This is a genomic window from Paenibacillus agilis, assembly GCF_007786455.1.
GTDB classification, from domain to species: domain Bacteria; phylum Bacillota; class Bacilli; order Paenibacillales; family Paenibacillaceae; genus Paenibacillus_B; species Paenibacillus_B agilis.
On sequence record NZ_VNJK01000009.1, the window covers coordinates 1 to 57,671 of the forward strand.

Below are 57,671 nucleotides of genomic sequence, written 5' to 3' on the forward strand. Positions count from 1 at the left end.
GATGAGATTTCCCAATTAGTAAGACCCCTTGAAGACGACGAGGTTGATAGGTTCGGGGTGGAAGCACAGTAATGTGTGGAGCTGACGAATACTAATAGGTCGAGGGCTTATCCTAATGAATATGAAGAAGCGTTTTAATCACTTTGCGGTCAGTTTTCAAGGTATAACCTTGTTTTAGGAACATACCGAAAGGTATGATATTTCCTGGAGCGATTCGAAGATGCTTAGCATCGGAAAATCATGTTTGGTGACGATGGCGGAGGGGTTCCACGCGTACCCATCCCGAACACGAACGTTAAGTCCTCCAGCGCCAATGGTACTTGGACCGCAGGGTCCCGGGAGAGTAGGACGTCGCCAAGCAAACACAGCCCACTGATGATTTCATCGGTGGGTTTTGTTTTATTCTTATGAGTATTTATAGCTGTCACATCTATTTTGAGAGAAATCTGTCTTCTAGATTGTTATTGCTGATTGCTATTAACTATAGGGAAAATAAAAAGAGCCATTAGTAGTATATATCTACTAGTGGCTCTTTAATTTGTCATATTAGTATGGGTTGGTTAAATGTTTTGCTATGCTTTGTAAATTGAGAACTCCTGTACCCCGAGTTTGATGAGCTTGTCATCCGAAATGCTAAGGGCTACTATGGTAGCATACCAGCGCGGTCCCAAGAACCAAATATGCCAAAATAGGAATTGTAGAGTAAATCCCATTGGAAGCCAAATGCTCATTACTCCAATAATTAAGGACCCAATAAGTGTTATATATAGGAGCACTTTTATCCAGTAGCGGAAGCCTACATATTGTTTCTCATACGGTAAGAAACCGATCCAAGGCAACCTGAATTGGAATCCCCAGCGTTTACGATAATGGTATCGATCGATTACAAATAAGGAACGTGGAATCACATAATGAATCCAAAATAATACGAGCAAGGCAAGTCCCCCATATGTGAGACCGATAAATCCATCTGCCCATAAGGCCGCCATCCACGCAGCGAATCCAAGTAAAATATAGACTCTGTTTACCCAAGGTCCATATTTGATCTTGCGCAGCAGCTTGTAATGATAAAATGTTCTTTCTTGTGGTGGCTGCATGGAATCACTCCTTTCACGCAGAGATTTAGAACAAGTATTATATCGGTTCTTCGACTGCTAGAATGAAGATATAGATTTAAATATCAGCTTTTAGATGAGTGCAGGCACCATTTGCCCATGTTGTGCATAGGATGCAGCCTGAGGAAAAATGGAGAACTATTTGAAAATAAGCTATGAAACTGTTTAATTTTCTATTAATCGGGCATGCTAGTATTATTGAAAATGTGTAAAGGTGGGATGGTCATGGATCGCCAGTCGGAGTCTTGCTGCATGATTTGCGGAGAAATGAAGTCGGAAGGCATTGTCGTTGTCCATCAATTTATATGTTCGGGCTGTGAACAAGAAATAGTTCGTACTGATGTTAAAGATGCGAAGTACCCTATTTTTATCGATCGAATGAGGAAATTATGGATGCAGCTTCAAGCTTAGTCATTTATGGTGAATGGTTTAAATAGTTGTTGTTAAATGCTTGTTTAGCATAATTATTGCTGTTAGCGGAGAGCCCCACTGGGCTCTTTTTCGTATGTGTTTCTTGTTTCTTGGTCCTTGCTAGGACAGGGAGATAGGGTACAATGGTTGTATCGAGTAACTAAATATACTTTTTTGGCATGTTAACAAAGGGGAAACTATGGGTAACGGTAATTCATATAATCGCCTCCCACTTGTAGAGGCGTTGCTTCGTTATGAAGGGCAGGGGCACGTATCGATGCATGTGCCTGGCCATAAAGATGGAGCGGCTTATGTTAGAGCCGCTGAACAAGAAGCTGATAGCGACAGGGCTGAGTTGTACCGACGCTATGCAGCACTGTTAAGACAGGACGTGACGGAGGTAGAAGGCACGGATGACCTGCATCAGGCGACTGGGCCTATACGTGAGGCGCAGGAGCTTGCTGCCGCTTGCTTTGGGGCGGAGGCGACGCATTTCCTTGTAGGGGGCAGCACAGCAGGCAATGTGGCGGCCCTTCTAACTTGCTGCTCTCAGCCGGGAGATATCGTACTTGTGCAGAGGAACGTGCATAAGTCTATTATTAACGGCTTGAAGCTTGCAGGAGCGCGGGCTATATTTGTAAGCCCGCGACAAGATCATGCTAGCGGTCTGCTCACAGCCCCATCCGTTGAGACGGTGGAGGCAGGGCTAATACAGTATCCACAAGCGAAGGCAGTGTTCCTCTGCAGCCCGAACTATTATGGGCTAGGCGTGGATATACAAGCCATGGCAGAAGCCGTGCATCGGCATGGTGTGCCTCTGCTTATCGATGAAGCCCATGGCGCGCATTATGGGCTCCATCCAGCATTGCCTCAATCTGCCCTTCAGTCAGGTGCCGACCTTGTCGTGCAGTCTACACATAAGATGCTGTTCGGGATGACTATGAGTGCGATGCTGCATGTCCAAGGCCCTCGTATTAACCGCGAGCGCTTGCAGCGTATGCTTGCTATGGTACAAAGCTCAAGCCCATCCTATCCATTAATGGCTTCACTGGATATGAGCCGACATTGGATTCAAACACAAGGTGAGGATGCATTTACGATGGGTCTAGAAGCCGTGAGCACTGTGCGTAAATTATTGCATGGGTTGAAGTCATTTGATGTTATAGACATGTCTAAGGAAAGTTCAGCAGCATATGAATCTCAAGATCCTTTTAAACTCGTTATACGAGATGTTACGGGTCAAATGACGGGGTATGAACTGCTTAATCAGCTGACTTTACATGGCGTTGTGGCAGAAATGGCGGACATGCAATATGTTGTTCTGTTATTTACACTAGCTAATTCGCAAGCTGACGCTGAAAAAATAATGGTAGCCCTTCGCAATTTGGATGATTATTTACAAAGTAATAGCTGCGTGGAGTTAATGTCTGAGTCATTGGATGAATTAGGGCCAGTTACTACTAATGGCTGTCATCCATTAATAGAAATGAACGATTATAATCAGGGTATATCTGAACCCGTTTCTTTCTCTATTTTTGAGGAAGACAAGCCTTCCTATAAGGTAAGCTTGGAACAATCTATAGGTAAGCAATCGGTAGAATCCGTTATTCCATATCCGCCTGGTATTCCACTTATATATGCAGGTGAGCGGATTACGAAGGCACATATTGATGAACTTCGCAAGCTAGCTCATGCTGGCGCCAAGTGCCAAGATGTAAGTGATCCACAGCTTAACAGCCTTATTGTATATGAAGATGGCCACAATGATGAGGATAGTCAATAGGAACCGCATTGGGTAAAGTGCATATGATATAAAAGGAGTAGTTTGGAATGATGAATCAAGGGCTATTTATCACGTTGGAAGGTGGAGAAGGGGCAGGCAAATCGACAGCAATTCGATTGCTGCAGCAGCAGCTAGAAGAGTTAGGTCAGTCTGTAGTTGTTACTCGCGAGCCAGGTGGTATTCACATTGCTGAGCGGATTCGCGAAGTGATTTTAGATAAAGAACATACAGCAATGGATGCTCGTACCGAGGCACTACTCTATGCGGCAGCCCGTCGCCAGCACCTGGTTGAAAAGGTTAAACCAGCCTTAGAAACAGGGTCAATTGTGCTGTGTGATCGCTTCGTAGATAGCAGCTTGGCTTATCAAGGGTATGCAAGAGGGCTTGGTGTTGATGCCGTGTGGGAGATTAATCGCTTTGCTATACATGATCTGATGCCTGATCTTACGTTTTGGTTGGATATTGATCCTGAAGCTGGGCTTGCACGAATCGCTGCTAATGCAGAGCGTGAGATTAATCGTCTGGATCAAGAGGGCTTCTCATTCCATGAACAGGTACGAGCAGGCTATCAACTTCTAGCTGAAAAGTATCCAGAACGAATTGTTCGCATAGATGCATCAGCGGAGCCGCAGGCGATTGCAACACAAATGTTAGATATTTTGCGCGTCCGAACAAGGAATTAAGGTTAATAATGTCTAATAAGTTCATGAGGCAGATATCGGTATAGCATGTGGAGTATATAAGAGCCTATATTAGGTAAATACCCACTACCAACTTATCTAGCTTAAGCCTCTTATGATAAAATATAAGGAGGATGACGGCATGAAGTTAATAGTCGCGGTTATTCAGGATAAAGACAGCAATCGTCTCAGTCGAGCTCTTGTCAAGGAAGGTTTTCGTGCGACCAAGCTGGCGAGTACTGGCGGATTTCTTCGCTCAGGCAACACGACGTTTATGATTGGTGTTGAAGATGAACAAATTGAAGCGGCGCTGCATGTCATCCGTTCGAACTGCAAAGTTCGGGATCAATTGGTTACTCCGGTTACGCCAATGAGCGGCACAACCGATTCTTATATGCCTATGCCTGTAGAGGTACAGGTTGGTGGAGCAACGGTGTTCGTCCTCCCTGTGGAGCGATTCGAGCATTTCTAAGGCGGTGAGATAAGTGAAGATAAATCCAGGTTTCCGTCCATTCGGTAAAGATATTCGTATGGGTGATCCAGCCCCAAAGCCTGTTGCCAGTAGATCTTTCTCAGATATGATGCAGCAGCAGGACGGCAATGCATCTAGAGATGAGCTGCAGCAGCGATTGCAAGATATTTATCGCCAAGGTGAGCGCTTAGGCAAGTCCATGACAGTACGTGAGCTGAGAATGTACCGAACGATGGTAAAGCGCTTCTTAGAGGATACGGTTCGGCGTGGAATCGGTATTCGTGAGGTAACGGGCTGGGACCGACGTGGACGCAGCAAGCGATATAAGATTATTGAAGAGATTGATACAGCATTATTGGAAATGGCGGAGCAATTATTGCAAACGGAAGAAGGCAAGATGCAGCTCCTGAATAAAGTTGGTGAAATTCGAGGAATGCTAATTAATCTGTCATTCTAGATTAGAGCAGTAATTATGTTATGTGTGCTGCTCTCACAGCAGCAAGGTATGGAAAGGAAACGGCATATGTCTTTTGAAACGATTCTTGGTCAAGAAAGAGCCAAGAAAATTGTTCAGCATGGGCTGCGTGCCGACAAGGTGTCCCATGCTTATTTATTTAGTGGACCAATCGGTACAGGACGTAAGTTATTTGCACAAACGTTTGCGAAGGCACTGTTCTGTGAGCGCCTACAGGATGACTGTTGTGACTCATGTTTATCATGCCGTAAGATCGATCATGGCAACCATCCAGATGTACATGTTATAGCGCCGGAAGGTCAGTCGATCAAAATTGATCAGATCCGAGGACTACAGCGAGAATTATCCTATCGAACTCAGGCAACGGGACGCAAGGTATATATTATGGAACAGGCTGATAAAATGACGGTTCAGGCAGCTAACAGCCTGCTAAAGTTTCTAGAGGAGCCGACAAGCCCTACAGTTGCCATTCTAATAACTGAAAATGGACAGGCTATGCTTCCTACCATTATTTCACGCTCGCAGCTGGTACCATTTACGCCACAGGCTCCACAAATGATGCTCCAGCGCTTAGTGGAGGAGGGTTATCCGGTTGCATTGGTGCGTACATCTGTACATTTGGTAAATGGATTGGATGCTGGCAGGGAATTATGCCAACAGAATTGGTTTGCAGAATTAAGAAACGTAATGTTACAATTAGGAAAGGAGTGCACATCTAAGCTAGGTACTGCACTTCTCATTGCACAACAGAAAGTATTCAAGACGGAACTTGCCGAGCACGCGGACATGCTCTTTGACTTGTTCCATCTTTGGTTTCGAGATATGCTAAATTACCAATTGAACCGACAAGACCATCTCATCTTCTCTGACCAAGTCGATACCATTAGCAAGATCGCATGGACGAAGTCGACTCAAGAATGGGTTCATGTGATGGATTCGGCAGCAGAGGCTCAGAAGCGATTGCGTGCAAACGTCAATCCGCAGCTGGTGTTTGAGCAGTTCCTGGTGGGTATGCAAGGAGGTACGTAATTGTATAATGTGGTCGGCGTCCGGTTTAAGCGAGCGGGCAAAATCTACTATTTCGACCCGGTTGAATGGCCTGTCCTGAAGGATCAGCATGTTATCGTCGAAACGGCGCGCGGCATCGAGTACGGCAAAGTAGTGATCGGTCCTAAGACGGTCGGCGAGAACGATGTGGTACTTCCACTGAAGAAAGTCATTCGCATTGCAACGGATACAGATGGAGAACTTGTTGATTCTAACCGGAAGGCAGCAAAAGATGCATTCGGCATTTGTATGGAAAAGATTAAGACCCATCAGTTGAAAATGAAGCTGGTGGATGTAGAATATACGTTTGATCGTAACAAAATCATCTTTTACTTTACAGCTGAGGGCCGTGTTGATTTTCGGGAGCTTGTCAAAGATTTGGCAAGTGTGTTCCGCACCCGAATTGAATTGAGACAGATTGGTGTTCGAGATGAGGCGAAGATGCTAGGTGGTATCGGTCCATGTGGGCGCGTATTATGCTGCTCGTCATGGCTTGGTGACTTTGAACCAGTTTCTATTAAAATGGCGAAAGACCAGAACTTATCGTTGAATCCTACTAAAATATCCGGTCTCTGTGGTCGACTCATGTGCTGCTTAAAGTATGAGCATGATAATTATGAAAGTGCAAAAGAAGAACTACCAACTGTAGGAAAACTTGTTGTCACTTCATTAGGGGACGGCAAAGTTGTTGGAATGAACGCAAGCGAACGCAAAGTGCACGTTCAGTTGTTTGAAATCGGCAAGGTAAAAGAACTATTGTTCGACGATGTTGTCGTCAAGTAACGATGATGAACTACGCATAGTGCTCTGGGGTGGGAACTTGGAGAAGAAAGATATTTTCGCACAAATACATGATTTGGAGACAAAGATGGGCAGTGTTCATGAAGAGCTTGGCTCATTGAAGATGATTGTGAAGGAACTTCTAGAAGAGAATCAACGTCTTCTTATGGAAAATGAGCAGCTGCGTAAAGTGCTGCAGCATGATCATCATGATTCTGAGCAGGCCTTGAAAGGCTCACAGCAATCCGTCCCTTCTACAATCGCTAATCTTCAGTCAGACGAACTGGGTAAAGATAATGTTGTCGGTGAAGGTTACGATAACTTGGCAAGATTGTATTATGAAGGCTTCCATATTTGCAATGTATATTACGGTCACTTGCGGACAGAAGGCGACTGTTTGTTCTGCCTTTCTTTCCTCAACAAATAAACAATGCCGTAGGTAAAGGAACATGGCGTTCCTCGGCCTACGGTTTTTGTGTATTGATAGGGATGTACGTACTGATTAACTACTTATGAAGGAGAAGCGCAATACAAATGACTGAAGATTCCGTTATGTTGGAGCCGTCTGAACGGCTAGATTATTTACTAACCCATGATATGCGTATTATTCAAAGCGATGAGGTATTTAGCTTTTCAATAGATGCAGTTCTACTGGCTCGATTTGTCTCTCTTCCTCCACGTGGCAGAGTACTTGATCTTTGTACAGGCAATGGGGTTATCCCATTATTACTTTCCACAAGAACATCAGCTCATATTGGTGGTATCGAGATTCAACCGCGTCTTGCGAATATGGCTCAGCGCAGTGTTCAGCTAAATGGTTTAGAGTCTCGTATTGAGATTAAGCAAGGGGACTTGAAGGAGCTAATGCCAGAAGGCGACAAGTCGTATTATGACTGTATAACGGTAAACCCGCCTTATATGCCGCTTACGACGGGCGAACCGAAGGAGAATGTCTACAAAGCGATGGCTCGACATGAACTTGGATGCACGCTTGAGGATGTTATTGCTTGTGCAGCAAGATTGCTGCAAACGGGTGGCAAGTTGGCGATGGTGCATCGACCAGCTCGGCTAACGGATATATTGGACCTGCTGCGCCGTTATAGATTAGAACCCAAACGCATCCGCTTTGTGCACTCTCGTATTGATACGGAAGCGAATATGGTGCTTGTAGAAGCAATTCGTAATGGCAAGCCTGATGTTCGTTTGCTGCCGCCACTGATCGTATATACTGATACCAACGAGTATGTTGAAGAATTAAACGATATTTATTATGGCAGACGTAGTGAATTGAGGAATGGTGATCATGAATAAAGAATGCACAATCCAAAATAGTTACTCGTCCAAGGATAGCAAGCAGGGTGAGCTGTACTTAGTCGCTACTCCTATAGGCAACTTGGAGGATATGACATACCGTGCTGTACGGATGCTGCAGGAAGCGGATTTAATTGCTGCAGAGGATACACGTGAAACGAGGAAACTGCTTTCTCACTTTGATATTCAAGGAAAGACCTTATACAGCTATCACGAGCATAACAAGGACGCGAGCGGTCCAGAACTAGTGAGACTCATGCAAGAAGGGCGCAAGTTAGCGCTTGTTAGTGATGCAGGTCTTCCGGCGATATCAGATCCTGGTGCAGATCTTGTACGACTCGCTATTGAAGCGGGAGTATCTGTTATTCCTATACCGGGTGCGAACGCAGCGCTCAGCGCGTTAATCGCTTCCGGGTTGCCTACCGATCGATTTACTTTTGTCGGATTCCTTCCACGCGATAAGAAACGCCAGGAGGAAATATTACAGTCTGTTCAACGGGATACAAGTACTTTGCTTTTCTATGAATCTCCTCATCGCATTGTAAAGACACTTGAGCGTATGCTTGAACAGCTGGGTGATCGTGAAATAGCAGTTGCAAGAGAGCTTACCAAGCGTTATGAGCAGTTTGTACGTGGATCAATTAGCTCTTGTCTGCGTCAATTTGAAGAAGTAGCCCCGATAGGTGAATGCTGTATTGTTGTACAGGGTGCAGTGGGGAAATGGGAGCTTCCACCGGAACAATCGTCATGGTGGGAATCGTTGTCTGTAGCTGAGCATGTAGCGCGCTACGAAGAAGAGCAGGGAGCAACGCATAAAGAAGCCATGAAGCTTGCAGCGAAGGATCGAGGGGTTTCCAGACGTGATATTTATCAGCAACTGCTGGCTGGAGAAGAGGCATAAGAATAAACAAGGGTATAGGATGATAATGTGGCAATGATAAATTCGATTGTCATGAAATAAAAGAGGGCTTAATTGTGAACGATTTGTGAACAATAAGTGAAAAAGCTAAAAAGTCTAGAGAAAAGCACTTATCCACGAATTTTCATAATGATTTTGAGTTATTTAGCGTCGTCTGAATGGGTTCATTTCTTCATATTTGCAAAAAAAGACGCCTTCACGGTGGGTTCAAAACCGTGAAGGCGCAAGGAAGATATGAAAAAGGTTAGAATTAACATATGTGATAAAACTATTATAACCTATTTTTTTTATTTTGTCACAGGTTGTGGAATATCAGAGATGCACTCGTGACAAACAATCTTACCTTTGAAGTATGTAACTTTTTCTGCATTACCACAGAAGATGCACGCAGGCTCATATTTCTTAAGCATGATGCGCTCACCATCTACATAAATTTCTAGCGCGTCTTTCTCACCGATTCCCAATGTCCGGCGTAGTTCAATTGGAATGACAACACGACCGAGTTCGTCGACCTTACGGACGATACCTGTTGACTTCATCATGAATCATCGCTCTCCTCTTTTAGAAACACATAATAGTGTCATTATTCGACAAATTTTGATGTTCTGTGCTTTATATCGTACCAACCATTCCCATATTAGTCAACATGCAAAATGATAGGTTCTTGTGTTAATTTATGGTTTTTATCATATTTTTAAGTTGATGGACGGGTAAAATGAGTCAATGAATTGAAATATCAGGAAATAAGAAGGTTAATAGTGCGAAAAATCAGGAACTGCAAGAATAATATGACAATTTTGTCGTAACGTCAACATTTATATGAGATTGTCGAATCTAGGCGCCAAATTACACAAGGAATCCCTAATTTGCACAAAGGAGGAACACGTCATGCACTCTTTATTAACAGAAGAGAAAGTATTTAAGGATCCAATTCATAATTATGTTCATGTTCAAGATAAGACTATCTGGGATCTTATTAATACGAAGGAGTTTCAAAGATTACGGCGGATACGTCAATTAGGGACGTCGTATTTCACTTTTCATGGAGCTGAGCATAGTCGGTTCTCTCATTCACTAGGTGTATATGAAATTACAAGACGCATTATCTCTCAGTTCGAACGCCAAAACTATGAGGATTGGTCTATGGAAGAACGGTTGGTCACGCTATGTGCGGCATTGCTGCACGATATTGGCCATGGCCCATTCTCTCATTCCATTGAGGAAGCGTTCGATGTTCATCATGAGGACTGGACTTGCCGTATTTTACTCGAAAATACTGAAGTACACCAAGTGCTAGAACAGGTTGAGAAAGGGTTCTCAAAACGAGTTGCTTCTATTATATGCAAAACATATCCAAATCCAATTGTAGTTGATCTGGTGACGGGTCCATTAGATGCAGATCGTATGGATTATCTGCTGCGGGATGCGTATTATACTGGTGTTCACTATGGTACGTTCGATCTTGATCGCATATTGCGAGTATTGCGACCATATAAGGGCAGAGTAGTCGTGAAAGAGAGCGGCATGCATGCGGTTGAACATTATTTAATGTCTCGCTATCAGATGTACTGGCAGGTGTATTTCCATCCCGTCACACGGAGCTCAGAACTTATGCTGCGCCTCATATTCCAGCGGGCTACAGAGTTGTATCGATCAGGATACCGTTTTAAATACTTTTTACCGCCGCTTGATTCCTTATTTGAAGGGACTCTTACCGCACAGCAATACGTGCAGCTGGATGAAGCATTTGTACAAACAATGTTTACGCAGTGGATGTCAGAAGAAGATGAGCGCTTAGCAGAGCTAAGTCAGCGGTTTATGGAACGTAAGCTGTACAAGTACGTGGAACTTGATGAAATGAAAGAATCGTACAAAACGCTTCTTCGTGAGCAATGGGAGCGAGTTGGCTTGGATCCTGACTATGATCTATGGTTTGATTATCCTACCGATATGCCGTATGATGTGTATCGCTCGGGTGAAGTTCCTTCTCAACAGCATATATTGCTGCTTGATCGCCAGTATGAACTAGTAGAATTGTCAAAGCGATCAGATATTGTACATTCGATTAGCGGCTTAAGACGAGGTAAGGCCTATATTTATTACCCGGTAGACAAGCTGATGCATGTAAGAGACAAGCTGTCTGAAGAAGCAAAGCAATTGCTTCGATTTGATCGACACATCAAATAAATACCCATTGTTCATCACGGAGAAACACAACGTAAAGGAGATCGTTCATGTTATTTGATACGCACACCCATTTAGACAATGATAAATTCAACGAAGATCGCCATGAGGTAATAACTCGTGCTTATGAGCAGGGCGTAACTCGTATGGTCAATATCGGATTCAATCGAGAAACGATCCCAACAACTATGGAGTTGGCTGAAAAGTATCCATTTATCTACGCAGCTGTTGGTTGGCATCCAGTAGATGCTGTTGATATGAAGCCAGAAGATATCGATTGGATCGCAAAGCTAACGGAACATGAAAAAGTAGTGGCTATCGGAGAGATCGGCTTAGACTACTATTGGGATACGTCTCCGAAAGATGTTCAACAGCGTGTGTTTCGTCAGCAAATCGGGCTAGCACGTGAGTTGAAACTACCTATTATTATTCATAACCGCGACGCGCATGAGGATGTTGTGCGTATACTAAAAGAAGAGAAGGCACATGAAGTCGGCGGAATTATGCACGCGTTCTCTGGCAGCTGGGAAACGGCCAAGCAATGCTTGGATATGAACTTCTATATTTCCTTTGGCGGTCCTGTAACCTTTAAAAATGCTAAACAGCCAAAAGAAGTGCTTAAACAGGTTCCAAATGATCGTTTATTAGTGGAAACAGATGCGCCTTATTTAACACCCCATCCATTCCGAGGCAAAAGAAATGAGTCCGCTTATGTTCGCTATGTAGCAGAGGTAGCTGCTGAGATTAAAAGTATGGAATTTGAAGAAATTTGCAAAATAACGACGGCTAATGCTCTAACATGTTTTGACATGTAATGAAAATCGATGAAAACAGTATGAAAAAAAGTTCTACGGCAAGAGATAAGTGGATTTCTTCAAGAAAAAGCCGAAATGTTACTTTTTTTTAATCATTTTTAACGAAAAACGGAATTGCGGGGAACTTTACAACTTTGTCATAAAAACGTTATGATGCTCACAGATATTCGAAACAACTTGAATAATATTCCAACTAACCAGTATCGCTGAGTCTCCAGTTATGGAGAGCGGGGGAACCAAAAGCTTGATGCGAGTGCCACGCATCGGTAGGATTGATTCCTTGGGGTGAATTGTGAATGGCCGAGCCATGAGCCGGGCATTTGCTTAGGGCGACTCTCATAGCCCGAACCCGACAGCTAACCTCGCAAGCGTTTGGAGAGAGGTCGCTCTTCTGAGTCCCTAAACGGTTATGTTTCGTTTGGGTCACCTATGAAGCCGTCACAGAGACACCTCTTGAGACAGGCTTCTTTTGTTATTTACGCCTCAAAAGCTTGCATAATAGTTACAGCAAGTTCATAGGTTGTAAGAAACAGGAGGTGAACTAGACCTTAGCTGCTAGTTGGTGTGGAGAGTTATGCAGCATAAACCTAGTAGGCTCTCTGCAAAAATACTTTATAGTCGCGTCAGATGTATCATGCACAACTCTCGACGGCGGGACTATGTAAGGAGGTCCGAGAAAGTGGGAAAACTCGTTCATAACGAACCCCATGAACCCCGATCATCCAGCAAGTCATTCGCAATGCGGTGGAAGCATGAAAATATGCGTATTATTTCAGTTATAACACTTATCGTTGTTGCTATAACAGTTGTTAGTTTTTTAGTCGGGTTCAGTTACGCAAAGAAATCCGTCTCCATCGTCATTGACGATGTTGAAAGACAGGTAGAGTCCCGTAAGCAGACGATTGGCCATGTTTTGGATGAGCATGCCATCGTTGTAGGTGCACATGATGAAGTGTCACCTAGATTGGATACGAAAGTAGAAGAGGGGTCACGCATTACGATTGAGCGTGCGCAGCCTATTAAAGTAACAGTAGACGGCAAGAGCAAGAAACTGTTTACGACTAAGGATGATGTAGGGGAAGCACTTCAATCGAATAAGATTCAGCTTAATAAAGCAGATAAGGTGTATCCAAGCCAAGATGCAGCCATCAAGCGCGACATGCATATCCGAGTTGTTCGTGTGAAGAAGGATATTGTGAAGCGTGAAATCAAAGTTCCTTATACGGTCGTTAAGAAAGCAGACTCGAATATGAAAAAGGGAACGAAGAAGACGGTTCAAAAGGGTAAAGCAGGACTTGTCGTTCAGCAGATTGAAAAGACGTATGAAGATGGTAAGCTCGTATATAAGAAGATGATTAATAAAGATGTAAAGACGAAAGCAGTTCCTCAAGTCATTACGTATGGAACGAAGAAAGTTCCTGAAGTATCTGTTTTATCGGCAGATGGAGATATCGAAGGCAATGTACTTAAAGATGGTGTTAACTTCGACTATAAGCGGAAGCTAGGCAATTTCCAATTGACTGCCTACACAGAAACGCCAGGATCGGCTGGGGCAACAACTGCCTCCGGTACCAAAGTAACCGCAGGGAGAACGATATCTGTTGACCCGAAGGTTATCCCGCTTGGCTGGTGGGTCTATATCGAAGGTATCGGTTTCCGTCGTGCTGAGGACACAGGCGGTGCCGTTAAAGGAAAGATTATAGACTTATACTTTGACAGCTCTAAGCAAGTAAATCGCTTCGGTCGTAAGAAAGGGTATACGGTATACATTATCGGCCCTGTGAAACCGGAGGCAAACTAAACGATACAGACTGCACGTCGCTGTAAAATGCAGCTGTTGATTTAACATATAGTAATTCACAACGGTTTATGTCATGCTAAGAAGAGGGGACTCCCTCTTCTTTTTTGCGTAAATGGAGTTGACAAAGGAAAGGGGTACTATTTGCTTGATTCGGGAACTAATAGTAGTGGAAGGCAGAGATGATACCGTTGCCATTAAGCGTGCCGTAGAGGCGGACACAATTGAGACTGGAGGCTCTGCACTCAATGAGATGACTTTCCGCAAAATTGCCCTCGCACAGGAGCGACGAGGTGTTATTATTTTTACCGATCCTGATTTTGCAGGTGAGCGGATTCGAAAGGCGATCGCAGCAAGAGTGCCTGGTTGCAAGCACGCCTTTATCACAAGAGACAAAGCAACAGCTAACGGAGATATTGGGGTGGAAAATGCCTCCCCTGAACATATAAGAGAAGCATTGTCCCGTGTAAAAAGTGAAATGGGAGCTTTCCAGGGTACAGTGTTGTCGTGGACCGATCTGATCGAAGCGGGATTAACCACACATCCTGGTTCTGCCGATCGCCGTATGCGGCTCGGGGAGCTGCTCGGTATTGGCTATTGCAATGCTAAGCAATTTTTAAAGCGTTGTACGGCATTCCAGATTAGTCGTGAAGAGTTCGAGGATGCTTTAACTCATTTGTATCGAGAGATTGAGCAAGCCAAGCATAAAGAAGAACAGTAGTAAGGGAAGTAAGAGAGGATGGCTGGGAATACAAGATGACGCGTTCAATGATGGATATCGCGACACCGTCGCGTACGAAAGAAATTATAAAAAAGCATGGATTTTCCTTTAAGAAAAGTTTGGGGCAGAATTTCCTTGTCGATATGAATATTATGCGCAGAATCGTTCAGTCTGCTGAACTGGATGACAAGACAGGCGCTTTGGAGATTGGTCCTGGTATTGGAGCATTAACCGAGCAGTTAGCTCGTGAAGCGGGCAAGGTTACAGCGGTTGAGATCGATCAGCGACTCATTCCGATCCTCGGTGAGGTAATGGAGCCGTATGCCAACGTGAGTGTTGTAAATAATGATGTTCTTAAGGTGAACCTATCGGCCTTATTCGAAGAGCAGTTCTCCGGTATGGAGAAGGTAAGTGTTGTAGCAAACCTGCCCTATTATGTGACAACGCCTATTATGATGAAATTGTTAGAAGAGCGATTGCCACTTAAAAATATCGTCGTGATGATCCAAAAAGAAGTCGCTGAACGTATGGCGGCGTCTCCAGGCAGCAAGGATTACGGTAGCTTAACGGTAGCTGTTCAATATTACAGCGAGCCGGAAATTGTATGCACGGTGCCTCATACCGTATTCATTCCGCAGCCGAACGTAGAATCAGCTGTTATTCGTCTAAAGGTTCGTGAAAATCCACCTGTACAAGTGAATGACGAAAAACTGTTCTTTGATGTGGTACAGGCTAGCTTCGCACAGCGCCGTAAAACGCTGTGGAACAACCTTAAAGCCCGTTATGGTGCTGAGGCAGGTATAGAAGGGCTTCAGGGAGCTCTTGAAACCACAGGAATTGATCCAAAGCGTCGAGGAGAGACATTGTCGCTTGAAGAGTTTGCGCGCCTTAGCGACGCTATTGGATCATTAATAAAGCAACCTGAATAGAAATAAACGGAGAACGCACAATGGGAGAGCAGTATCTGCTTATACCATTGTGCGTTTTTATTATGGCCATGAACCAAATCAAGCTCTTGCCCATACCATAGTCAAAGAGGTGATGAACCTATGAAGGTAGGAGACTTGGTCGTGCGCAAGTCCTACGGCGGAGATATTACATTTCGTGTAGAGCACGTTATGAACCAGATGACGGTCCTTAAAGGAACGGACTATCGCTTGATCGCAGATTCTCCGTTGAACGACCTCCTTACCGTGTCAGATACGACACTAAGGCGTCGCACAAGACAAGCGCAAATTAAGATGATCCAGTCGGTTGAATCAATCCAACAGCATCGCAAGCGCCAAACAGAACGCCGTAAGAATGATATCCAATCTTCAGAAACAACGAGCAAGGCCTCCTATTTTGAGATGCCAGGTAAAATTCTTCACTTGGATGGAGATGCTTCTTATTTACGTAAAAGTATGGCTGTATATCATCAACTGCGTGTACCTGCTGAAGGGCATTATGTACCAGAGTCAAAGATGTCCGATACTGTTGCACAGCTGCTTCCTCGTGTGAAGCCGGATATCATCGTTATTACAGGGCATGATGGTGTACTGAAGGGTTTGAAGCATCGCGATCTATACAGCCTGCAAAGCTACAAAAACTCGCAGCACTTCGTGAATGCTGTAAGAACGGCTCGACAATATGAGAAGCATTATGATTTGCTCAATATTGTTGCAGGGGCATGCCAGTCTCACTTTGAAGCATTACTGCAAGTTGGAGCTAACTTCGCCAGTTCGCCTGGACGTATTATGATACATGCGCTCGATCCTGTTTATGTAGCTGCTAAAGCAGCGTATACATCTGTGAAGGATACGGTACAGATGGCTGATATTACGCCGCATATGATTACTGGTATGGAGGGTCTGGGGGGAGTAGAGACAAGAGGCAGTTACCGAGTAGGTATGCCTAAGTGGAAAGACCTTTCAAGCTTGCAGGTTACTCCATCCATGATCTGAGTTAGGAATAGAACTAGTAGTCATCGGGCAAGCTACAAAATTGGATAAAAAATTTTATTGACATCAAAACATGGTTGTTGCTATAATTATTTGTTTAATTTGACATAACCTCTTTTGTTCGTTATAATAGGACAAGAAAAGAGGTGGTAGTACCAATGGCGAAAAACGCGCTTTTGGAAATACGACGCAATCTGGAATCTCACGTCGGTCAGAAGATTTTGCTTCGCGCAAATGGTGGCCGTCGCAAGACGATTGAGCGTACAGGCGTATTGGAAGAGACCTACCATTCTGTTTTTATTGTTAAGCTGGATGAGGAACAGAATGCGTTCAAACGAGTATCCTACAGCTATGCAGATATATTGACGGAGTCGGTAGAGATTACCGTCTGCGCAGATAACGGCGAATTAAAGATCGAATATATTCGCGGTTAGTATAACCCGTTTCAGTTGCAGCCCTTCTGGGCTGCTTTTTTTCTTATATATGGTGTGGTGACTTGGGTCAGCGCAACTAGCTTAACAATCCATACATAATGGTCGCATGGACGCGCAAACTAATACAGGAGGGTACGCTTACTCTGTTTGGCATACGGTATTAATACTTTTTTTATCCTGAGGGGGTTGTACCTTGAGTCGACGCAGGCGCAGTATCATGTCAGAAGAACTGAAGATTGAATTAGCTAAAGAGTTAGGTTTCTATGATACGGTGCAAAAGGAAGGTTGGGGAGGTATCCGGGCCAAGGATGCAGGCAATATGATCAAGCGAGCTATCCAAATGGCGGAGGAGGCAGCTGCACGTAAAGGATAATGGTTGGAGTGGAAGCGAGCCATGCCTCTTGAAAAAGAAGAGCGGGTTCGCTTTCGTTGTATGACAGGTCGTTGGGTAGGCTGTTCTCGAATGACTTGATTCGGAGAGTCTGTTATAATAACGAAAGCGATCCGTAGGATAAAGAAGGGTGAAGGCCGGTGAAAATATACGAGAAAGCGCCAGCTAAGATCAACTTGATGCTGGACGTATTGCGCAAGCGGGAAGATGGCTTCCATGAGGTCGAAATGGTCATGACGATGGTCGATTTGGCAGACCGATTGGAAATGGAGGAACTTCCGCGAGACACCATTATCATATCCAGCCAAGCAGGCTACATACCTCTTGATGAGAAGAATTTGGCTTTTCAAGCTGCTAAACTCATCAAGGAACGCTACGACGTCCGTAAGGGAGTATACATTCACTTGGATAAGCATATCCCCGTTGCAGCTGGACTTGCTGGTGGCAGTAGTGATGCAGCAGCAGCACTGCGAGGACTAAATCGATTGTGGCAACTCAATATTCCGCAAGAAGAGCTGTTGAAGCTAGGAGCTGAGCTTGGTTCGGATGTACCATTCTGTGTCACAGGCGGGACAGCAATTGCGCGCGGACGAGGTGAACAGTTAGAGCAGATCATCAATCCCCCGCAATGCTGGGTCATTCTAGCAAAGCCACCTATTAACGTATCTACGGCAGATGTGTACGGGAACTTCAAGGTAGATCGGATTAATAAGCATCCAAGCTTGGCTAATATGGTACAAGCGATTGAACAGCAATCTTTTGCAGATATATGTACGCATTTAGGTAATGTATTGGAAGATGTCACATTACCGATGCATCCTGAGGTACTGCAGCTCAAAGAAGCGATGATTCGACTTGGTGCTGATGGTGTATTGATGTCCGGAAGCGGGCCTACTGTGTTTGGACTTGTATCAAAAGAATCAAAAGTTGCAAGAATTTATAATGGGCTGCGCGGTTTCTGCAAAGAAGTGTATGCGGTGCGTATGCTTACGTAAGGTAAATGTTAGGTCATTTAAATATGTAAATAAATGAAAACGACAATGCGGTTTTCCTTGAAAAATAACGAACATTAATGTATTATACCGAATATAATATTCGGTTTTAGCGAGGAAGAACGTGATGAAAAAATTAAAGCGAAGTGCTCGTCTCGTGGAAATGACACAATATTTAATGTCCAATCCTCATACGCTTATTCCACTGACTACGTTTGCAGAGCGTTATGGTGCAGCAAAGTCTTCTATCAGTGAGGACTTGGGAATCATTAAAGAAGTGTGCGAGAGTGAAGGCACGGGTGAGCTGCTTACTTTAGCGGGTGCAGCAGGTGGAGTTAAGTTTATCCCGAAGTGCTCTAAAGAAAGAGCACTCGAACTTATCGAAGAGCTTTGTAACGAATTGCAGCAGCCAGATCGTATGCTGCCAGGTGGATACTATTACTTGACTGACATACTTGGCCAGCCGGGCTTAATGAATGAAATTGGACGGATGTTTGCTTCTGTATTTGCAGATCACGAGATCGATTGTGTGATGACAGTGGAGACAAAGGGCATTCCGATTGCATATGCAACTGCTGCTCATCTCAATTTGCCCGTTGTGCTTGTTAGACGAGATCATGTTGTGACGGAAGGTTCTGCTGTTAGCATTAATTATGTATCTGGCTCGCAGAAGAGCATTCATACGATGACGTTGGCTCGTCGTGCGCTGAAAGAGCGCTCACGTGTATTAGTTGTTGATGACTTTATGCGCGCAGGTGGAACGATAAACGGTATGATTGAGTTGCTCAAAGAATTCAATGCTACCGTAGCGGGTGTAGGTGTGCTTGTAGAGTCCAAGGACGTGACAAATGATGAACGTTTGCTGCATGATTATGTGTCGCTCATGCGTGTCGGAACAATTGATACAAGAACACGTCAGATGTCAGTGAAGCCTGGCAACTTGTTTGACAAGAATATGGAGTTTGGTACGGAAGAAGCTTAAACTATCCAAAGGAGAGTGTTTTAAGATGTCTCAACCGATTCATACAGTAGCAACATCGGATGCTCCGCAAGCTATTGGTCCTTATTCGCAAGCGGTTACTTATGGTGACCTGATTCTTACTTCAGGTCAGATTGCTTTGCGTCCAGATGGTTCGCTTGTAGAGGGCGGCATCGAAGAACAGACTCACCAAGTGTTTCAGAATCTGCAGGCGGTTCTACAGGAGGCAGGCTCTTCGTTCGATCGCGTACTAAAGGCGACCGTATTTTTGAAAGATATGAATCAATTTGCACAAGTGAATGCAATCTATGAAACTTATTTCGGTTCGCATAAGCCATCACGTTCAACCGTTGAGGTGGCGAGGCTGCCTAAAGATGTATTTGTCGAAATCGAATTGATTGCTACGAAGTGAATCGAACGCTGTCGAATTAATTAAAATCGGAATAAAAGTTCAAACAAAAGTTAATTTCTTGGCAAAATAAAGAAGGATTTTGTTTGCGCGTGTGGAATATTACACCAAGTCTTGTATGGAAAAAGGTGGTGAACACACGTGCAAATTACTGATGTTAGACTCCGCCGCGTCAACACTGAGGGGAGAATGAAAGCAATCGCATCAATTACGATCGATAACGAGTTTGTAGTTCATGACATTCGAGTTATCGACGGCAACAACGGAATGTTTGTGGCAATGCCTAGCAAACGAACGCCAGATGGCGAATTCCGCGACATTGCCCATCCTATATCTTCAGGAACTCGCGAAAAAATTCAAGCTGCGGTACTGGCTGAATATGAGCGTGCTGCAACAGAAGAGGAAGTTATTGAAGAGGGCGCTTAATCAAGGGAATATTTGGGGTTACAAAGAAAGAGGGCCAATCATGGGGCTCTCTTTTCTTTTTTGCTATAATAGGATATATTCTAGTATGGATACAGGAGCAGGAGGTCGGATACTTTGAAAAGAATGGCCATTGTGCTAGCCGCAGGACAAGGCAAGCGAATGAAGTCTAAATTGTATAAAGTTCTGCATCCGGTATGCGGAATGCCGATGGTTGGTCATGTTATGACGGCTGTTGAGCAAGTACAGTGTGAACGTAAGGTTGTCGTTGTAGGACATGGTGCAGAAGCCGTTCAAGGCTACGTGGGGGATCGAGCAGAATTCGTCCTTCAAGCCGAACAGCTTGGTACGGGTCACGCGGTCAAGCAAGCAAAGGCTCTTCTTGATGAAGAGCAAGGTACGACAATTGTGATCTGTGGTGATACACCGCTCGTTACATCTGTTACACTAGAGATGTTAATGAAGCTGCATCAAGAATCAGGCGCTTCGGCAACGATTTTGACGGCTGAACTGGATAATCCTCAAGGATATGGGCGTATTATTCGAGCAGAAGATGGTTCGGTCATGAAAATTGTTGAGCAGAAAGATGCGACAGAGCAAGAACAACTCGTTAACGAAATTAATACAGGTACGTATTGCTTCGATAATGCTAAGCTGTTTGCCGCGCTTGAACAGGTGACGAATGCGAATGCACAGCAAGAGTACTATTTGACAGATGTCATCGGCATCATGAAGGCGCAAGGTGATATTGTTCGTGCGTACTGCACGGCAGATGCTGGAGAGTCTATTGGAGTAAATGATCGCCTGGCTCTGTCTGAAGCAGAACGACTCATGAAAGAGCGTATCAATAAGCAGCATATGTTGAATGGGGTAACCATTATCGATCCAGCTCAGACGTATATTGAGTCTACTGTAAGCATTGGAGCAGATACGATTCTGTATCCTGGAACGATGCTTAAAGGCAATACAGTAATCGGTATTGATTCCACGATCGGTCCTAACGTCGAGATTGCAGATTCTACAATTGGTGATCGAGTGAGCGTGAAACAGTCTGTACTTACAGAGGCTGAGGTTGGGCATGACAGCTCAATTGGTCCGTATGCTTACTTGCGTCCAGGTTCACATATTGGACAAGACGTGAAGATAGGTGACTTCGTAGAAATCAAAAATGCGACAATAGATGATCATTCCAAAGTATCGCATCTTAGTTATATTGGCGATGCTAAGGTAGGCAAGAATGTAAACATTGGCTGTGGTGCAATAACCGTAAACTATGACGGATATAATAAATCCGTTACAGAGATTGGCGATGATGCTTTTGTAGGCAGCAATGTCAACTTGATTGCCCCTGTAACAGTCGGTAATGGTGCTTACGTCGTTGCTGGATCTACAATTACGCAAAATGTCGAAGACAATGATTTGGCGATTGCGCGTGAAAGACAAGTAAACAAGTCAGGTTATGCTGAGAAGCTTCGTTCTCGTGCGAAAGCGAAGAAAGCAAGAACAGATTCTTAATTGCTATTAGTAATAAGTAATTTTAAAATAAATTGAATTTAAACCAGCCGGAGGGTAAACAACGATTATGACGTATTGTGATTCCAAGCTGAAACTATTCACTTGTAACTCGAATCCTAAGCTAGCACAGCAAATTGCCGATTATATTGGTATTCCATTAGGAGATGCGAATACAAATAGCTTTAGTGATGGTGAGATCCAGACGAATTTGCATGAAAGTGTGCGCGGTTGCGACGTATATGTTGTCCAATCAACTTGTGCACCTGTAAACGATAACTTAATGGAACTTCTCGTCATGGTAGACGCGTTGAAGCGTGCTTCTGCAAAGAGCATCAACGTCGTTATTCCTTACTATGGCTATGCTCGTCAAGACCGTAAGGCACGTTCCCGTGATCCTATCACTGCGAAATTGGTTGCGAACTTGATCGAGACAGCAGGAGCTCATCGCGTCATTACGATGGATTTGCATGCTACACAGATTCAAGGATTCTTCGATATTCCGGTTGACCATTTGCTTGGTGTACCAATCTTGGCACAATACTTCCGCTCCAAACAAATGGAGAACGTTGTGGTTGTTTCTCCTGACCATGGTGGTGTTGTTCGTGCACGTAAATTGGCAGACTTCTTGAACGCTCCGCTTGCGATTATTGACAAGCGTCGTCCAGAGCCAAACGTGAGCGAAGTTATGAATATTATCGGAGATATTAAAGGCAAAACAGCTATCATTATCGATGATATTATCGATACAGCAGGTACAATTGTACTTGGTGCAAATGCACTTGTTGAAGCTGGTGTGAAAGAAGTTTATGCTGCTTGTACTCACCCTGTATTGTCAGGTCCTGCTATGCAGCGTATTGAAGACTCTCCATTTAAGGAAGTCGTTGTAACGGATACAATTCCGGTTACCCATCCGAACCCATCAAGTAAAATTCGCACGTTGTCTGTAGCTCCGCTTATGGGCGAAGCTATCATTCGTGTTCATGAAGAAATTTCGATCAGTAAATTGTTCGAGATTGAGTAATACCGTATAGGGATTTATTCCCATAGCAGAAGGGTTACATCAACCGGTTCATCATCGGTAGATGTAACCCTTGTCAGCATTCTCCAGTAGCTCCAATAGGAATCCCTTTAGGAGCTAGGGGATGCAAAATGCTTAGAAAGGTGAGAGAGCATGAAGTGGATTGTTGGACTCGGTAATCCGGGTGCAAAATATGTGAATACCCGCCATAATATTGGATTTATGGCGATCGATGAATTGGCAAGAAGATTCAATATTGAAGTGAAAGAAAATAAGTTTAAGGCTTTAATGGGAGAAGGACGTGTAGGTACGGAGAAGGTTGTATTAATCAAGCCGATGACGTATATGAATTTGTCAGGTGAATCGATCCGTGCTTATATGGATTTTTACAAAGCGAGTCTTGATGATTTTATCGTATTGTATGATGATATGGATACAGAGCTTGGAAAAGTACGTCTCCGCTATCAAGGTAGCGCAGGTGGACATAATGGGATTAAGTCTATTATTGCGCATACAGGGACGCAGTCCTTTAATCGAGTGCGTATGGGCATTTCCCGTCCGACGCCTGGGCGCGATATTGCGGATTATGTACTGGAAGCGTTTCCGAAGGCAGATGCTTCTCTATTGGAGCAGACTGTCGAGCGTACTTGTGACGCGGTACAATATGCATTAACCAATAGCTTTGAGCAGACGATGGCAAAATACAACGGTTAATCGGCTAATGATGGCAACTGTGGGGCATAATAGACGGTATATTGCGTTCTGAGGAGGCATATACATGTCGGTGAATTATGTTTGCGAGCATTGCCACTCGCTGCTAGGTCGACTAGAAGCAGCAATAGCAGATGATGAGAGGCTTGGATTCCATCAGCTCACGGAGGAGGAGCGCCGTCACTATGTTCAGCATCAAGAAGATGGCAACATAACGGTGCGAATGACATGTGATTTATGTCAGGAGGCTTATACCAGACATCCAGAACTAGCATTTCTAGCTTCTCCCCTTCAATAGTGATATGGCTTCGCCTATTTTCGTTAAGGTCGTTCTGCTAGCCTTGGCTAATTAGCCGAGGCTCTTTTGGTGCGAATGTCATAAGCATGTACCTATTGTTTATCCGTACTACAGCAAGATAGGCTTTCATGAGACGGAGCACAACATGGTTGTTAGTCAATTGAATATGGCGATGATGATCGCAATCATATTCGTAATGATATAGGAGCATGGAGTCCCCGAGGGGGCTTTGCTCGTTATTTCTTGGTTGGTTACAGAAAGAGGTGCCTATCTTTGTTAAATGCACTCATGCAAGCATTATCTACTGAGAGCGATATGAATTCTATCGTATCCGGCGTTCGTGCCGGTATGAAAGAACAACTTGTATCTGGCTTATCGGGCTCTGCACGTCAAGTGATGATGGCTTCATTGGCAGAGCAGCTAGACCGTCCAGTACTTGTGGTGACACATAATATGTTCTCTGCACAGAAAGTAACGGAAGATTTACAAGAGTGTCTATCTCCAGACCAAGTCCTCTTATACCCTGCCAATGAATTGGTAGCGGCTGAAGCAGCCATTTCAAGCCCAGAAGTAATTGCCCAGAGAATTGAAGCAATGACACGCTTGGCGAAAGGTTTCCGAGGGATTGTTGTAACTCCTTATGCCGGGCTACGCAGATATTTACCAGCTAAGGAAGTAATGGCAAAGGCAGAAATGACGATTGCTGTTGATCAAGAACAGCCGCTTGAACAATTACTTTCATTTTTGGTATCAGTCGGCTATGAGCGTACAGAACGCGTTGAGTCCAAGGGTGAGATGAGTGTTCGCGGTGGAATATTGGACATTTATCCATACACCTCGGAATTGCCATATCGTTTGGAATGGTTTGATGATACGGTGGAGTCTATTCGTTCTTTTGACCCAACCGATCAGCGATCATTGGAAAAATTGGACCGTTTACTTATTACCCCTAGCAAAGAGCTAATTGGCGAACGCGGCCAGTTCGAACGGGCTGCTGATCGAGCAGCGCAATTACTGGAGGAGCAGCTTGCGAAGATGAGCGATCGTCAAGTAAAAGATCGACTGCGCCAAGAAATTCATCATGAGATCGAACGCTTACGTGAAGGTATGTATTTCAATGAGATGTACAAATATGTAACCTTGATGTATCCAGAAGGACATACGTTGTATGACTACATGCCTAAGGACACGCTGCTTATCATTGATGAGCCTGCACGCGTATTGGAAACGGCTAAGCAGCTAGAGCGGGATGAAGTAGAGTGGAATACTCATTTGCTTCAGCATGGCAAGACACTGCCTGCACTGGGGCTTGGGAAGTCTTCGGATGAAGTGTTGACGAAGAGACCATTCCAGACCATTTTCGTTGCATTGTTCCTTCGCCAAGTACCTAATACACATCCTCAAAATATCGTCAATGTCATGTGCCGTTCCATGCAGAACTTCCATGGGCAAATGAATGTGCTAAAAGCAGAGATGGAGCGTTGGAGAAAGTCGAATGCGAACGTCATTATTTTAGCTAATGGAGACGAGCGTGTAGATCGAGTTCGTCGGGTATTAGAAGACTATCAAATTCCTGAACCAACCATTATGAAGGGGAATTTGCAAAGTGGCTTTGAGCTTCCTTCGATCCATTTAATCGTCATCACTGAAGCGGAAATGTTCTCGCAGAAGCAGCGAAAAACAGTGCGCAGAACTGATGCCAAAGTAGATAATGCTGAGAGAATCAGAAGCTACTCTGAATTGAAGGTGGGCGATTATGTCGTTCATCACAATCACGGAATCGGCAAATATGTGGGTATAGGTACGCTTGAGATTAACGGTATCCATAAAGACTACCTGCATATTTTGTATGCTGGCGGAGATAAGTTATCCGTCCCTGTTGATCAGTTGCATCTCATTCAGCGTTATGTAAGCTCTGAAGAAAAAGAACCGAAGATCAATAAGCTTGGTGGTACGGAATGGACGAAAGTAAAAAATAAAGTTCGTTCTTCGGTTAAAGATATCGCAGATGATTTAATTAAATTGTATGCTTCAAGGCAGTCTTCACCAGGCTATGCTTTTGAAAAAGATACGTCCGAGCAGCAGCAGTTTGAGGATATGTTCCCTTATGACGAGACACGGGATCAAGTTCGTGCCATTGAGGAAATTAAGAAAGATATGGAGATGCCGCGTCCAATGGATCGTTTGCTGTGCGGAGACGTAGGATACGGAAAGACGGAGGTAGCGATTCGTGCTGCTTTCAAGTCAGCTATTGAAGGTAAACAGGTAGCTGTGCTCGTTCCTACAACAATTTTAGCGCAGCAGCACTACGAAACGTTCCGTGAGCGCTTTGCCGACTATCCATTCAACATACAGGTATTAAGCCGCTTCCGCTCTCGTAAGGAGCAAAATGAAACGATGAAGGGCGTTAAGTCAGGTGTTGTTGATGTCATTATCGGTACGCATCGCTTGCTATCCCAAGACGTTGTATTTAAGGACCTTGGCTTGCTGATTGTTGATGAAGAGCAGCGCTTTGGTGTTACGCATAAAGAAAAGCTGAAAAAGCTGAAAATGAACGTGGATGTGCTGACGTTAACGGCTACTCCAATTCCTAGAACGTTGCATATGTCGATGCTTGGTGTTCGAGATTTGTCTGTTATTGAAACACCGCCAGAAAATCGTTTCCCTGTCCAAACGTACGTTTTGGAACACAGTGATGCACTTGTACGAGAAGCAATTGAACGTGAGCTGGCGCGCGGTGGACAGGTGTATTATTTGTATAACCGTGTACAAGGGATAACACAAATGGCGGATCATATTAAAATGCTTGTTCCTGAAGCAAAAGTAACGGTCGGACATGGGCAAATGTCTGAACAAGAGCTGGAGAAGGCGATTCTTGATTTCTTGGATGGCGAGCATGATGTATTGGTAAGCACAAGCATTATCGAGACCGGTGTTGATATACCTAACGTAAATACACTTATCGTTCATGATGCTGATAAGATGGGCCTCTCTCAGTTGTATCAGCTGCGGGGCCGCGTTGGGCGCTCAAATCGGATTGCTTATGCGTACTTTACGTATCAGCGCGACAAAGTGCTAAACGAATTAGCAGAGAAGCGTCTCCAATCCATTAAAGAGTTCACCGAGCTAGGGTCGGGCTTTAAGATCGCGATGCGCGACTTGTCTATTCGTGGTGCTGGCAATTTATTAGGTGCAGAACAGCATGGATTTATTGCGTCAGTCGGCTTTGATTTGTACTCTCAAATGTTGAGCGATGAAGTGGCGAAGCGCAAAGCGGAGTTGGATGGCATTGTTATGGAGGAGCAGCAGGATTGGACAACGTTGATCGATCTGAACATTGATGCCTATTTGCCCGGCGATTATATTTATGATAGTATTCAAAAGATTGAAATATATAAAAAAGTTGCTGGCCTTTCTTCACTTGATGAAGTTGAGGGGCTGCGTGATGAGTTGGTCGATCGCTTCGGTGAGCCACCGCTTGCAGTGCTGCAATTGCTAGCTGTTTCACGCCTAAAATGGTATGCGAAGCAGTATGGCTTTGAAGCGCTGTCACAGCGTGGGGATGATGTGCAGCTGAAGGTACATCCTTTGGCAGAAGCGCGTCTTGATCGTAAGAAGATGGCTGCTTTAGCCACTGGTATCGACAGACGCTTCGTCGTAGACCAAAATGTCAACGGTCCAATTAAGTTGCAAGCTCGAGGCTACGATGGAATGCAGCTCTTGATGAAGCTAGAGCAATTGATGCAAGAAGCAAAAGATGCAATAAAATCGAAGGGAGAACTCCAAAATGTCACAAAATAACAAGAAACGTTCCTGGAAGGGAATGCTGATGACACTTACGCTTGTATTTGCGCTTGTCGTAACAGGCTGTGGAGCTGGTTCTGATAACAACGCTGGAGAGACTAAAGAAGGCACAAAGACAGAAGCTAAAAAAGACAACAGCAAAGTGGTTGCTACGTATGAGGGCGGCCAACTTACAGAAAACGAGTTCAATAAAGAAATTGCAATTCGCTCTATTTTCGATCCGCAATCTGCACAGTTGCTTCAAATTGAGCAATTCCGTGAGCATTTTGCAAAAGAAACGATCGCTTATAAGTATCTAGCTGAGAAAGCAACAGATAAAGCGAAAGAAGAAGGAAAGAAAAAAGCGAACGAGCAAATCGACGCAATTAAAAAACAGCTTGGTGATGAGCAGTTCAAAAAAATGCTTGAAGCTCAAAAAGTAACAGAAGCTGAAATGAGAGATTTCACAGCCCGTATTTTGACGGTTGTAGCAGATATGAATCAAAAAGTAACAGACGAGCAGTTGAAGGCTGAGTTCGAGAAAGTTAAGAAGGAAATGACTACAGCGAGCGTGCGTCACATTCTTGTACAATTCAAGCCTGAAGGCGGTAAAGAGCGTACAAAGGAAGAAGCATTGAAAATTGCTAAAGGGTATGAGGCTCGTCTGAAGAAGGGTGAAGACTTCGCGAAGCTTGCTGGTGAAGTATCCGAAGATGGCGGTTCTAAGGCAAATGGCGGTTTGTATGCTGATGCGCAAGTAGGCCAATGGGTACCTGCATTTAAAGAAGCTGCATTGACATTGGAGCTAAATAAAATTTCTGAGCCGGTTGAGACAGAGTATGGCTATCATGTTATGCGTGTCGAAAAGCGTACAGAGAAACAGTTTGATAAGTTGACAGAGGAAGAAATGAACATGGTGCGTGCAACTGCTGCTACGCAATACATGGACAAGTTCATGAAAGATGAGTTGCCAAAACTTATCAAGAAGCTTGAGCTTCCTCCTGTTCCACAGCCAGAGGCACCTAAAACTGAGGAGCCTAAGACTGAGCAGCCAGCTGATCAAAAAGAAGCTGACAAACCTGCTGCAGGTACAGAAGCGGACAAGCCAGCTGAAGAAGCAGATAAAAAATAGTTCTTTAGACCTATTAGTGAATAATTATTACTACATGGTTCTAAAAAATTCGACAGCCATCCTTCCTCGAAAGGGTGGCTGTTTTTTTATGCACAGAAGGGGAAATATAAATAAGCAACAAAATATCACCTAAAAATTGTCTACTCACAATGGACTAAAATACATTCCAGGTAAACACTCTATTGATTGAAATTGGTAACACTGTTGATTTATCGGTATAAAACTTACGTTATTTATGCAAGAATGTAAAAAAATCGTCCTCCAAAGGTGGACATTTTTGGGATAATCGAGTAAGATGTCAAAGGTGGATTTTTGAAAGGGATACTTGACCTATTTTCTGGTTTTTTCATAAATGATAGATGAATATGTGAAAACTTTTTGAAAACAGCAATGTTTTTTGTCGCACAGTGTCGAAAAATGTGATTTTATTTGTAACCTGGATCAGTTTCCCTACGTATTATGAAGTATGTATAAGAACATGGAGGCAGTTGAATACTATGGTCAGTTTAACAGTCCATATCGTTATCGCCTCTGATTACCAATAATACTTAAGCAAGTCCTAACCACACACATTGTGAAAGCGAGGCATATATGTCATGAAAGCTACTGGTATTGTTCGTCGTATTGATGATCTTGGACGTGTCGTTATCCCTAAGGAAATTCGTCGCACGTTGCGTATCCGCGAGGGAGATCCGCTTGAGATCTTCGTTGATCGTGATGGGGAAGTAATCTTGAAGAAATACTCTCCAATTGGTGAGTTGGGCGACTTCGCTAAGGAGTACGCAGAATCTCTTTATGAGAGCACAAACCACATTACACTTATTTCTGACCGTGACACTGTAATTACAGTAGCTGGCGGATCTAAGAAAGAATTCTTGGACAAGCAGATCGGTATGTTGTTGGAAAACTGCATGGAAAACCGTAAGACGGTTACAGAAACAAATGCTGGTTCTTATGAAATTGTAAAAGATAGCAGCGAGACGTTGTCTTCTTATGTTATCGCTCCAATTATCTCCGGTGGAGACCCAATTGGTACAGTTGTATTGATGAACAAAGACGAGTCCGTAAAAATGGGACTTATGGAACAAAAAATGGCTGAAACAGCTGCTGCTTTCTTGGGCAAGCAAATGGAACAATAAGATTCCACTTTTGAAACAGCCAGAAACACTCGTATTTGGAATGATGAGTGATTCAACCTATACTTAAGCAAATTAAACTCCTTGTCGTAAGCGAGCGCGAAGGCGCCAGCGTTAATACGACGGGAGTTTTTGCATTTTTGCATGTTACGAGCACAAATTCATGTATCTGTTAGAACGGATGATATGATGTGCATCGTACATGAAGCTCTTTAACCTAGTTTTGCAGAAGTATTTACATACGTGAACGTATAAAGCTGTCTGCACTAACACATCTTGAAGATAAGAACATATGCAGGTGAGAAATCGATCTTATTTGAATGACACTTTATCTCCTGGATTGGTGTCGTTGGTGGACGTGGGCGGTGTAAATGCTTATAATACTTCACGAAATGATTCGAACTTTATTAAAGGCGTGATTGGTCGTGAAGGAACAACAAACGGCCCAGACAGGGGTTGTTGTGCAGGGAGCCTTATTGCTTGGCTTGGCTACAGTAACCTCCAAGCTGCTTGGAACACTGCAGAAGATTCCACTGCAAAATATTGCGGGCGATGGTGTATTCGGTATCTATAACACGGTATACCCGTTCTATATTTTATTAACGGTGATTGCGACAGCAGGCATTCCTGTAGCAGTCGCCAGATTGGTTGCAGACACGGAGGCTGCTTATGATCGGGCAAGCTCGTATCAAATAGCTGCTGCCGGCCTTGTGATGATGTCTGTTACTGGGGTTGTTGGGTTCGTGGCCATGTATATGGGGTCAGGAACCATCGCGGGCTGGATTGGAAATACGCAAACCGAGGCAGCGATTCGTGCATCGTCTTATGCCCTGCTGATATTGCCGGTATTGGCGGTTCTGCGCGGGTATGATCAAGGTCGGGGTCGCATGGCAACAACGGCTGTATCGCAGGTTGTTGAGCAGACGGCTCGTGTTATCGTGATGATCATGCTGCTGCTTCTCTTATATCTTTATGAATCAACCGAAGCGAAACTGGCTGCAGGAGCTACCTTTGGTTCCTTTGCTGGTGCATTATTTGCATTCATTGTGCTCGTAATTGTAATGGGACGGAGAAGATGGAGAACCGTACAAGATATGCGTGCGAAAGGTAACCTTCATGCACCCACATTGCTGGATTCGATATCGAATGTGTCTGGTGTTTGGCTGTGGATGAAGCGGCTCGCATGGACGGCGCTGCCCATTTGTCTTGGAGCGGTTGTCGTACCTATGATGAATGTGGTAGATACGTTCACGCTTCCGCGCTTGCTGCAAGGAAGCGGAGTAAGTGAGCTGGAAGTGATGGAGCAGTTCGGTGTATATAGTCGGGCATTCCCATTGGTTCAGCTCGTGACGATGGTTGCTAGCTCGCTGGCCGTTGGCCTTGTGCCAGCGCTTGTTTTGGCTCGGCGGAATGGTGACGCCAAGCAGGTACAAGCCTTGACTGCGGCCGCGATGAAATGGACGTGGCTGCTTGCCGCTGCTTCTGCGGTCGGATTGACCGCCTTAGCGGCGCATGTGAACGCCGCGTTGTATATGGAGGACAAGGGTACGCTTGTATTCGTGCTCGTGTCCCTTACGGCGCTGCCAGGCGCCCTGCAGGCGGTGTGTGCCGCGATGCTGCAGGGTGTCGGTGCTGTTGTTGCACCAGCGCTGCATCTGTTAGCAGCGGCGCTGGTGAAGGTGAGCCTGAACGTCTGGCTGGTGCCGACGTTGGGCTTGGAAGGCGCGGCGTTGTCCGCGCTGGCATCGCTTACGGTTGCTGCGATGCTGGGAGCACGCTCGCTTGCGCGTGCAGGCGGCGCAGGCCCTAGCGTATGGGCACAGGGCCCAGCGCGCTTAGCGCTGGCGCTAGCCACCATGGGCGGCGCGGTGTGGCTAACGTCCACCGCAGTTGCCCACCTTTGCGACGGCGGCCGTGGCGGTGCTAGCGCCGCTACCGCTATAGGCGTACTGCTCGGCGCGCTGCTATTCGGCGCACTCGCAGTGACGCTGCGGCTTGTGCGGCCGGCTGAGCTCGCCGCACTGCCTAAAGTAGGCCAGCGTCTAGCTGCGCTGGCCACGCGCTTAACGCGCGACAAATAGGCTGTGATGCACAGCGCCACAGCCTAGGCATTTCAGCGCATGTAAGCGTAAGCTCAAGCGGAATGCCTCTTAAACGCCGCAGAGCTAGCGGCTGCGGCTTAACGCTTACTTGCTTTAAAATAGTTCGTACGCATCGTTATACGGTGCGCCACAGCTCTATATCTACTACCTTTAAGCCCTAGAAGGAGGCTGCATTCACGATGAGCGGACAATTGATCGCCGTCGGCCTAGGTTCCGGCGACGAGAGCCAGCTGACACTTGGCATTGCAAGGCAGCTGCGCGACGCAGCACATCTTTACCTTCGTACAGAGGACCATCCTGTTGTCGAATGGCTCCGTGCAGAAGGAATATCATATACAACCTTTGATAGCGTATATACAGAGCATGACAGCTTCCCAGCGGTGTACGACGATATCGCTGAGCGACTTATTGCGCAAGCGCATGCTACTGAAGGAACGATTGTCTACGCGGTACCGGGGCATCCGCGAGTTGCGGAGTCAACGGTCAGCCTGTTGTCTGAGCGCTGTCCATCACAAGGGATCGAATTAACTGTACTTGGGGGAGAAAGCTTCCTTGATCAAGCCTTTGTTCGACTTGGCTTTGATCCAATCGATGGTTTCCAACTACTTGATGCAACGATGCTAAATCCAGCGTCCTTATCTCCAAATTTGCATATCGTCATCGGACAGGTGTACGATATGTTTACGGCCTCAGATGTGAAGCTTAGTCTCATGGAAGTATACCCTGATGACTATGAGGTCGTTGTAGGACATGCTCTAGGTATACACGGTGCAGAGCAAATTCTTCGCGTGCCGCTGTATGAGCTGGATCGCGTAGAAGGATATGGGAACTTATCTCTTATTTATGTCCCGCGTACAGAAGATGAAGCAGTGCGCAATAGGACATTTGAACGATTACATGAAATCGTCGGCATTTTGCGCAGCCCAGATGGCTGTCCGTGGGATCAGGAGCAGACTCATCAATCGATTCGTAAAAATTTAATTGAAGAAACGTACGAAGTGTTGGAGACAATTGATGATGATGATCCGACTGCGATGCAGGAGGAACTTGGCGATTTGATGCTCCAAATTATGCTTCACTCCCAAATGGAAGAAGAAGTAGGAAGCTTTACTGTATATGACGTCATCCAAAGCTTGAATGAAAAATTGCTCTTCCGTCATCCTCATGTATTTGGCGACAAAACAGCGAATGACGCTGAAGCTGCGCTCAAAAATTGGGAGCAAATGAAGGCAGAAGAGAAGCGTTTGAAGGGAGCCGAGCAGGCTTCTGCGTCCGTTTTAGACGGTATACCGCGTGATATTCCAGCCCTTATGAAAGCTTACAAAATCCAGAAGAAGGCATCAAAAGTTGGATTTGACTGGGAACGCGTAGAAGATGTACTTGACAAAGTAGCAGAAGAATTGCAAGAATTGCGAGAGGCTATTCTTTCAGACGACACAAGTCAAGAGGATACGCTGCTAGAGCTGGGCGACTTGCTGTTCGCTGCTGTGAATGTATCGCGCTTTATCGAGGGAGATCCAGAAGAAGCCCTTACAGGCACGAATCGCAAGTTTGTAAAAAGATTTCGCTATATAGAAGAACAACTTCGTATAAACGGAAAATCTTTTGACCAGACTGATTTACTAGAAATGGAGAAGTGGTGGCAAGAGGCTAAACTGATAGAATCGTAATCCAAGCGAGCGCTGGCTCTTATAATTCCTTAATTTTCGTCAAATTTCGAAAAAGTGCCGTGCTTGGGGAGGAATTTACTAATTAAGCAAGAATACATACATGCAACGTATTTCATACTGCTTGTTAGTAAAGACGATTGCAGGTCTGCGGTTGCCGCAACGACTCTATTATTGATTTAAAAAATTGGGAGGCCAATAGACATGAACAAAACAGATTTGGTGAACAACATTTCCACGAAAAGCGGTTTGACTAAGAAAGACGTAGAAGCAGTATTGAATGGTTTCTTCGGCGAAGTAACTGACGCACTTGTTAAAGGTGACAAAGTTCAATTGATCGGTTTCGGTACATTCGAAACTCGCAAACGCGCTGGCCGTACTGGTCGCAACCCGCAAACAGGTAAAACAATCGAGATCCCTGAATCCACAATTCCTGCATTCAAAGCAGGTAACAAGCTTAAAGAAGCAGTTAAGTAATGAGACTCGATAAGTTCCTGAAAGTATCTAGACTCATCAAGCGACGGACTGTCGCTAAGGATGTGTCTGGACAAGGGCGCGTTGTGTTGAATGGCCGCGAAGCGAAGCCTAGCAGTGCCGTAAAAGTAGGCGACGAAATTATGGTTCAGTTCGGGCAGAAATACGTAACCATCCGTGTTGAACGTCTCCAGGAGACGACCAAGAAGGATGAGGCCGCTGGCATGTATACGCTGCTACGAGAGGAACCGATTCCAAAGCAAGATGACTTTGGATGGTAAATGAGTAAAGAATAGAGGCAATCGTGATGCTGTTGGAAGGCGGCTCACGGTTGCCTTTTTGTTATTATGAGATTAATCTGTAATAGGTTTTATATGGGGATTCCGAATCGAAGTACTTAAATTGATTGAGAGGGTGGGTAGCTTCTATGATCGACATCAATTATGATAAGCCCAAATCTTACTCAGCCGTCCTGTTTATACTGTGGTTTAATTTATTAGTTAGTGTTCTTTTCTTGTTGTTAGGGACATCCATTCTAATTCCGTATGAACAAGAAATATGGGGAGTGTTTCGCGAGGGATGGGTGTATGGTGCCTTTGGTATTTCATTTGAGCAATATCAATCTGAATTTTCTTATTACCTGATCCTGTTGATCGCTCCTGTTATCATTGCTGTAGGAACACTTTATGCTTCTCGAAAATCGTCGATTGCCCTAATCCTGCTCCTTGCGCTCTTATTTATCACCTCTGTTGGAAGAGGGTCGGAAATTTTTGTTATTATTGATTTTGTATCTCTTGCCTGTGCTGCAAGCAGATCATCAAGACAATATATTCGTAGCGTAAAGGTTAGAAAGGTAGCAGATGATTGCGAGGGTATGTTATACTGACCCTTACAACTTCATCAAATCCGTACGTATACGTACGGGAGAGGTTCGCAATCTCCCTCTATAAAAAACTAAGGCCACAGCTCTGGAAGGGTGAAATTTTTACTCAATTCCACGCTGTATTTGTTGACGTTTATTTAAGGAGATGTGCGATGCGCATCTCCTTTTTTGCGTTTACATAGCAGGTCTGCCTTTCACCGATTGAGGGAAACGAAAGGATGAGACAATCAAGATGAAACAAGACAAAGCGGTCGTCGTCTTTAGCGGCGGTCAAGACAGCACAACCTGCTTATGGTGGGCGTTGCAGCAATTTAAAGAAGTTAAGGCTATTTCATTCGACTATGGCCAACGGCATCATACGGAGCTGGCGCATGCAAGTCGCATCGCAGAGGAGTTGAACATTCCCCATCGTATTTTGGATATGTCCCTGCTTAATCAACTAGCCCCAAATGCACTTACACGCAGTGATATGGAAATTGAACATGAAGATGGGGAGCTACCGAATACATTCGTAGATGGGCGGAATCTTCTCTTTATCTCTTTTGCAGCTGTGTATGCAAAGCAGTTAGGAGCGAAGCATCTTGTCGTCGGTGTCTGTGAAACAGACTTTAGTGGCTATCCAGACTGCCGAGATGTATTCATTAAGTCGTTGAACGTCACGCTTAATTTATCGATGGATACGAACTTTGTTATTCACACACCGCTCATGTGGCTTGATAAGGCACAAACATGGCGTATGGCAGATGAATTAGGAGCACTCGACTTCGTTCGTGAAAAGACGGTTACGTGCTACGAGGGATTGGCTGGAGACGGCTGTGGAGAATGTCCAGCGTGCAAATTGCGTCGAGCTGGCTTGGATGCCTACTTGAACGAGCGTGACCAGGACCAGCAATGTGCGATAAAGCAACTAGGCGAAAAGGGCTCAACAACTACAGTGGTATCAGTGGAGGCGGGTCGATGAAACAGCCAGGGGCATTTCATATTGTTGATCAGCTTCAACGCTATGATGTAGATATTAAGGGACATCAGCTGTGTTACAAGCAGAAGCGGGTCATGGTCAGCAAAGCATTTACCTTTGATGCTGCACATCACTTGCATGCTTATGAGGGTAAGTGCAAAAATTTGCATGGCCATACGTATAAAGTTGAATTTGGTATTAGCAGCATGATTAATGATATTGGTTTGGCGCTTGATTTCGGCGACATTAAACATATATGGAAAGAGCGGATCGAGCCTTATCTGGATCACCGCTATTTGAATGAAACACTGCCGCCTATGAATACGACCGCAGAAAATATGGTCATTTGGCTGTTTGAGCAGATGGATGCTGCATTAGCCGTAGAGCCACACAAGAGCAGTTGTGTAGGAGGCAGAACAGAATTTGTTCGTTTGTATGAAACCCCGACCAGCTATGCGGAAGCTAGACGGGAGTGGATGATGGAATGAGTGTGTTAGAGCGGGAACTGCGGGACAGGGATAAACAGAGTGGGCGCCTCCCCGTGCTTGAGATATTTGGCCCTACTGTACAAGGGGAAGGTCTGCTTATTGGACAAAAGACAATGTTCGTGCGAACAGCAGGCTGTGATTACAGATGCTCTTGGTGCGATTCTGCATTTACGTGGGATGGGAGCGCCAAGGATGAGATAAAGATGCTCACAGCAGAACAAGTATGGGAGCAGTTACAGCAGCTAGCTGCTGAACGATTCTCGCATGTGACACTATCCGGGGGCAATCCAGCATTGCTCCCGCAGCTTGGTGAGCTTGTTTACCTTCTACAACAGCGCGGAGTCCGCACGGCTGTCGAAACGCAGGGCTCCAAGTGGCAGCCTTGGCTTGCAGAGATAGACGATGTGACCGTGTCACCGAAGCCACCTAGTTCAGGTATGAATACGGATTGGGAGCGGCTCGATGAAGTCATGGATCATTTATCCTATGCTGAGCGAACTACGGTATGCTTGAAAGTTGTCGTATTCAATGAAGAGGACCTCCATTACGCGATTACTGTTCATGAGCGTTACCCGGCCGTACCTTTCGTTCTTCAAACGGGTAATGACGCTGTACAGGCTGACGAGGATATGGCGTTAGTAGAAAGCTTGTTGCGGCGCTACGAATGGCTTATTGAGCAGGTAGCAGCAGAATCAAGGTTGAATGATGCTAGAGTATTGCCCCAGCTGCATACACTTGTATGGGGCAATAAGCGAGGGGTATAGGTTTAAAGAGGGTCTGTATTTTCGAAGCAATATTTCCGATAAATAAAGGAGTATGAATCATGACAATGGCAGGACGTACGGAAGCAGAGCTTCCACTAACTCATTTAGGTCAACATACAGCTTATAAGTCTACGTATGCACCAGAGGTGCTAGAATCATTCCCGAATAAACACCCATATCGGGACTACTTCATCAAGTTCAATTGCCCGGAGTTTACCAGCTTATGTCCTATAACAGGCCAGCCGGATTTTGCGACCATTTACATTAGCTACATTGCGGATGAGCGCTGTGTAGAGAGCAAGTCGTTAAAATTGTATTTGTTTAGTTTCCGCAACCAAGGTGATTTCCATGAGGACTGTGTCAACATTATTATGAATGACTTAATTAAGCTTATGGATCCGCGTTATATAGAAGTATGGGGCAAATTCACACCACGTGGAGGCATTTCTATAGATCCTTACTGCAACTATGGCAAGCCAGGAACGAAGTATGAGCAGATGGCTGAGCAGCGTTTGATACAGCATGATCTTTATCCTGAAAAGATCGATAATCGATAGTGTAGAAATTGGAAATTGTTTGGCTTATATAGTTGCTGCTTTTGGTATGGGATAGACAAATAGTTCTATTTCCGCTCCCCTCCTTCATAGGCTAGTAAAGAGAAGGAGGGGTACATGCCATGTTAGAACCGAACAAGGCTGGCAAGCGGCAAGAAATTAAGATGATGAATCGAAAAGTATTAGAAATAAGTGGCGTTAGTAATGTCGAAAGCTTTGATAGTGAGGAATTTCTGCTGGAGACCGATAGTGGTTTCTTAACGATTAAGGGTCATAATCTTCATATTAAAAATTTGAGCTTGGAACAAGGCCTTGTAGCGATCGAAGGCGTGGTCAACTCCCTGACCTATTTGGATGCGAATCAAACAGATAAATCAAAAGGCTTTTTTGGGAAGTTATTTAAGTGAGCCTCTCTCTGCATAGCCAATGGATTACGATGCTGTTTATGTTCATTAGTGGGCTTACACTTGGCATCGCCTACGATGCTAGTCGAGTTGTTGCAGGCCAGCTTCGATTTCCTCGATGGACACTGCCCGTTATGGACATCCTATACTGGGTAGCGGCGACTTGGTTCGTCTTTCATATGCTTGTTAAGGGCAATCAGGGAGAATTTCGGTTCTATGTCATACTTGGACTAGCTGTTGGTGGATGGGCTTATGTCGTTTTATTTAGCCGAATGACGGTTGCTGTTGTAAACTGGCTTGTCCAAGCGATTAAAGTAATCGTGCGAATGATACAAAAATTGCTATATATTACGGTCTTTCTCCCCTTGAAAGGGGTAGTGTTTTTCATATATTATATATTCCGTATATTGGTAAAGGTGGCTATTTTCCTCGGAAAAGTTGTGCTAAAATGTATTCAGCCCTTATGGTGGCTGCTGCAATGGTTGTTGCGCCCGCTTGTAGAGCCGGTATGGCGTCGCCTTGGCATGACTGAGCGACTGATTCGTCTTAAGCAATATGGGGGAAGAAGAGTAAGTGCTGCTTCACAATTGTGCAGACGAGCAACAACATGGTGTGCAAAATGCTGGAACCGATTGCGCAACTGGCCTAACCGGAACAACCAAGCTTGAAAGGGGGACAACCTATGCGAGACTACCGGAAAGATAATAAAAGCAGCCGTTCAACAGCACGAATAACATCGAACAGATCCAATGCGGGGGCACCTTCTGGTGTGCATAAAACAGTGAAGCGCCGTCTTCAACTGTGGCTGTTGTTCATGGTCGTTTTCTTGGGTTGGGCAGGGTATACTTATGTGAGCCAAGTTTTCCAATTAGAGGATATGCAGAAAGAGTATGCACAGAATGAGGTTGAAAAAAAGAAAGCCGAGCAGATTCGTAATGATCTTCAACACGAAGTGAATCGACTAGATGATCCAGAGTATTTACTTGATATCGCACGCAGCAAAGGAATGACTTTACCAGATGAGCGACTAATCCGTACTGAGGAAGAATAGGCTCACAATCAGGACACGCGTCAGTTGACCAAACTTGCGCCATTACAGTATAATCACGACATAAGCTGTACGTTGCATATGATATACAGACCTCATTGTTCATCTGGATTTACAGTGAGCGAAAGTTCTGAGTATTCAGAGCAATGTGCCGTTTAACATTTTAAGGGAGGAACGTTTTATTCTATGACAATTGAAGTGGGCACCAAGTTAGAAGGCAAAGTGACAGGCATTACGCATTTCGGAGCGTTCGTTGATCTGTCGGGAGGTGTCACGGGACTGGTTCACATCTCTGAGATTGCCGATAACTACGTCAAGGACGTCAATGACCATCTGAAGATCGACGATGTCGTTATGGTCAAAGTTATTAACGTCGATAAGGACGGTAAGATCGGTTTGTCTATTAAGCAAGCGGTCGATAAACCTGCATCTGAACAGCAGCAACGACCACCAAGAGGTCCACGTATGGATCGTCCAAGTGGCGGCGGCAGAGAAGGCGGCGGTGGAAGACCAGGAGGATTTGGGAATCGGGATCGGGGAGGACGTAGACCGTCATATAACACCCCTTCTTTTGAGGATAAAATGTCACGTTTCCTTAAGGACAGCGAAGAGCGCATTTCATCGCTCAAGAAGAACACAGAAGGCAAACGCGGTGGCCGTGGCGCTCGCCGAGTGTAGTTCGGTTTAGTTTACCGCATTCCATATATAACACACAGAACCGCTGAGGGATTATGCCCTTAGCGGTTTTTTCTTATTTTTCGCCTTTTCTTCAGCAAACGATCAATGTTTGTGGATTAGCAGTCTCATGCTAACAGTGGCCACAAGACTTTACATGAATAACCAAAAATATGCGATGTGTCCTATCGTTAGGCGCTTTATAGGGAAACCTCCCGTCTACACGTAAAAGTAACGACAACTAAGGGCGGTGACAAAGTGTCACAACACTAGTTTTGTCGTCCTGCTTGGTCTTTGCGACAGCTTCTCCCTTGATAATTTGCAAGATCGGGGCGTTTTACTGTTCTAGGGTGAAGCGAATTGCGACAAATAGATAACGCTTCCAAGAATAAGAATGCTTTGTTGAAGTGCTGTAATCCCTTGACGCATCTATAATCGACGGCTGCGCGCTAATGGCTCAGTACGTGTCGGAAACTTTTTGGAATACAAATTCATGTTCTGACAAACGTTTCCTATTTGTCTATCTATAATAGAGACACAAATTAAGAGATTAGGTGGTGCATCGAACATGAGCAAGACAAAAGTGATTCCTTTTCCAGTTAATAGATTGAATGAGGCATTCCAGCAGCATGCTACTACATTGGAGGCCGGGGCTAAGCGTTGGCGTTATGAACGGTTTAAGCAGTTGATCGGCACACGCAAATGGACCATTATCATTCTATGCGTTGGATTTTTACTAGGAAGGGCTGTCATTTTAGAAGACTTGTTCCCGTTTGCTTCTGCCTTCTTTGCGGTTATGTATTTTACAAGACCAGAAATGGCCGTGTGGAGCGGGACAGCTGTACTGGCTGGCAGCTTGTTTGCTTCAGAGCCAACGACTGTCATGATTGCTATGCAGCTTCTCGTTATTGTTCTTTTGCAGCGTGGCTTAAAGGCTTATGAGAAATCTGAATTGAATTATGCCCCGTTTATGGTGTTTGGAGCTAATTTATTAGTCCATTTGTTTATGACGTTTGTTGTAGATCGCTTCACCTGGTATGGGTTTGCGATGGACGTTACAGATGCAATGCTCGGCTTTATGCTTACGCTTGTATTTGTTCAAGCGCTTCCTGTCCTCACGCTATCTAAGCGTAACTACACTCTTCGTATCGATGAAGTTATCTGCCTGATGATTTTGCTCGCCTCATTAATGACAGGAGCTGTAGGATGGATTATACAAGGGCTCCAAGTTGATCATGTGTTATCCCGTTATCTCGTCATGCTCTTTGCTTTTGTTGGCGGAGCTCCATTAGGAGCGTCTGTTGGCGTCGTACTAGGGCTTATTTTGAGCCTGGCCGCACCAGGTTCGATGATGCAGATGAGCTTACTGGCATTTGCTGGTTTGTTAGCTGGTTTAATGAGAGAAGGCCGACGCTGGGCAGTCGCGTTCGGCATGCTTCTAGGGACTGCCATCTTATCCGTTTATTTGGGCCCAGCGAATGGAGCGCTGACTTCAACATGGGAGACGATCGCAGCAGCAGCCTTATTCCTACTTACTCCGCGAGGACTAACCCTTACCTTGGCAAAATATATACCGGGGACACAGGAACATCTTAAGTCCCAACATGAATATGCAAAAAGAGTCCGGGATATGACTGCTGAACGTGTCATGCAGTTTTCTGAGCTGTTCCAGCAGTTATCCAAAAGCTTCAATCAGCTTACTGGATATGGAGAAATGCGCCGTAAAGAGGAGGAGTACAATTCGTTCATTGCGGCTGCATGCGATAAGACATGCAGTGGCTGCCCACGTCAAAATGCTTGCTGGAGCAGTAAGTACTTGCAAACCGTAACATGGATGAATGAAATGCTGCATGCCGTAGAGGACGATCCGGATTTCCGTGAGCGGCAAATTCCGAGACGATGGAAAGATGCTTGCCCGAAAACAGGACAAGTGCTGCATGTCATGAAGGATCAAGTGGAGCGCTATCGATCTGATCAAGTGTGGCGCAAGCAAATACAAGACAGCCGTACGTTTGTATCTGAGCAGTTAGCGGGAGTGTCCAAAGTGATGGATGATCTTGCGCAAGAAATTAAGCGGGAAGGACGAGAAATGTTTATGCAAGAGGAACAGATTCGCCATGCGATGGAGGAGTTAGGCCTATCTGTTCATCATGTAGATATTCTATCGCTTGATAGAGGTCATGTGGAAATTGAAATGGTGCATTCATTCACGGAAGGATATGATGAATGCCGTAAATTAATTGCGCCTTTATTATCGGATATTTTAGGTGAACAAATATCGGTTCGAGATGAACGATCAACTACTGTGGAGGGAGAAGGGCTTGTTTCATTTGTATCAGCAAAATCATATGAAGTGGCTGTAGGCGTAGCAGCAGCGGCCAAAGGTGGAGGGATGTTATCTGGAGATAGCCATCATGCTGTAGAGCTCGGTGGAGGGAAATATGCAGTTGCATTAAGCGATGGAATGGGAAATGGGGAGAGAGCCCAATTAGAGAGTAGTACGGCGTTAACCGTATTGTCTCAGCTGCTGCAGTCTGGCATGGATGAGAAGCTAGCCATTCAGTCTGTGAACTCGATTCTAATGGTGCGTTCACCAGAGGAGGTATATGCGACGGTGGATCTTGCCGTCATTGATCTATATTCTGCACAAACCACCTTGATGAAAAATGGGTCTATACCAAGCTTTGTGAAGAGCGGAGGAGATGTTCATGCGGTAGCAATCGGCAATTTGCCGCTCGGTATTTTACAAGATATAGATGTGGAAGCCATGCACATGACATTGAAGCCAGGCGATTTGCTCATTATGATGTCAGATGGCGTATATGATGCCCCAGGCCCAGCGCTGAATAAAGATATTTGGCTGAAGCGTCTTATTGCTGAGATGGAGACAGACGATCCGCAGGAAATTGCAGACGTGCTCCTTGATACGGTTGTTCGCTATTCCCAAGGCGATATTGTTGATGACATGACCGTAGTTGTGGCGCGACTTGATCGGCATATACCACAATGGGCTACGCTGCAATGGGCAGGAAAGGGGCAGCCGTTGGACAGGCCGCTTACGGTCAGTTAGATTTAGATATTTTAGGCCGACTATTAATGGGTACCAATAGGAATAGAATAGAGGTGAGGGTGTTATAAGGTTAAAGCTCTCTCTAATCGGCAACACTAGTAGCGTATTAGAAGCTAGTAACTATCGATAGGAGGGCAATACCTATGTTGAAACAAATACTACTTATTACGGACGGATGCTCAAACGTTGGTATTCAGCCAGCAGTAGCCGCATCTCAAGCACGTGAGGCTGGTATGACTGTAAATGTAGTGGGGATTGTGGACGATGGTACCATTGGCGAATATGGAGCGGCTGAAATAGAAGAGATTGCTAGAATGGGAGGCGGTGTCAGTCGAATTGTGCATCAGAGAGACCTGTCCTATACGATTCAGCAGATGACTCGTAAGACTGTGGTACAAACGATTCATCAAGTTGTTAATCATGAACTGAAGCATATTTTAGGGAAACAGGAGGGGGGAACGACTGTTGAAGCATTGCCGCCTTCGCAGCGAGCAGAGGTGGTTCGAGTTATGGATGAAATGAGTGAGCAATCCTCCTTGAGAGTTGCTTTGCTTATTGATGCAAGTGCAAGTATGAAGCCTAAGCTTCCATCTGTGGAAGAGGCAATCCGTGATTTGATGCTTAGTTTACAGGCACGGCAGGGCAAGAGTGAGATTGCGGTATTTCATTTTCCAGGCAATCATAGTGACGAGCCGGCTAAATTGGATGTCGAATGGGCGAGTGATTTGAGTAGGATGAAGCGACTGCTTCATCGAATTCCAATGCGAGGAACGACGCCGACAGGGCCTGCCCTCTTGCATGTGTTGGACTATTGCCAATATGATAGTAGTTATATTCATAGTGAACAATACGGCGACTTACCTGCTCGCCAACATGAACATGGAACGGACGGGGTATGGAGTGACTACGTCTTATAATCGAAATGATAGAAGTCTTCAAATGAACCAGCTGCGCAATGATAAGCTTCGAGCAGGAGCTGTCATTACAGGAATATGGAATAAACGGAGCTATCGTGTTGAGCGAAGTCTTGGACAAGGATCTAATGGAGTCGTCTATCTTGTCGCGGCGTTAGCAGAGGATGAAACCGTTAAGACAGGGAGTACTCGCTATGCGTTGAAGCTGGGGGCTGATACGATTGAGTTTCAGTCTGAGATCAATGCTATACGTGCCTTAGAGCAAGGACTAAAACAGGGGTTGAATCGTGACAGAAGCAACCCCCAATTACCCTATTTCATTGAAGCAGATGACTGGGAGGCGGGTGTCGGCAAGCGTCCCTTTTATGTGATGCGGTACGTATCAGGGCAATCAGTGCAGTCATTTGTAAGCAGTCGAGGCTCTGACTGGTTTGGGCCACTGTGCGGTCAGGTGCTAGAACGGCTTGCAACGCTTCATGAGCAAGGTTTTATATTTGGAGACTTGAAGCTGGAGCATATTAAGGTTAAGCCAAACGGTGACGTGGATCTGATTGATTACGGTGGGCTTACTCAGCTGGGGAAAAGTGTTAAGCAATTTACAGAATGGTACGATCGTGGATTTTGGAATGCAGGCTCCCGAGCTGCTGACGTCGGATATGATCTGTTTTCATTTGCCGTGATGACGATTCATTTATGTCAGGACAGCGCATTTAAGCGGGTAATGAAGGGGTCTCTACCGCAGACTCGTCAAACGGAAGAACTGCTTCATATCATTGACTCGAACGCTGTGCTTATCCCATATCGAGAATGGTACTATAGGGCATTGTCAGGTAAATTCAATGATTCAAGAAGGGCTTTTCAGGAATGGCAGCGAATAACAAGGCAAGTAGGGCGAACCATACCACGTAGAGCTATACCCACTCCAAGTTGGTTGAAATGGTCGTTCGGCGTTTCTATTCTTTTGTTGTTAATCAGCATTGGATACTGGGCATGGCATGAACGTTGGGTACAAGATCTGTTGATGTCTTGAGTATGCAATTAAAATTTAGGCATGGATGAATAAACTATAATAGTATTGGTTAATAGGCTGGAGGACCAACGATGACAGCAAGCAAGGCAAATCACACGACAGAATGGGCGCATTGGCTTGAGGAAAGGGCGCAATTACTCCAACAGCATTGCTTATGGAAGCAAGGAGATAGTGTAGTGCTGGCTGTATCCGGAGGCCCTGATTCAATGCTAATGATGCATATGTTTGCCGCCCTGCGTCAACATCCAGAGATTGCCCCTAGCCATGTCATTGTCGCACATGTCCATCACGGGTTTCGTGGAGAAGAATCGGATGCAGAAGCCGAGCTTGTCCGTAAAGAAGCACAGTTGATCGGACTCCCCTGTGAGGTTGCAAGGGTAGATGCACCTTCTTATGCAACAAAACAAAAGATGAATGCCCAGGCAGCAGCACGAGAGCTGCGTTATACATATTTGCGTCAAATGGCAGAAAAGCACGGGGCTTCCTACATAGCATTAGCTCATCATGCAGACGATCAAGCAGAAACGGTCCTTATGCGTATGTTGCGCGGGGCAGGAACGGGTGGTTTGTCGGGGATGTCTTGGCGGCGAGCAGATGACACGCAAGCAAACAGCGCTTCTTCTGATAAGGAACCTTTACTCCATTACATACGACCTCTGCTGGATATGCGAAAGAAGGACATCATTCAATTATGCACGCAAGAGCAAATTCAGTATGCTGAGGATAGCAGCAATGAGAAGCGTACTTATTTACGCAATCGGTTAAGGATGGATATTATGCCTCTGCTTGAGCATGAGAACCCACAAGCTGTACAATCCATTAGTCGAATTGCAGATACGCTCCGTGCTGATCATGATTGGATGGAGCAGGAAGCACAAGCATGGTATAACAGCTATGTTGAGAAGTGGGATGCAGAAGCAAACGTACATATTTCTAGTGTCAGAAATAGTGTTTCGAGGGTTGAGGTATATCGAACGCTCTATGAAGCGGGCTGTATCGTGGCAAGAGAGGACTTTTTGAAGCTACATGTCGCTTTACAACGCAGATTGATTAAACTAATATTAAATTATCTTTATAAAGTAGCGGATCCGATTGATTATGACACCATTGAGCGCGTTCGACTATCAGCGCTGCGTGACGTACCTTCCACTTGGAAGACGGATATAGGTCAAGGCATGGAATGCCGACGCGAATATGGCCAACTGCTCTGGCTACGACCATTTCCCCGCATGGAACAGTTGAATGCGGAACAAACCATAACTTTGCTGCGTCCTAATAAAGCAGGTTATACGGTTATTCCATTTCACGCCTCAACTCTTCATTGGCGTATTACATCGCGGAAATTAAGCAGCTCAACAGCACTTGGGATATATGATGCAGCATTCGATGCAGATGCATTGGAATGGCCACTCCACATACGCACAAGGCAGTCTGGTGACCGGATGCGGATTCAAGGACTAAATGGAAGCAAAAAGGTGCAAGATATGTTCGTCGATGCTAAAGTTCCTGCATCACTACGAGAGGTTTATCCGATCGTAACGGATTGTAATGGAACGGTACTTTGGGTGCCGGGCATACGTCGCTCTGATCAGGCACTGGTGCAGGTTCATACCAACACAATGCTTTATTTGTCTTTGGAGCCTAACATTTAGGTAATGTGCTTGGCGGATTCCCGTTATCTTGTATGCAGCGCGGCAGATGCCTGCTTGCTGGTTATATGGGTCTATTTCTAATTTTTGTATCGTCTATCGATGTGAATGGCGTATCAAGGTGGAATGGACTACATAAGTATTAGTATTCACTCTAGGAGGGGCCCATCATTGCATAACGACATTGAGAAAGTAGTAATAAGTGAAGAAGAAATTCAGGCGAGGGTGAACGAGTTGGGCGCACAACTAACTCGCGACTATGAGGGCAAGAAGCCGCTCGTCATTTGTGTATTAAAAGGCGCATTTATTTTTATGGCTGATTTGGTTAAGCGTATTGAAGTACCAATGGAAATGGACTTTATGGCTGTTTCCAGCTACGGCGCATCTACAGAGTCTTCTGGAGTCGTTCGTATTTTGAAGGATTTGGACGTATCAGTTGAAGATCGAGATGTACTTATTGTAGAGGATATTATTGATACTGGCCTTACATTGAGCTACTTGATTAATATTCTAGAAGGACGTAAGGCAGCTTCTATTAAAGTAGTAACTTTGTTCGATAAGCCTGCAAGACGCTCAGCGAATATGGAAGCAGATTACAAAGGATTCGTACTTCCTGATGAGTTTATCGTAGGCTATGGTCTTGATTATGCCGAAGAATATCGTAACCTCCCTTACATCGGTGTTTTGAAGCCACACATCTATAGTAAATAATCATCTGCATGTCATTTATATTTGCTTGCGCATCGAGTTGTGATGGCGAGACATGCTATGATACAATAATTTCGTGTCTTTGAGAGGAGGTAGGGGATGAGTCGCTTCATCAAGAACTCTGGTTTTTATCTAATTATTTTTCTGGTTGTAGTGGGGATCGCCCAGTTTTTAGGCAGTGGGAAAGAAGCCGCTCACAATCCAAGATACGACCAGTTCCGTAAAGAACTAGCAGCCGGTAATATAGAAGAACTTAAAGTTCAATATGAAGGTCGATCCAACCTAGTCATCGGTAAATATAAGAGCATTCCTAAAGATGCCCCTGCAGGGACTAAATCCAAGGAATTTGTTACTTACATACCGGATACTGATTCGGCTGTGGAAGAGATTACAAAAGCTACTGATACGCAGAAGGATCTCAAGGTTGATTGGGTGAAGATGAAGGAGCCTAGCATCTGGTTAACGCTCTTAACTTCCTTCCTTCCGTTAATTATTATGTTCATCTTGTTCTTCTTCTTGTTCAATCAAGCCCAAGGTGGCGGCGGCAAGGTTATGAACTTTGGTAAGAGCCGTGCTCGTTTGTACAATGAAGAGAAGAAGAAAGTTACGTTTGAGGACGTAGCTGGAGCAGATGAAGAGAAGCAGGAGCTTGTTGAGGTAGTTGAGTTCCTTAAAGACCCTCGTAAGTTTGCAGCACTTGGAGCGCGTATTCCAAAAGGTGTCCTGTTGAACGGTCCTCCCGGAACGGGTAAGACGCTTCTTGCGCGCGCGGTAGCAGGTGAAGCAGGTGTGCCATTCTTCAGCATCTCTGGTTCTGACTTCGTCGAAATGTTCGTCGGTGTCGGTGCTTCCCGTGTAAGGGATTTGTTCGAGAATGCAAAGAAAAATGCACCATGTATCATCTTTATTGATGAGATTGACGCAGTTGGTCGCCAGCGTGGAGCTGGAGTCGGCGGCGGTCATGATGAGCGTGAACAGACACTTAACCAATTGCTTGTTGAGATGGATGGATTCGGTGCTAATGAAGGTATTATTATCGTTGCAGCAACGAACCGCCCTGACATTTTGGACCCTGCCTTGCTTCGTCCAGGACGTTTTGACCGTCAGATTACGGTAGATCGACCAGACGTTAAAGGCCGTGAATCCGTGTTGCATGTACATGCACGCAACAAGCCATTAGCTAAGGATGTTAACTTGAACACAATCGCGAAGCGGACAACTGGGTTCACAGGTGCAGACCTTGAGAACTTGTTGAATGAAGCAGCGCTTCTAGCCGCTCGTAAGAACCATAAAGAAATTATTATGCAAGACATCGATGAAGCAATTGACCGCGTCATCGTTGGTACTGAGAAGCGCAGCCGCATGATTAGTGACCGTGAGAAGCGTATTGTGGCGTACCACGAAGCTGGTCATACGATTATTGGCTACTTCTTAGAGCATGCTGATATGGTTCATAAAGTTACGATTATTCCACGCGGTAAAGCAGGCGGATACGTCATCATGCTTCCGAAGGAAGATCGTATGCTCGTTACGAAGCAAGAATTGTTGGATAAAGTAACAGGTCTTCTTGGTGGTCGTGTCGCTGAAGAAATCTTCATCGGCGAGATTGGTACCGGAGCTTACAGTGACTTCCAACAAGCAACTCGCATCGTGCGCAGCATGATTATGGAGTACGGTATGAGCGATAAGCTTGGTCCGATGCAGTTCGGTAATCGTCAAGGCGAAGTGTTCCTCGGTCGTGATATTGGACATGAGCAGAACTACTCGGATACGATTGCTTATCAAATCGACCAAGAGATGCAAGCTATGATTACTTCTTGCTACGATATTGCAAGAAACTTGCTTAAGAAGCATGAGCGTGAAGTTCATCTTATCGCACAGACGCTTCTTGAGAAAGAGACGCTTGATTTCGAACAGATTAAAGAACTTATCGACACTGGTAAGTTGGCTGATTCGGAAACAACATCTAACGGTCCATCCGTAACACTGAGCAAGAAGGAAACAACGGTTGTATCTGAAGATAACGCTGAGAAAGCTCCAACTTCTGTGGAGCAACCAACGGAATCTAAAGCAGAACCGCATGTGGATATTCTTCCTCCAACGGATAAGACTCGTGCAAGCGATGTGAAGATTAATTTGGTTGGTAAGCCTGACAATGAGGTAGAACCAGCCGTTAATCCTGACACAACACCTACGAATGATTCTTCAACTCCTGAAGTGGAGAAGAAGGATGAAGATAAGTAACAGCGGCTTAGTCTGCTGATCATTCTGATAAGAGCACACCCTGCGGGGCGTGCTCTTATTTTTTTTATATTTGTCCAATTAGAAAAAATTAGTTTTCGGCGCATCAGGGCGGTTGAGGTTGATTAAGCGCGAATTATTAGGTGATTAGCTATTGCATGAGCTGTATTTGTGAATTGACACACGTACTACCGTTGTGTAAATTAAGTGTTAATGACAAGGCCAAGGAGTGGGTCTACTTGCAATTGGAAGCATTGGCATTAGCGCGCAAAGAAGAGCAGAATCGCGAGCTGCGCGAGCGGCTTGAGCAGTTGAAGAAAGAAAGAAACGCTATTATTTTAGCTCATTATTATCAACGAGATGAGATTCAAGAAGTGGCAGATTTTCGTGGGGATTCTTTTTTATTGGCTCAAAAAGCCGCACAGACAGATGCGGAAGTAATCGTATTTTGTGGTGTTCATTTCATGGGGGAGAGCGCCAAAATACTGGCACCGAATAAAACGGTCATTATTCCTGACGAACGTGCTGGCTGTCCAATGGCAGATATGGTCCATGTTGATGGTCTTCGCAAGTTGAAGGCACAGCATCCAAATGCTAAGGTAGTTACATATATTAATTCATCTGCTGATATAAAGGCGGAGACAGATATATGCTGTACTTCTTCCAATGCGGTGAAAGTCATCGAATCGTTGGATGCAGAAGAAATTATATGGGTACCTGATAAGAATCTAGGTCATTATGTACAGCAGAAGACAGGTCGAGAAATGATTATTTGGGAAGGATATTGCAATACACACGACATGCTCACAGTCAAAGATGTTGTGGAGATGAAAGCGCAGTATCCGAATGCCCAATTCGTCGTTCATCCAGAGTGCCGCCCTGAAGTGGTTGCGATGGGTGACTTTGTAGGCAGTACGACAGCTATTCTTGAATATTGTAGAGATTCTGATTGTACCGAATTTATTGTGGGTACGGAGGACGGAACTGGTTATCAGCTTCGTAAAGATAGTCCGCATAAGTCTTTCCACTTTGCTACAAAGTATTTGGTATGTCCGAATATGAAGGTTAACAATTTAAAGAAGCTAGTGAAGTGTTTGGAGAACATGGCGCCGCAGATTTATGTGCCGCCGCAAGTTGCTGAGCAAGCACGGCTATCATTGGAGCGCATGTTACAGGTAAAGTAGCATGCGCTACTCTTCTGTTCAAGCCTATCGTATGTTAGTAGAGGTATAAAATAGAAGGAGTGAAACGGTCATGATACCGCGTTACTTAGTTGATTTCTCCTTAGATACCCTGCCAGAAGTGAAGACAGACGTTATTATTATCGGAGCTGGTATAGCTGGCTTATATACCGCTATTTTGGCAAGCAAGCACTATTATGTAACACTCATTACGAAGAAATCGCTATTCGACAGCAATACGCGTTATGCGCAGGGTGGCATTGCCGCTGTTATTGCAGATGATGATTCGCCATTATATCATCGACAGGACACGATTTTTGCTGGAGCAGGTCTTTGTGTAGAAGGGGCAGTAGACGCACTTGTACACGAGGGACCAGAAGGTGTGAAAGAGCTCATGAAGATGGGCACGACCTTCGATCTTGAAAATGGCGAGCTGGCATTAACAAAAGAAGGAGCTCATAGTCATCGTCGTATTCTGCATGCCCAAGGTGATGCTACGGGCTATGAAATTGTCCGTGCACTTGCTGATAAAGTAGGAACGATCCCGAATATTGAAGTATGGGATGAGCATTTTGCGATTGATCTGATGGTCCATGAGGGCGAATGTCGGGGTGCTCTTATTCAGCGTCCAACAGGAGAGCGTTTATACTTAACTGGGAAAGCCACGGTGTTGTGTACAGGCGGAGCAGGACAGATGTATCGCTATACAACCAACCCGGAGGTTGCTACTGGAGATGGTATTGCGATGGCCTATCGAGCTGGTGCAGTTATTCAGGATATGGAGTTTATTCAATTCCATCCTACCGCTCTCTGTTATCCAAGCGCTCCGCGCTTTCTAGTATCGGAAGCTGTGCGTGGTGAGGGAGCCATTTTGCGCAATATTAAGGGTGAGCGCTTCATGAGTAACTACCACCCTCAGCTGGAGCTGGCCCCGCGGGATATCGTGGCGCGAGCTATTGTAAGTGAGATGGAAGCGACGAAGTCAACCTTTGTCTACTTAGATATGACGCATGAATCAGAAGAGATGGTAAAGCATCGCTTCCCGACTATTTATGAAACATGCCTGCAGTATGGGCTCGATTTATCTAGTGATTGGATTCCTGTTGCACCGGCTGCTCATTATACGATGGGTGGCGTAAAGACAGATTTAAATGGTGAGACCAATCTAACGCGATTGTTTGCTTGTGGTGAGGCATCATCTACAGGCGTGCATGGTGCTAATCGTCTAGCCAGCAACTCATTGTCGGAGGCAATCGTATTTGGACGTCGGATCGTGGAATGTATTGATACGCTTGATCCCTTGTTGGAATTAAACACACAGCTTGAGTATGATGATGGTCGCAAGGACCTGTCTATTCAGGCTGTGGTTGAGCGTCGGTTGAAGCTGCAAAAGGTTATGGTTCGTTACGTTGGACTGCATCGTGATGAACAAAGCCTTAGCAAAGGTCAAGAAGAATTGCAGCGTCAGTTTGGATTTTTACAAACTCGATTAACGCGACGAGAAGATTTTGAATTTGCGAATTTGCTTACTTGTGCCAAGCTAACGACAGATAGTGCACTGTGGCGGCAAGAGAGCCGTGGCGCTCACTATCGGCTGGATTATCCAGAGCGCATGGATGAACATTGGTTGAAGCATACTCTTGTTCAACGGGAACAAGGGATAACAGAGGAGAGAATTGCTCATGTTTAATGTCGAACGGCTTATGCTGCGTGATCAAATTTCAGCATGGTTGCGGGAGGATATTGGTACAGGGGATGTAACGACTACGTTTACCATTCCTCAAGGCCATCAATCGAAAGGTATCATTCACGCGAAAGAAGATGGAATCATTGCTGGCTTGCCTGTTGCAGAAGCTGTATTTGAGGTAGTTGATCCTAGTTTGCAATTTCGTGCCCTTGTACAAGAAGGAGATCGTATCTCCAAAGGGACGGTACTGGCTGAGGTGGAAGGCAATACAGCTAGTATTTTGCAAGGTGAGCGGTTAGCATTAAATATGATGCAGCGTTTGTCTGGCATTGCTACTAAAACATCTGCTTATGTACAGTCGATAGCTGATCTTGAGGTTAGACTCGTTGATACTCGTAAGACGACACCTGGTCATCGTGCGTTGGAAAAGTACGCAGTTCGAGTTGGCGGCGGCTCAAATCATCGTTATGGGTTGTATGATGCGGTCATGATCAAGGATAATCATATTAAGGGTGCTGGCGGCATTCGCGAGGCGGTTACTCGTGCCAAGGAGCAAATCCCTTACACGATGAAAGTGGAAGTAGAGACAGAATCATTGGTGCAAGTACAGGAAGCACTGGAAGCACAGGCTGATATTATTATGCTCGACAATATGCAGCTTGAACAGATGCGTGAAGCAGTCCAAATTATCCGATCCCATTCTCCTCATATATTAATTGAGGCATCTGGGGGAGTGAATCTGGATACAATTCGTGATAAGGCACTAACTGGCGTAGATATTATTTCAGTAGGTGCACTTACGTATTCGTTCCATGCTTTGGATATAAGTCTTGATTTGAATGAACAGAAAGAAGGTTAACGTTGTGATATTGGTCGTCGATATAGGCAATACCAACATAGTACTAGGTGTGTATGAAGAGAGCACGCTGCTCCATCATTGGCGCTTATCGACTAATCGTCAAGCCACTTCAGATGAGTATGGTGTTATGATCCACAATTTGTTCTCGATGGCGGGAGTGGCTATTAGCGATCTCCATGGGGTAATCATATCATCTGTTGTTCCGCCTATTATGCGTACGATTGAGGAAATGTGCACGAAATATTTGAAGTACACGCCGCTTGTTGTAGGTCCTGGTGTCAAGACCGGATTGAACATACGCTATGAGAATCCGAAAGAAGTAGGCGCAGATCGCATCGTGAATGCAGTTGCTGCGATTGACCAATATGGTGGACATGGGCCACTTGTAGTTGTTGACTTTGGTACAGCAACAACTTTTGATGTGATTGATGAGCAGGGCAGCTATCTGGGTGGGGCCATTCTGCCCGGTATTGGAATCTCAACAGAGGCGCTTTATCAACGTGCGGCCAAGCTGCCTCGTATCGAGTTGACGAAGCCTAAGTCTGTCATTGGAAGAAATACGGTGCACTCAATGCAGGCGGGTATTATTTTTGGTTATGCTGGACAGGTTGATGGTATTATAGGTCGTATTGAAGAAGAGCTTGGCACGAAGCCGCTTGTGATTGCAACTGGCGGGTTAGCTGAGATGATAGCGAGTGAGTCCAAATCCATCGAGAAAACAGATCCGCTGTTAACGTTGGAAGGGCTGCGCTTAATTTATCTTCGGAATAAATAAAGTCGATATAAATAACAAACATAACAAATAGTAAATATAAAGAAAGCTTATAGATGCGTAACCTAATTGGCTTTATTTGCGTCTAAGTGTATGTAGGAACGGGAGGCATCAATTGAAATGACAGAAGTAATTACAGAACAAACACCAACAAAAGATCGTTCAGATATGCTTGTGCGTGGTATGGCTATGCAAGGACAGGTACGTGTATTTGCAGTTCGCACGACAAAGCTAGTCGATGAATTACAGCGCCGTCATGAGACTTATCCAACGGCAACAGCTGCGCTTGGTCGTACAGCTACTGCAGCTGCAATGATGGGAGCTATGCTCAAAGGTAATGAAAAGCTGACAGTACAAGTAAAGGGCGATGGCCCGATTGGTCAAATTGTGGCCGATGCTAACGCTAAAGGGGAAGTACGCGGTTATGCTATGCATCCGCAAGTTCATCTTGCAAGCAACAGTGAAGGTAAGCTTGATGTTGCAGGTGCAGTTGGTCGTGAGGGATTCATCCACATTACTAAAGACTTGGGTCTTAAAGAGCCTTATCGCGGAAGCTCCCCTATTATTTCAGGTGAGTTGGGTGAAGACTTTACGTATTACTTTGCTACATCTGAGCAAACGCCATCAGCTGTGGGATTAGGCGTACTGGTAGATACCGACAATACGGTTCTTCATGCAGGCGGATTTATTATACAGCTGCTACCTGGATTGAGCGATGAGCAGATTACGAAGATTGAGAAGTCGCTAAGCACGCTACCACCATTGACGACGTTGTTGGATCAAGGGCTTGAGCTTGAAGAGCTGCTTGGCAGGATCGTAGATGATGTACAAATCATGGATACGCTGCCGATTGAGTTCCGCTGCCAATGTTCCCGTGATCGAGTAGAGGCGACATTAATCAGCTTAGGGAAGCAAGAGTTGAACGAGCTTATTGAAGAAGAAGGTCAGGCAGAAGTCGTTTGCCATTTCTGCAATGAGGCATATCAGTTTGATAAAGAAGATTTAACTGCTTTGGTTGAGCGACTAGATACTTAGGAAGTAAGAGATAAAGAAGCCAATTCACAAGGACAGGGAAGCTGCCATATGACAAAGGAAGTTAAAAGCTTATGGGGCTGTATTATCGTGTTGTTTACTTGCGTGCTTGTGCTAGGATGCGTGCTCTTGTTTCGTCTTATTGATCGGTCAGATGTTGGCCCGATTCGTCTTCCAGGCGGTGGTTCATCGGTTGTTGCCTCTGTTGGCAGCGACGAGATTACAGAATCACAGTGGGTAAAAGAGCTTAAGAAGCAGTATGGCTCAATTGTAATGGAGCAAATGCTTAACAAGCGGGCGGTGGATCAGGAGGCGAAAGCACTTGGTGTGCAAGTAACGAGCAAGGAAGTTGAGGCAGAGATTCGCAAACAGATGGCAGGTTATGAAAGTATGGAAGCGTACTATTTAGCCATGCAGGAGCAATTAGGATTGACGCCTGAACAGATTCGAGAGGATGCAACGTATAATTTGCTGCTTGAGAAAATTGCAATACGGGACATCAGCGTAACAGAAGAAGAGATTAGTCAGTATCTAAAAGAAAATCGTCAAGAGTATCATCCTGTCGCTTATGAATTGTCGCATATAATCGTCGATACATTTGAAGATGCAGAGCAAGCCCTGAAACGGCTGGGTGAGGGTATCTCATTCGGCATACTAGCTGGTCAAATATCAACCGATCCGTACACAGTTGAGCAAGAAGGCAAGCTAGGTTGGGTTGAGGATGATGATCCATTTATTGATTCCAATGAGCTTGCGGCAGCAGCAGCTATGGAGGTCGGTGAGTATTCGAGGCCAATTAAGGTGAAGGACGGCTATGCCATTATTTTATTGTCCGGCAGAAGAGATGTTGAACCTGAGGATCGAATGACGATACGAGAGCAGGTATCTCGTGACTTGGCTCTTTCAAAGGCACCTCCTCTACGAGAGGTAGAGAATCAACTTCGAGAAAAGTACGCTGCGCAATGGAAGGGCGCGCATTCATAGAACAAGAAAAGAGCTCTTATAAGAAAACGGCAGTCGTTCTTATAAGAGCTCTTTTCCTTATTTTACAAACAAGTTATTGACATCAACGGTTATCGTTGATATATTATTAGTAATTAAAACCAAGTGAATTAGTCGGAAATAACATTATATGGTCATAGTAGGAGGGTTACTTATGGCAAGAATCGTGAACAATGTAACGGAATTGATTGGGGATACGCCACTTGTACGTTTAAATCGTGTAGTGCCGGAAGGCAGTGCTGAAGTTTACGTGAAGCTGGAGTATCAAAATCCAGGTGCTAGCGTTAAAGACCGTATCGCGATTAGCATGATTAATGTTGCGGAGCAAGAGGGAATCATCAAGCCAGGTGATACGATTGTGGAGCCTACAAGCGGCAATACAGGTATCGGTCTCGCAATGGTGGCGGCTGCAAAGGGCTATCGTGCCATTCTTGTTATGCCTGAAACGATGAGCTTGGAGCGTCGTAATTTGCTTCGTGCTTATGGCGCTGAGCTTGTATTGACTCCTGGATCTGAAGGGATGAATGGTGCAGTACGCAAAGCAGAGGAGCTTGCAGCAGAGAATCCTAATTACTTTATTCCACAACAGTTTAAGAATCAAGCGAATGTAAAGATCCACCGTGAAACAACAGGACCAGAAATCGTTGAGGCGATTAACTCACTTGATGGTAAATTGGACGGATTTGTAGCTGGTATTGGTACAGGTGGTACAATCTCTGGTACAGGCGAAGTATTGAAAAAGAACTTCCCTGACATCCGTATCGTTGCAGTAGAGCCTGCAGCTTCTCCTATTTTGTCTGGGGGCAAGCCTGGACCACATAAGATTCAAGGTATCGGTGCTAACTTTATCCCTGATATTTTGGACCGTGATATTTATGACGAAGTAACTGCTATCGAAAATGACGATGCTTTCGAGCTTGCTCGTCGTGTAGCTAAGGAAGAGGGCATTTTGTGCGGCATTTCCTCTGGTGCAGCGATTCTAGCGGCATTGAAGCTCGCTAAAGAGTTAGGCGCTGGCAAGCGTGTCGTGGCTGTTGTTCCAAGTAACGGCGAACGCTACTTGAGCACGCCATTGTTCAGCTTCGAGAACTAATACATTTTAACGTCATTCTATAATATATCGTTTACGATAACATCCCTGCTGGGCAGGCACTGAGTATGATGAGTGTCTATCCAACAGGGATTTTTCATCATTATACATTTTCTTCTTTATTTTATAATGCTTGCTAGAATGATTGACTACAGCGATGAGATCGCATTAAATATTAGTATTCGCTAAGCAATCAAAAATGTTGGCGTATAGATAAGGATAGGCTGGGGGTGTCGTCGTGATACTCGTAATCGATAATTATGATTCCTTTACGTATAATCTCGTACAATATTTATCGGAACTTGGTGAAGAAGTTACCGTTTATCGCAATGATGAAATAGATCTCGCAGGAATTGAACAATTGGCTCCTGACCATATTTTACTGTCGCCAGGACCAAGTACACCGAATGAGGCAGGAATAACGCTTGCTGTCATTGAACGCTTCAAAGGCCAGATTCCGATTTTGGGTGTTTGCTTAGGACACCAAGCTATTGGACAAGCATTCGGTGGACGTGTCATCCGTGCGGAACGACCGATGCACGGGAAAACCTCACCGATTTATCATGAGGGGCTTTCTGTGTTTGAAGGACTTCCAAATCCTTTCACAGCTACTAGATATCATTCGCTTATTGTAGAGCTTGATTCATTGCCAGATGATCTTGAAATTACGGCGCAAACTGTCGAAGGTGAAATTATGGGTATGCGTCATAGAGAGTACTCAATAGAAAGTGTACAATTCCATCCGGA

General features: G+C 45.0%; 57 protein-coding genes, 2 rRNA genes, 1 pseudogene and 2 riboswitches (1 of these 62 running past the window's edge). Of the genes and pseudogenes, 58 read left to right on the plus strand and 2 right to left on the minus strand.

What is annotated here, in order from left to right; translation table 11 throughout:
• Together FPZ44_RS25530 and rrf are read left to right on the plus strand one after the other, a co-directional pair.
• Positions 1–115: ribosomal RNA gene (locus FPZ44_RS25530) — 23S ribosomal RNA — on the plus strand; the annotation flags it as partial.
• A 128-nt stretch (positions 116–243) separates the two neighbouring features.
• Positions 244–360 (plus strand): 5S ribosomal RNA (gene rrf, locus FPZ44_RS25535).
• A gap of 212 nt (positions 361–572) precedes the next feature.
• On the opposite strand, the gene FPZ44_RS25540 is transcribed toward rrf, so the two are convergent.
• Positions 573–1,097, minus strand: coding sequence for a hypothetical protein (locus FPZ44_RS25540; RefSeq protein ID WP_144995372.1), 525 nt, complete (start codon positions 1,095–1,097; stop codon positions 573–575).
• 243 nt (positions 1,098–1,340) lie between these two features.
• Between FPZ44_RS25540 and FPZ44_RS25545 the strand changes: the two genes are divergently transcribed.
• The 10 genes from FPZ44_RS25545 (at position 1,341) to rsmI (ending at position 8,975) form a co-directional block, all read left to right on the plus strand.
• Positions 1,341–1,526 carry a sigma factor G inhibitor Gin gene (locus tag FPZ44_RS25545; protein ID WP_144995374.1) on the plus strand — a complete coding sequence of 62 codons (186 nt, stop codon included), beginning with the start codon at positions 1,341–1,343 and terminating at the stop codon, positions 1,524–1,526.
• A gap of 199 nt (positions 1,527–1,725) precedes the next feature.
• A complete protein-coding gene (locus FPZ44_RS25550) occupies positions 1,726–3,309 on the plus strand; it encodes an aminotransferase class I/II-fold pyridoxal phosphate-dependent enzyme (RefSeq protein ID WP_144995376.1) in 1,584 nt (527 codons plus the stop codon).
• Between the two features lie 50 nt (positions 3,310–3,359).
• Complete coding sequence (gene tmk / locus FPZ44_RS25555) at positions 3,360–3,992, plus strand: dTMP kinase (RefSeq protein WP_144995477.1); 633 nt, start codon at positions 3,360–3,362, stop codon at positions 3,990–3,992.
• A gap of 139 nt (positions 3,993–4,131) precedes the next feature.
• Complete coding sequence (locus tag FPZ44_RS25560; protein WP_144995378.1) at positions 4,132–4,461, plus strand: cyclic-di-AMP receptor; 330 nt, start codon at positions 4,132–4,134, stop codon at positions 4,459–4,461.
• Positions 4,462–4,474: 13 nt separating this feature from the next.
• Complete coding sequence (locus FPZ44_RS25565; RefSeq protein WP_144995380.1) at positions 4,475–4,918, plus strand: YaaR family protein; 444 nt, start codon at positions 4,475–4,477, stop codon at positions 4,916–4,918.
• 66 nt (positions 4,919–4,984) lie between these two features.
• Complete coding sequence (holB, locus tag FPZ44_RS25570) at positions 4,985–5,965, plus strand: DNA polymerase III subunit delta' (protein ID WP_144995382.1); 981 nt, start codon at positions 4,985–4,987, stop codon at positions 5,963–5,965.
• Positions 5,966–6,766: a PSP1 domain-containing protein gene (locus FPZ44_RS25575; protein ID WP_028595221.1), complete on the plus strand. Its 801-nt coding sequence runs from the start codon at positions 5,966–5,968 to the stop codon at positions 6,764–6,766.
• A gap of 37 nt (positions 6,767–6,803) precedes the next feature.
• Positions 6,804–7,190: an initiation-control protein YabA gene (locus FPZ44_RS25580; protein WP_144995384.1), complete on the plus strand. Its 387-nt coding sequence runs from the start codon at positions 6,804–6,806 to the stop codon at positions 7,188–7,190.
• Between the two features lie 107 nt (positions 7,191–7,297).
• Positions 7,298–8,074, plus strand: a complete 777-nt coding sequence (locus tag FPZ44_RS25585) for a tRNA1(Val) (adenine(37)-N6)-methyltransferase (RefSeq protein ID WP_144995386.1) — start codon at positions 7,298–7,300, stop codon at positions 8,072–8,074.
• Complete coding sequence (rsmI, locus tag FPZ44_RS25590) at positions 8,067–8,975, plus strand: 16S rRNA (cytidine(1402)-2'-O)-methyltransferase (protein ID WP_144995388.1); 909 nt, start codon at positions 8,067–8,069, stop codon at positions 8,973–8,975. Before FPZ44_RS25585 ends, rsmI begins: the two co-directional genes overlap by 8 nt.
• Positions 8,976–9,280: 305 nt before the next feature.
• On the opposite strand, the gene FPZ44_RS25595 is transcribed toward rsmI, so the two are convergent.
• On the minus strand, positions 9,281–9,535 hold the full coding sequence (locus FPZ44_RS25595) for an AbrB/MazE/SpoVT family DNA-binding domain-containing protein (RefSeq protein ID WP_028595217.1): 255 nt from the start codon (positions 9,533–9,535) through the stop codon (positions 9,281–9,283).
• 346 nt (positions 9,536–9,881) lie between these two features.
• Between FPZ44_RS25595 and FPZ44_RS25600 the strand changes: the two genes are divergently transcribed.
• The 46 genes and pseudogenes from FPZ44_RS25600 to FPZ44_RS25825 all read left to right on the plus strand — a co-directional run.
• Positions 9,882–11,180 (plus strand): HD domain-containing protein, encoded by a 1,299-nt coding sequence (locus tag FPZ44_RS25600; RefSeq protein ID WP_144995390.1) that lies wholly within the window; start codon positions 9,882–9,884, stop codon positions 11,178–11,180.
• A gap of 47 nt (positions 11,181–11,227) precedes the next feature.
• Positions 11,228–11,992, plus strand: coding sequence for a TatD family hydrolase (locus FPZ44_RS25605; protein ID WP_144995392.1), 765 nt, complete (start codon positions 11,228–11,230; stop codon positions 11,990–11,992).
• A 194-nt stretch (positions 11,993–12,186) separates the two neighbouring features.
• Positions 12,187–12,379: riboswitch (cyclic di-AMP (ydaO/yuaA leader) on the plus strand.
• Between the two features lie 292 nt (positions 12,380–12,671).
• Positions 12,672–13,793: a 3D domain-containing protein gene (locus tag FPZ44_RS25610; protein WP_144995394.1), complete on the plus strand. Its 1,122-nt coding sequence runs from the start codon at positions 12,672–12,674 to the stop codon at positions 13,791–13,793.
• Positions 13,794–13,938: 145 nt separating this feature from the next.
• The gene (gene rnmV, locus FPZ44_RS25615) at positions 13,939–14,511 is read left to right on the plus strand and encodes a ribonuclease M5 (protein ID WP_144995396.1); all 573 of its coding nucleotides are present in this window, start codon (positions 13,939–13,941) and stop codon (positions 14,509–14,511) included.
• A gap of 35 nt (positions 14,512–14,546) precedes the next feature.
• On the plus strand, positions 14,547–15,440 hold the full coding sequence (rsmA, locus tag FPZ44_RS25620; RefSeq protein ID WP_272482998.1) for a 16S rRNA (adenine(1518)-N(6)/adenine(1519)-N(6))-dimethyltransferase RsmA: 894 nt from the start codon (positions 14,547–14,549) through the stop codon (positions 15,438–15,440).
• A gap of 120 nt (positions 15,441–15,560) precedes the next feature.
• A complete protein-coding gene (gene yabG, locus FPZ44_RS25625; protein ID WP_144995398.1) occupies positions 15,561–16,454 on the plus strand; it encodes a sporulation peptidase YabG in 894 nt (297 codons plus the stop codon).
• A gap of 155 nt (positions 16,455–16,609) precedes the next feature.
• Positions 16,610–16,885 carry a biofilm formation stimulator Veg gene (gene veg / locus FPZ44_RS25630; RefSeq protein WP_144995400.1) on the plus strand — a complete coding sequence of 92 codons (276 nt, stop codon included), beginning with the start codon at positions 16,610–16,612 and terminating at the stop codon, positions 16,883–16,885.
• 193 nt (positions 16,886–17,078) lie between these two features.
• Positions 17,079–17,258 carry a small, acid-soluble spore protein, alpha/beta type gene (locus tag FPZ44_RS25635; RefSeq protein WP_144995402.1) on the plus strand — a complete coding sequence of 60 codons (180 nt, stop codon included), beginning with the start codon at positions 17,079–17,081 and terminating at the stop codon, positions 17,256–17,258.
• 158 nt (positions 17,259–17,416) lie between these two features.
• Positions 17,417–18,271 carry a 4-(cytidine 5'-diphospho)-2-C-methyl-D-erythritol kinase gene (gene ispE, locus FPZ44_RS25640; protein ID WP_144995404.1) on the plus strand — a complete coding sequence of 285 codons (855 nt, stop codon included), beginning with the start codon at positions 17,417–17,419 and terminating at the stop codon, positions 18,269–18,271.
• 124 nt (positions 18,272–18,395) lie between these two features.
• Positions 18,396–19,250: a pur operon repressor gene (gene purR / locus FPZ44_RS25645; protein ID WP_144995406.1), complete on the plus strand. Its 855-nt coding sequence runs from the start codon at positions 18,396–18,398 to the stop codon at positions 19,248–19,250.
• A 25-nt stretch (positions 19,251–19,275) separates the two neighbouring features.
• Positions 19,276–19,659: a RidA family protein gene (locus FPZ44_RS25650; RefSeq protein WP_144995408.1), complete on the plus strand. Its 384-nt coding sequence runs from the start codon at positions 19,276–19,278 to the stop codon at positions 19,657–19,659.
• Positions 19,660–19,797: 138 nt separating this feature from the next.
• Positions 19,798–20,082, plus strand: coding sequence for a septation regulator SpoVG (gene spoVG, locus FPZ44_RS25655; protein ID WP_028595205.1), 285 nt, complete (start codon positions 19,798–19,800; stop codon positions 20,080–20,082).
• Between the two features lie 114 nt (positions 20,083–20,196).
• On the plus strand, positions 20,197–21,594 hold the full coding sequence (gene glmU, locus FPZ44_RS25660; protein ID WP_144995410.1) for a bifunctional UDP-N-acetylglucosamine diphosphorylase/glucosamine-1-phosphate N-acetyltransferase GlmU: 1,398 nt from the start codon (positions 20,197–20,199) through the stop codon (positions 21,592–21,594).
• 67 nt (positions 21,595–21,661) lie between these two features.
• Complete coding sequence (locus FPZ44_RS25665; protein WP_144995412.1) at positions 21,662–22,615, plus strand: ribose-phosphate diphosphokinase; 954 nt, start codon at positions 21,662–21,664, stop codon at positions 22,613–22,615.
• A 150-nt stretch (positions 22,616–22,765) separates the two neighbouring features.
• The gene (gene pth, locus FPZ44_RS25670) at positions 22,766–23,326 is read left to right on the plus strand and encodes an aminoacyl-tRNA hydrolase (protein WP_144995414.1); all 561 of its coding nucleotides are present in this window, start codon (positions 22,766–22,768) and stop codon (positions 23,324–23,326) included.
• A gap of 64 nt (positions 23,327–23,390) precedes the next feature.
• Positions 23,391–23,621: an anti-sigma-F factor Fin gene (locus FPZ44_RS25675; RefSeq protein WP_144995416.1), complete on the plus strand. Its 231-nt coding sequence runs from the start codon at positions 23,391–23,393 to the stop codon at positions 23,619–23,621.
• A 273-nt stretch (positions 23,622–23,894) separates the two neighbouring features.
• Positions 23,895–27,422, plus strand: coding sequence for a transcription-repair coupling factor (mfd, locus tag FPZ44_RS25680; RefSeq protein ID WP_144995418.1), 3,528 nt, complete (start codon positions 23,895–23,897; stop codon positions 27,420–27,422).
• Positions 27,409–28,536 carry a peptidylprolyl isomerase gene (locus FPZ44_RS25685; protein WP_144995421.1) on the plus strand — a complete coding sequence of 376 codons (1,128 nt, stop codon included), beginning with the start codon at positions 27,409–27,411 and terminating at the stop codon, positions 28,534–28,536. Before mfd ends, FPZ44_RS25685 begins: the two co-directional genes overlap by 14 nt.
• Before the next feature lie 596 nt (positions 28,537–29,132).
• The gene (spoVT, locus tag FPZ44_RS25690; protein ID WP_144995423.1) at positions 29,133–29,675 is read left to right on the plus strand and encodes a stage V sporulation protein T; all 543 of its coding nucleotides are present in this window, start codon (positions 29,133–29,135) and stop codon (positions 29,673–29,675) included.
• A gap of 422 nt (positions 29,676–30,097) precedes the next feature.
• A complete protein-coding gene (locus FPZ44_RS25695; RefSeq protein ID WP_144995425.1) occupies positions 30,098–31,753 on the plus strand; it encodes a putative polysaccharide biosynthesis protein in 1,656 nt (551 codons plus the stop codon).
• A gap of 200 nt (positions 31,754–31,953) precedes the next feature.
• Positions 31,954–33,444 carry a bifunctional methyltransferase/pyrophosphohydrolase YabN gene (yabN, locus tag FPZ44_RS25700; RefSeq protein ID WP_144995427.1) on the plus strand — a complete coding sequence of 497 codons (1,491 nt, stop codon included), beginning with the start codon at positions 31,954–31,956 and terminating at the stop codon, positions 33,442–33,444.
• A gap of 201 nt (positions 33,445–33,645) precedes the next feature.
• Complete coding sequence (locus FPZ44_RS25705) at positions 33,646–33,918, plus strand: HU family DNA-binding protein (RefSeq protein WP_144995429.1); 273 nt, start codon at positions 33,646–33,648, stop codon at positions 33,916–33,918.
• Positions 33,918–34,196, plus strand: a complete 279-nt coding sequence (locus FPZ44_RS25710; protein ID WP_144995431.1) for an RNA-binding S4 domain-containing protein — start codon at positions 33,918–33,920, stop codon at positions 34,194–34,196. Before FPZ44_RS25705 ends, FPZ44_RS25710 begins: the two co-directional genes overlap by 1 nt.
• Positions 34,197–34,342: 146 nt before the next feature.
• Positions 34,343–34,801, plus strand: a complete 459-nt coding sequence (locus FPZ44_RS25715) for a hypothetical protein (protein WP_144995433.1) — start codon at positions 34,343–34,345, stop codon at positions 34,799–34,801.
• A 34-nt stretch (positions 34,802–34,835) separates the two neighbouring features.
• A riboswitch (PreQ1 riboswitch) is annotated at positions 34,836–34,879 on the plus strand.
• Positions 34,880–35,030: 151 nt separating this feature from the next.
• Positions 35,031–35,678 (plus strand): annotated as a pseudogene (gene queC / locus FPZ44_RS25720) (7-cyano-7-deazaguanine synthase QueC); the annotation flags it as partial.
• A 77-nt stretch (positions 35,679–35,755) separates the two neighbouring features.
• A complete protein-coding gene (gene queD / locus FPZ44_RS25725; protein ID WP_144995437.1) occupies positions 35,756–36,244 on the plus strand; it encodes a 6-carboxytetrahydropterin synthase QueD in 489 nt (162 codons plus the stop codon).
• Positions 36,241–37,008, plus strand: coding sequence for a 7-carboxy-7-deazaguanine synthase QueE (gene queE / locus FPZ44_RS25730; RefSeq protein WP_144995439.1), 768 nt, complete (start codon positions 36,241–36,243; stop codon positions 37,006–37,008). Before queD ends, queE begins: the two co-directional genes overlap by 4 nt.
• 65 nt (positions 37,009–37,073) lie before the next feature.
• Positions 37,074–37,565: a preQ(1) synthase gene (queF, locus tag FPZ44_RS25735; RefSeq protein WP_144995481.1), complete on the plus strand. Its 492-nt coding sequence runs from the start codon at positions 37,074–37,076 to the stop codon at positions 37,563–37,565.
• Between the two features lie 119 nt (positions 37,566–37,684).
• The gene (gene yabP, locus FPZ44_RS25740; protein WP_028595190.1) at positions 37,685–37,969 is read left to right on the plus strand and encodes a sporulation protein YabP; all 285 of its coding nucleotides are present in this window, start codon (positions 37,685–37,687) and stop codon (positions 37,967–37,969) included.
• Positions 37,966–38,634: a spore cortex biosynthesis protein YabQ gene (yabQ, locus tag FPZ44_RS25745; protein ID WP_144995441.1), complete on the plus strand. Its 669-nt coding sequence runs from the start codon at positions 37,966–37,968 to the stop codon at positions 38,632–38,634. Before yabP ends, yabQ begins: the two co-directional genes overlap by 4 nt.
• A 14-nt stretch (positions 38,635–38,648) precedes the next feature.
• Complete coding sequence (locus tag FPZ44_RS27015) at positions 38,649–39,017, plus strand: FtsB family cell division protein (RefSeq protein WP_261378562.1); 369 nt, start codon at positions 38,649–38,651, stop codon at positions 39,015–39,017.
• Positions 39,018–39,200: 183 nt separating this feature from the next.
• Positions 39,201–39,692, plus strand: coding sequence for a S1 domain-containing RNA-binding protein (locus FPZ44_RS25755; protein WP_144995443.1), 492 nt, complete (start codon positions 39,201–39,203; stop codon positions 39,690–39,692).
• A 565-nt stretch (positions 39,693–40,257) separates the two neighbouring features.
• Positions 40,258–42,759, plus strand: coding sequence for a stage II sporulation protein E (gene spoIIE, locus FPZ44_RS25760; protein WP_144995445.1), 2,502 nt, complete (start codon positions 40,258–40,260; stop codon positions 42,757–42,759).
• 146 nt (positions 42,760–42,905) lie between these two features.
• Positions 42,906–43,676, plus strand: a complete 771-nt coding sequence (locus FPZ44_RS25765; protein WP_144995485.1) for a vWA domain-containing protein — start codon at positions 42,906–42,908, stop codon at positions 43,674–43,676.
• The gene (locus tag FPZ44_RS25770) at positions 43,660–44,703 is read left to right on the plus strand and encodes a protein kinase domain-containing protein (protein WP_186786246.1); all 1,044 of its coding nucleotides are present in this window, start codon (positions 43,660–43,662) and stop codon (positions 44,701–44,703) included. The genes FPZ44_RS25765 and FPZ44_RS25770 overlap by 17 nt, the downstream gene beginning before the upstream one ends.
• Positions 44,704–44,774: 71 nt before the next feature.
• Complete coding sequence (tilS, locus tag FPZ44_RS25775; RefSeq protein ID WP_144995449.1) at positions 44,775–46,355, plus strand: tRNA lysidine(34) synthetase TilS; 1,581 nt, start codon at positions 44,775–44,777, stop codon at positions 46,353–46,355.
• Between the two features lie 168 nt (positions 46,356–46,523).
• Positions 46,524–47,063, plus strand: coding sequence for a hypoxanthine phosphoribosyltransferase (gene hpt, locus FPZ44_RS25780; RefSeq protein WP_144995451.1), 540 nt, complete (start codon positions 46,524–46,526; stop codon positions 47,061–47,063).
• A 96-nt stretch (positions 47,064–47,159) separates the two neighbouring features.
• On the plus strand, positions 47,160–49,304 hold the full coding sequence (gene ftsH, locus FPZ44_RS25785; protein WP_261378563.1) for an ATP-dependent zinc metalloprotease FtsH: 2,145 nt from the start codon (positions 47,160–47,162) through the stop codon (positions 49,302–49,304).
• A 155-nt stretch (positions 49,305–49,459) separates the two neighbouring features.
• The gene (gene nadA / locus FPZ44_RS25790) at positions 49,460–50,485 is read left to right on the plus strand and encodes a quinolinate synthase NadA (protein WP_418789210.1); all 1,026 of its coding nucleotides are present in this window, start codon (positions 49,460–49,462) and stop codon (positions 50,483–50,485) included.
• A gap of 70 nt (positions 50,486–50,555) precedes the next feature.
• Positions 50,556–52,172: an L-aspartate oxidase gene (nadB, locus tag FPZ44_RS25795; RefSeq protein WP_144995453.1), complete on the plus strand. Its 1,617-nt coding sequence runs from the start codon at positions 50,556–50,558 to the stop codon at positions 52,170–52,172.
• Complete coding sequence (gene nadC / locus FPZ44_RS25800; RefSeq protein ID WP_144995455.1) at positions 52,165–53,028, plus strand: carboxylating nicotinate-nucleotide diphosphorylase; 864 nt, start codon at positions 52,165–52,167, stop codon at positions 53,026–53,028. Before nadB ends, nadC begins: the two co-directional genes overlap by 8 nt.
• A 4-nt stretch (positions 53,029–53,032) precedes the next feature.
• On the plus strand, positions 53,033–53,803 hold the full coding sequence (locus FPZ44_RS25805; protein WP_144995457.1) for a type III pantothenate kinase: 771 nt from the start codon (positions 53,033–53,035) through the stop codon (positions 53,801–53,803).
• A gap of 117 nt (positions 53,804–53,920) precedes the next feature.
• Positions 53,921–54,835 carry an Hsp33 family molecular chaperone HslO gene (gene hslO, locus FPZ44_RS25810; protein ID WP_144995459.1) on the plus strand — a complete coding sequence of 305 codons (915 nt, stop codon included), beginning with the start codon at positions 53,921–53,923 and terminating at the stop codon, positions 54,833–54,835.
• Between the two features lie 48 nt (positions 54,836–54,883).
• Positions 54,884–55,816, plus strand: coding sequence for a peptidyl-prolyl cis-trans isomerase (locus FPZ44_RS25815; RefSeq protein ID WP_144995461.1), 933 nt, complete (start codon positions 54,884–54,886; stop codon positions 55,814–55,816).
• Between the two features lie 172 nt (positions 55,817–55,988).
• Positions 55,989–56,927, plus strand: a complete 939-nt coding sequence (cysK, locus tag FPZ44_RS25820) for a cysteine synthase A (protein ID WP_144995463.1) — start codon at positions 55,989–55,991, stop codon at positions 56,925–56,927.
• 235 nt (positions 56,928–57,162) lie between these two features.
• Positions 57,163–57,671, plus strand: partial view of an anthranilate synthase component II gene (locus FPZ44_RS25825; protein WP_144995465.1) — the 5' portion only. It continues 67 nt past the right edge of the window; the window shows 509 of its 576 coding nt (coding positions 1–509); it begins with the start codon at positions 57,163–57,165; the stop codon falls past the right edge of the window.

Coding starts and splice junctions, on each gene's coding strand:
- FPZ44_RS25540 (WP_144995372.1), bottom strand. CDS start 1,097: ATGCAGCCACCACAAGAAAGAACATTTTATCATTACAAGCTGCTGCGC.
- FPZ44_RS25545 (WP_144995374.1), top strand. CDS start 1,341: ATGGATCGCCAGTCGGAGTCTTGCTGCATGATTTGCGGAGAAATGAAG.
- FPZ44_RS25550 (WP_144995376.1), top strand. CDS start 1,726: ATGGGTAACGGTAATTCATATAATCGCCTCCCACTTGTAGAGGCGTTG.
- tmk (WP_144995477.1), top strand. CDS start 3,360: ATGAATCAAGGGCTATTTATCACGTTGGAAGGTGGAGAAGGGGCAGGC.
- FPZ44_RS25560 (WP_144995378.1), top strand. CDS start 4,132: ATGAAGTTAATAGTCGCGGTTATTCAGGATAAAGACAGCAATCGTCTC.
- holB (WP_144995382.1), top strand. CDS start 4,985: ATGTCTTTTGAAACGATTCTTGGTCAAGAAAGAGCCAAGAAAATTGTT.
- FPZ44_RS25585 (WP_144995386.1), top strand. CDS start 7,298: ATGACTGAAGATTCCGTTATGTTGGAGCCGTCTGAACGGCTAGATTAT.
- rsmI (WP_144995388.1), top strand. CDS start 8,067: ATGAATAAAGAATGCACAATCCAAAATAGTTACTCGTCCAAGGATAGC.
- FPZ44_RS25595 (WP_028595217.1), bottom strand. CDS start 9,535: ATGATGAAGTCAACAGGTATCGTCCGTAAGGTCGACGAACTCGGTCGT.
- FPZ44_RS25600 (WP_144995390.1), top strand. CDS start 9,882: ATGCACTCTTTATTAACAGAAGAGAAAGTATTTAAGGATCCAATTCAT.
- FPZ44_RS25605 (WP_144995392.1), top strand. CDS start 11,228: ATGTTATTTGATACGCACACCCATTTAGACAATGATAAATTCAACGAA.
- rsmA (WP_272482998.1), top strand. CDS start 14,547: ATGACGCGTTCAATGATGGATATCGCGACACCGTCGCGTACGAAAGAA.
- yabG (WP_144995398.1), top strand. CDS start 15,561: ATGAAGGTAGGAGACTTGGTCGTGCGCAAGTCCTACGGCGGAGATATT.
- veg (WP_144995400.1), top strand. CDS start 16,610: ATGGCGAAAAACGCGCTTTTGGAAATACGACGCAATCTGGAATCTCAC.
- purR (WP_144995406.1), top strand. CDS start 18,396: ATGAAAAAATTAAAGCGAAGTGCTCGTCTCGTGGAAATGACACAATAT.
- FPZ44_RS25650 (WP_144995408.1), top strand. CDS start 19,276: ATGTCTCAACCGATTCATACAGTAGCAACATCGGATGCTCCGCAAGCT.
- FPZ44_RS25665 (WP_144995412.1), top strand. CDS start 21,662: ATGACGTATTGTGATTCCAAGCTGAAACTATTCACTTGTAACTCGAAT.
- pth (WP_144995414.1), top strand. CDS start 22,766: ATGAAGTGGATTGTTGGACTCGGTAATCCGGGTGCAAAATATGTGAAT.
- FPZ44_RS25675 (WP_144995416.1), top strand. CDS start 23,391: ATGTCGGTGAATTATGTTTGCGAGCATTGCCACTCGCTGCTAGGTCGA.
- FPZ44_RS25685 (WP_144995421.1), top strand. CDS start 27,409: ATGTCACAAAATAACAAGAAACGTTCCTGGAAGGGAATGCTGATGACA.
- spoVT (WP_144995423.1), top strand. CDS start 29,133: ATGAAAGCTACTGGTATTGTTCGTCGTATTGATGATCTTGGACGTGTC.
- yabN (WP_144995427.1), top strand. CDS start 31,954: ATGAGCGGACAATTGATCGCCGTCGGCCTAGGTTCCGGCGACGAGAGC.
- FPZ44_RS25705 (WP_144995429.1), top strand. CDS start 33,646: ATGAACAAAACAGATTTGGTGAACAACATTTCCACGAAAAGCGGTTTG.
- FPZ44_RS25710 (WP_144995431.1), top strand. CDS start 33,918: ATGAGACTCGATAAGTTCCTGAAAGTATCTAGACTCATCAAGCGACGG.
- FPZ44_RS25715 (WP_144995433.1), top strand. CDS start 34,343: ATGATCGACATCAATTATGATAAGCCCAAATCTTACTCAGCCGTCCTG.
- queD (WP_144995437.1), top strand. CDS start 35,756: ATGAAACAGCCAGGGGCATTTCATATTGTTGATCAGCTTCAACGCTAT.
- queE (WP_144995439.1), top strand. CDS start 36,241: ATGAGTGTGTTAGAGCGGGAACTGCGGGACAGGGATAAACAGAGTGGG.
- queF (WP_144995481.1), top strand. CDS start 37,074: ATGGCAGGACGTACGGAAGCAGAGCTTCCACTAACTCATTTAGGTCAA.
- yabP (WP_028595190.1), top strand. CDS start 37,685: ATGTTAGAACCGAACAAGGCTGGCAAGCGGCAAGAAATTAAGATGATG.
- FPZ44_RS27015 (WP_261378562.1), top strand. CDS start 38,649: ATGCGAGACTACCGGAAAGATAATAAAAGCAGCCGTTCAACAGCACGA.
- FPZ44_RS25755 (WP_144995443.1), top strand. CDS start 39,201: ATGACAATTGAAGTGGGCACCAAGTTAGAAGGCAAAGTGACAGGCATT.
- spoIIE (WP_144995445.1), top strand. CDS start 40,258: ATGAGCAAGACAAAAGTGATTCCTTTTCCAGTTAATAGATTGAATGAG.
- tilS (WP_144995449.1), top strand. CDS start 44,775: ATGACAGCAAGCAAGGCAAATCACACGACAGAATGGGCGCATTGGCTT.
- ftsH (WP_261378563.1), top strand. CDS start 47,160: ATGAGTCGCTTCATCAAGAACTCTGGTTTTTATCTAATTATTTTTCTG.
- nadA (WP_418789210.1), top strand. CDS start 49,460: ATGAGCTGTATTTGTGAATTGACACACGTACTACCGTTGTGTAAATTA.
- nadB (WP_144995453.1), top strand. CDS start 50,556: ATGATACCGCGTTACTTAGTTGATTTCTCCTTAGATACCCTGCCAGAA.
- nadC (WP_144995455.1), top strand. CDS start 52,165: ATGTTTAATGTCGAACGGCTTATGCTGCGTGATCAAATTTCAGCATGG.
- hslO (WP_144995459.1), top strand. CDS start 53,921: ATGACAGAAGTAATTACAGAACAAACACCAACAAAAGATCGTTCAGAT.
- FPZ44_RS25815 (WP_144995461.1), top strand. CDS start 54,884: ATGACAAAGGAAGTTAAAAGCTTATGGGGCTGTATTATCGTGTTGTTT.
- cysK (WP_144995463.1), top strand. CDS start 55,989: ATGGCAAGAATCGTGAACAATGTAACGGAATTGATTGGGGATACGCCA.